General features: G+C 73.2%; 50 protein-coding genes (1 of these 50 only partly in view). 18 read left to right on the top strand and 32 right to left on the bottom strand.

Annotation, left to right across the window (positions count from 1 at the left end; genetic code table 11):
* The 6 genes from ACF1A1_RS20785 to ACF1A1_RS20760 form a co-directional block, all read right to left on the bottom strand.
* A protein-coding gene (locus ACF1A1_RS20785) for a CAP domain-containing protein (protein ID WP_392001681.1) crosses the window boundary here: on the bottom strand, positions 1-1,326 show its 5' portion. It extends 105 nt beyond the left edge of the window; 1,326 of the gene's 1,431 nt are visible here — the first part of the coding sequence; it begins with the start codon at positions 1,324-1,326; its stop codon lies beyond the left edge, outside the window.
* A 118-nt stretch (positions 1,327-1,444) separates the two neighbouring features.
* On the bottom strand, positions 1,445-2,671 hold the full coding sequence (locus tag ACF1A1_RS20780; protein ID WP_392002006.1) for a serine hydrolase domain-containing protein: 1,227 nt from the start codon (positions 2,669-2,671) through the stop codon (positions 1,445-1,447).
* A gap of 476 nt (positions 2,672-3,147) precedes the next feature.
* Positions 3,148-3,501, bottom strand: coding sequence for a UBP-type zinc finger domain-containing protein (locus tag ACF1A1_RS20775; RefSeq protein WP_392001679.1), 354 nt, complete (start codon positions 3,499-3,501; stop codon positions 3,148-3,150).
* Positions 3,498-4,985, bottom strand: coding sequence for an ATP-binding protein (locus tag ACF1A1_RS20770; protein WP_392001678.1), 1,488 nt, complete (start codon positions 4,983-4,985; stop codon positions 3,498-3,500). The genes ACF1A1_RS20775 and ACF1A1_RS20770 overlap by 4 nt, the downstream gene beginning before the upstream one ends.
* Positions 4,982-6,658, bottom strand: a complete 1,677-nt coding sequence (locus ACF1A1_RS20765; RefSeq protein ID WP_392001677.1) for an FAD-dependent oxidoreductase — start codon at positions 6,656-6,658, stop codon at positions 4,982-4,984. Before ACF1A1_RS20765 ends, ACF1A1_RS20770 begins: the two co-directional genes overlap by 4 nt.
* Positions 6,659-6,820: 162 nt before the next feature.
* Complete coding sequence (locus ACF1A1_RS20760) at positions 6,821-7,174, bottom strand: VOC family protein (protein ID WP_392001675.1); 354 nt, start codon at positions 7,172-7,174, stop codon at positions 6,821-6,823.
* A gap of 62 nt (positions 7,175-7,236) precedes the next feature.
* Between ACF1A1_RS20760 and ACF1A1_RS20755 the strand changes: the two genes are divergently transcribed.
* On the top strand, positions 7,237-8,109 hold the full coding sequence (locus tag ACF1A1_RS20755) for a universal stress protein (RefSeq protein ID WP_392001673.1): 873 nt from the start codon (positions 7,237-7,239) through the stop codon (positions 8,107-8,109).
* 1 nt (position 8,110) lies between these two features.
* Here the strand turns inward: ACF1A1_RS20755 and ACF1A1_RS20750 are convergent, their stop codons facing one another.
* From ACF1A1_RS20750 to ACF1A1_RS20740, 3 genes are all read right to left on the bottom strand, one after another.
* Entirely contained in the window at positions 8,111-9,385 is a 1,275-nt protein-coding gene (locus ACF1A1_RS20750) for a DUF4032 domain-containing protein (protein WP_392001671.1), read from the bottom strand.
* A 259-nt stretch (positions 9,386-9,644) separates the two neighbouring features.
* Positions 9,645-10,394, bottom strand: coding sequence for an MBL fold metallo-hydrolase (locus ACF1A1_RS20745; RefSeq protein ID WP_392001669.1), 750 nt, complete (start codon positions 10,392-10,394; stop codon positions 9,645-9,647).
* A 189-nt stretch (positions 10,395-10,583) separates the two neighbouring features.
* Positions 10,584-11,210 carry an alpha-ketoglutarate-dependent dioxygenase AlkB gene (locus ACF1A1_RS20740; protein WP_392001668.1) on the bottom strand — a complete coding sequence of 209 codons (627 nt, stop codon included), beginning with the start codon at positions 11,208-11,210 and terminating at the stop codon, positions 10,584-10,586.
* A gap of 148 nt (positions 11,211-11,358) precedes the next feature.
* Between ACF1A1_RS20740 and ACF1A1_RS20735 the strand changes: the two genes are divergently transcribed.
* Positions 11,359-11,985 (top strand): TetR/AcrR family transcriptional regulator, encoded by a 627-nt coding sequence (locus ACF1A1_RS20735; RefSeq protein WP_392001666.1) that lies wholly within the window; start codon positions 11,359-11,361, stop codon positions 11,983-11,985.
* A 29-nt stretch (positions 11,986-12,014) separates the two neighbouring features.
* Positions 12,015-13,688, top strand: coding sequence for an FAD-binding dehydrogenase (locus ACF1A1_RS20730; protein WP_392001665.1), 1,674 nt, complete (start codon positions 12,015-12,017; stop codon positions 13,686-13,688).
* A gap of 300 nt (positions 13,689-13,988) precedes the next feature.
* Here ACF1A1_RS20730 and ACF1A1_RS20725 read toward each other — a convergent pair whose 3' ends face one another.
* Positions 13,989-14,336 carry a DUF488 domain-containing protein gene (locus ACF1A1_RS20725; RefSeq protein ID WP_392001663.1) on the bottom strand — a complete coding sequence of 116 codons (348 nt, stop codon included), beginning with the start codon at positions 14,334-14,336 and terminating at the stop codon, positions 13,989-13,991.
* Positions 14,337-14,735: 399 nt separating this feature from the next.
* Between ACF1A1_RS20725 and ACF1A1_RS20720 the strand changes: the two genes are divergently transcribed.
* The 4 genes from ACF1A1_RS20720 to ACF1A1_RS20705 all read left to right on the top strand — a co-directional run bounded on the left by ACF1A1_RS20720 (position 14,736) and on the right by ACF1A1_RS20705 (position 18,643).
* A complete protein-coding gene (locus tag ACF1A1_RS20720; protein WP_392001661.1) occupies positions 14,736-15,497 on the top strand; it encodes a L,D-transpeptidase family protein in 762 nt (253 codons plus the stop codon).
* Positions 15,498-15,581: 84 nt separating this feature from the next.
* Complete coding sequence (locus tag ACF1A1_RS20715) at positions 15,582-16,280, top strand: response regulator transcription factor (protein WP_392001660.1); 699 nt, start codon at positions 15,582-15,584, stop codon at positions 16,278-16,280.
* Positions 16,277-18,109 (top strand): sensor histidine kinase, encoded by a 1,833-nt coding sequence (locus tag ACF1A1_RS20710; protein ID WP_392001659.1) that lies wholly within the window; start codon positions 16,277-16,279, stop codon positions 18,107-18,109. Before ACF1A1_RS20715 ends, ACF1A1_RS20710 begins: the two co-directional genes overlap by 4 nt.
* An 84-nt stretch (positions 18,110-18,193) precedes the next feature.
* Positions 18,194-18,643: a DUF6098 family protein gene (locus tag ACF1A1_RS20705; RefSeq protein ID WP_392001657.1), complete on the top strand. Its 450-nt coding sequence runs from the start codon at positions 18,194-18,196 to the stop codon at positions 18,641-18,643.
* Between the two features lie 211 nt (positions 18,644-18,854).
* Here the strand turns inward: ACF1A1_RS20705 and ACF1A1_RS20700 are convergent, their stop codons facing one another.
* Complete coding sequence (locus ACF1A1_RS20700) at positions 18,855-19,103, bottom strand: WhiB family transcriptional regulator (protein ID WP_392001655.1); 249 nt, start codon at positions 19,101-19,103, stop codon at positions 18,855-18,857.
* 273 nt (positions 19,104-19,376) lie between these two features.
* The gene (locus tag ACF1A1_RS20695) at positions 19,377-20,279 is read right to left on the bottom strand and encodes a LysR family transcriptional regulator ArgP (RefSeq protein ID WP_392001654.1); all 903 of its coding nucleotides are present in this window, start codon (positions 20,277-20,279) and stop codon (positions 19,377-19,379) included.
* 66 nt (positions 20,280-20,345) lie between these two features.
* Between ACF1A1_RS20695 and ACF1A1_RS20690 the strand changes: the two genes are divergently transcribed.
* On the top strand, positions 20,346-20,960 hold the full coding sequence (locus ACF1A1_RS20690) for a LysE/ArgO family amino acid transporter (RefSeq protein WP_392001652.1): 615 nt from the start codon (positions 20,346-20,348) through the stop codon (positions 20,958-20,960).
* Positions 20,961-21,088: 128 nt separating this feature from the next.
* Positions 21,089-22,390, top strand: a complete 1,302-nt coding sequence (locus ACF1A1_RS20685) for an MFS transporter (protein ID WP_392001650.1) — start codon at positions 21,089-21,091, stop codon at positions 22,388-22,390.
* 231 nt (positions 22,391-22,621) lie between these two features.
* Here ACF1A1_RS20685 and ACF1A1_RS20680 read toward each other — a convergent pair whose 3' ends face one another.
* From ACF1A1_RS20680 to ACF1A1_RS20670, 3 genes are all read right to left on the bottom strand, one after another.
* A complete protein-coding gene (locus ACF1A1_RS20680) occupies positions 22,622-23,077 on the bottom strand; it encodes a cyclic nucleotide-binding domain-containing protein (RefSeq protein ID WP_392001648.1) in 456 nt (151 codons plus the stop codon).
* Positions 23,078-23,417: 340 nt separating this feature from the next.
* Positions 23,418-24,896 carry an aminotransferase class I/II-fold pyridoxal phosphate-dependent enzyme gene (locus ACF1A1_RS20675; RefSeq protein ID WP_392001646.1) on the bottom strand — a complete coding sequence of 493 codons (1,479 nt, stop codon included), beginning with the start codon at positions 24,894-24,896 and terminating at the stop codon, positions 23,418-23,420.
* A 203-nt stretch (positions 24,897-25,099) separates the two neighbouring features.
* Entirely contained in the window at positions 25,100-25,321 is a 222-nt protein-coding gene (locus ACF1A1_RS20670; protein WP_392001645.1) for a hypothetical protein, read from the bottom strand.
* A 328-nt stretch (positions 25,322-25,649) separates the two neighbouring features.
* Here ACF1A1_RS20670 and ACF1A1_RS20665 point away from each other — a divergent pair, with 328 nt between their 5' ends.
* From ACF1A1_RS20665 to ACF1A1_RS20645, 5 genes are all read left to right on the top strand, one after another.
* The gene (locus ACF1A1_RS20665; RefSeq protein WP_392001644.1) at positions 25,650-26,093 is read left to right on the top strand and encodes an ATP-binding protein; all 444 of its coding nucleotides are present in this window, start codon (positions 25,650-25,652) and stop codon (positions 26,091-26,093) included.
* Between the two features lie 567 nt (positions 26,094-26,660).
* Positions 26,661-27,491 carry a SigB/SigF/SigG family RNA polymerase sigma factor gene (locus ACF1A1_RS20660; RefSeq protein ID WP_392001642.1) on the top strand — a complete coding sequence of 277 codons (831 nt, stop codon included), beginning with the start codon at positions 26,661-26,663 and terminating at the stop codon, positions 27,489-27,491.
* 68 nt (positions 27,492-27,559) lie between these two features.
* Entirely contained in the window at positions 27,560-27,820 is a 261-nt protein-coding gene (locus tag ACF1A1_RS20655; RefSeq protein WP_392001641.1) for a DUF5133 domain-containing protein, read from the top strand.
* A gap of 166 nt (positions 27,821-27,986) precedes the next feature.
* Positions 27,987-28,829 (top strand): DUF1206 domain-containing protein, encoded by an 843-nt coding sequence (locus ACF1A1_RS20650; RefSeq protein WP_392001640.1) that lies wholly within the window; start codon positions 27,987-27,989, stop codon positions 28,827-28,829.
* A gap of 29 nt (positions 28,830-28,858) precedes the next feature.
* Positions 28,859-29,290, top strand: a complete 432-nt coding sequence (locus ACF1A1_RS20645; protein ID WP_392001639.1) for a hypothetical protein — start codon at positions 28,859-28,861, stop codon at positions 29,288-29,290.
* Between the two features lie 620 nt (positions 29,291-29,910).
* Here the strand turns inward: ACF1A1_RS20645 and ACF1A1_RS20640 are convergent.
* The gene (locus ACF1A1_RS20640) at positions 29,911-32,151 is read right to left on the bottom strand and encodes an FUSC family protein (RefSeq protein ID WP_392001637.1); all 2,241 of its coding nucleotides are present in this window, start codon (positions 32,149-32,151) and stop codon (positions 29,911-29,913) included.
* Positions 32,152-32,177: 26 nt separating this feature from the next.
* Complete coding sequence (locus ACF1A1_RS20635; RefSeq protein ID WP_392001636.1) at positions 32,178-33,563, bottom strand: NAD(P)/FAD-dependent oxidoreductase; 1,386 nt, start codon at positions 33,561-33,563, stop codon at positions 32,178-32,180.
* A 260-nt stretch (positions 33,564-33,823) separates the two neighbouring features.
* On the opposite strand from ACF1A1_RS20635, the gene ACF1A1_RS20630 reads away from it, so the two are divergent.
* Positions 33,824-34,288, top strand: a complete 465-nt coding sequence (locus ACF1A1_RS20630; protein WP_392001634.1) for a MarR family winged helix-turn-helix transcriptional regulator — start codon at positions 33,824-33,826, stop codon at positions 34,286-34,288.
* Between the two features lie 7 nt (positions 34,289-34,295).
* Here the strand turns inward: ACF1A1_RS20630 and ACF1A1_RS20625 are convergent, their stop codons facing one another.
* From ACF1A1_RS20625 to ACF1A1_RS20585, 9 genes are all read right to left on the bottom strand, one after another.
* On the bottom strand, positions 34,296-36,014 hold the full coding sequence (locus ACF1A1_RS20625) for a PP2C family protein-serine/threonine phosphatase (RefSeq protein WP_392001632.1): 1,719 nt from the start codon (positions 36,012-36,014) through the stop codon (positions 34,296-34,298).
* Positions 36,011-37,051, bottom strand: a complete 1,041-nt coding sequence (locus ACF1A1_RS20620) for a SpoIIE family protein phosphatase (RefSeq protein WP_392001631.1) — start codon at positions 37,049-37,051, stop codon at positions 36,011-36,013. Before ACF1A1_RS20620 ends, ACF1A1_RS20625 begins: the two co-directional genes overlap by 4 nt.
* Positions 37,051-37,443, bottom strand: coding sequence for an anti-sigma regulatory factor (locus tag ACF1A1_RS20615; RefSeq protein ID WP_392002005.1), 393 nt, complete (start codon positions 37,441-37,443; stop codon positions 37,051-37,053). Before ACF1A1_RS20615 ends, ACF1A1_RS20620 begins: the two co-directional genes overlap by 1 nt.
* Before the next feature lie 47 nt (positions 37,444-37,490).
* Positions 37,491-37,907 carry an STAS domain-containing protein gene (locus ACF1A1_RS20610; protein WP_392001630.1) on the bottom strand — a complete coding sequence of 139 codons (417 nt, stop codon included), beginning with the start codon at positions 37,905-37,907 and terminating at the stop codon, positions 37,491-37,493.
* Positions 37,904-38,803 (bottom strand): STAS domain-containing protein, encoded by a 900-nt coding sequence (locus tag ACF1A1_RS20605; protein ID WP_392001629.1) that lies wholly within the window; start codon positions 38,801-38,803, stop codon positions 37,904-37,906. The genes ACF1A1_RS20610 and ACF1A1_RS20605 overlap by 4 nt, the downstream gene beginning before the upstream one ends.
* Positions 38,804-39,156: 353 nt before the next feature.
* Entirely contained in the window at positions 39,157-39,549 is a 393-nt protein-coding gene (locus ACF1A1_RS20600) for an STAS domain-containing protein (protein WP_392001628.1), read from the bottom strand.
* A gap of 202 nt (positions 39,550-39,751) precedes the next feature.
* A complete protein-coding gene (locus ACF1A1_RS20595; protein ID WP_392001626.1) occupies positions 39,752-42,334 on the bottom strand; it encodes a SpoIIE family protein phosphatase in 2,583 nt (860 codons plus the stop codon).
* Between the two features lie 52 nt (positions 42,335-42,386).
* Positions 42,387-46,385: a HAMP domain-containing protein gene (locus ACF1A1_RS20590; RefSeq protein ID WP_392001624.1), complete on the bottom strand. Its 3,999-nt coding sequence runs from the start codon at positions 46,383-46,385 to the stop codon at positions 42,387-42,389.
* 273 nt (positions 46,386-46,658) lie between these two features.
* The gene (locus ACF1A1_RS20585) at positions 46,659-47,540 is read right to left on the bottom strand and encodes an RNA polymerase sigma factor SigF (protein ID WP_392001622.1); all 882 of its coding nucleotides are present in this window, start codon (positions 47,538-47,540) and stop codon (positions 46,659-46,661) included.
* A 213-nt stretch (positions 47,541-47,753) separates the two neighbouring features.
* On the opposite strand from ACF1A1_RS20585, the gene ACF1A1_RS20580 reads away from it, so the two are divergent.
* Entirely contained in the window at positions 47,754-48,125 is a 372-nt protein-coding gene (locus tag ACF1A1_RS20580) for a PRC-barrel domain containing protein (RefSeq protein ID WP_392001620.1), read from the top strand.
* A gap of 156 nt (positions 48,126-48,281) precedes the next feature.
* Entirely contained in the window at positions 48,282-48,734 is a 453-nt protein-coding gene (locus tag ACF1A1_RS20575; RefSeq protein WP_392001619.1) for an ATP-binding protein, read from the top strand.
* 24 nt (positions 48,735-48,758) lie between these two features.
* On the opposite strand, the gene ACF1A1_RS20570 is transcribed toward ACF1A1_RS20575, so the two are convergent.
* Together ACF1A1_RS20570 and ACF1A1_RS20565 are read right to left on the bottom strand one after the other, a co-directional pair.
* On the bottom strand, positions 48,759-49,193 hold the full coding sequence (locus tag ACF1A1_RS20570; RefSeq protein ID WP_392001617.1) for an ATP-binding protein: 435 nt from the start codon (positions 49,191-49,193) through the stop codon (positions 48,759-48,761).
* 574 nt (positions 49,194-49,767) lie between these two features.
* Complete coding sequence (locus tag ACF1A1_RS20565) at positions 49,768-51,669, bottom strand: AMP-dependent synthetase/ligase (RefSeq protein ID WP_392001616.1); 1,902 nt, start codon at positions 51,667-51,669, stop codon at positions 49,768-49,770.
* Positions 51,670-51,822: 153 nt separating this feature from the next.
* Here ACF1A1_RS20565 and ACF1A1_RS20560 point away from each other — a divergent pair, with 153 nt between their 5' ends.
* Positions 51,823-52,056, top strand: a complete 234-nt coding sequence (locus tag ACF1A1_RS20560; protein ID WP_392001614.1) for a DUF6480 family protein — start codon at positions 51,823-51,825, stop codon at positions 52,054-52,056.
* 42 nt (positions 52,057-52,098) lie between these two features.
* Here the strand turns inward: ACF1A1_RS20560 and ACF1A1_RS20555 are convergent, their stop codons facing one another.
* The 4 genes from ACF1A1_RS20555 to ACF1A1_RS20540 all read right to left on the bottom strand — a co-directional run.
* Entirely contained in the window at positions 52,099-53,187 is a 1,089-nt protein-coding gene (locus ACF1A1_RS20555; RefSeq protein ID WP_392001612.1) for a glutamate--cysteine ligase, read from the bottom strand.
* A gap of 57 nt (positions 53,188-53,244) precedes the next feature.
* Entirely contained in the window at positions 53,245-55,449 is a 2,205-nt protein-coding gene (gene glgB, locus ACF1A1_RS20550; RefSeq protein ID WP_392001611.1) for a 1,4-alpha-glucan branching enzyme, read from the bottom strand.
* Positions 55,450-55,452: 3 nt separating this feature from the next.
* Positions 55,453-56,814, bottom strand: coding sequence for a maltokinase (locus ACF1A1_RS20545; RefSeq protein ID WP_392001609.1), 1,362 nt, complete (start codon positions 56,812-56,814; stop codon positions 55,453-55,455).
* Positions 56,815-56,842: 28 nt separating this feature from the next.
* Positions 56,843-57,090: alpha-glucosidase C-terminal domain-containing protein (locus tag ACF1A1_RS20540; RefSeq protein WP_388709175.1), on the bottom strand; the 248-nt coding region annotated here is incomplete at its 5' end.

The following is a 57,090-nucleotide window of genomic DNA, read 5'->3' as shown; positions in this document are numbered from 1 at the left end:
GGGGCTGTTCATCCAGCCCTCCACGACCTCGGCGGGGGAGCGCTGACCGCAGGCGATGTTCTCGCCGATCGTCCGCCGTGCGGACCCGGCCGCGGCGGTCCGGTCCCAGGGCCGGCTGCCCTCCGGCGAGACGTGGGAGTAGAAGGAGCGCGCCACCATGTCCGCGCTGTGGGCCCGCGCGGCGGTGGCGAGCAGGGGATCGAGGCCGAGGGGCCGCAGTCCGGCCCGCGCCCGTTCGCGGTTGGTGAGGTCGACGACCTCCGCCTCCGTCCGCGCCAGACCGGCGGGGGTGAGCGGGCTCGCCCACAGGGCGGTCCAGTAAATGTCGCCGGTGCGTGCCTCCCGGACGTGCGCCACTCCGGTGTGGGTGAACGCCGGGTCGTGCAGGGTGCCCCGGGTCCGGTCGGTCCGCAGGCAGTACGCGACGAACTCGGCGGGCGTGCGGGGTCCGGAGACCAGGTGCTCTCCCACGGCGAGGTACTGGTACCCGGTGGCCGTGAGCCGCTGGTGGACCGAGACACCGTCCACGCCCTCCACGCCGAGCCGCCCGGCACCGGCCATGGCGGCGGCATGGGTCCGGGCCGCGGAGACCAGCCGGGCGTCAACGGCGACGGGCGGGGAACCGGCCGCGGCCCGCGCGGGGTTCACCAGGGCGAGGAAGCCGTCGGGGTCGGGCGCGGACACCGAGGGCTGTACGAGGGTGGGCGCGGACGCGGAAGGCGGTGTGCGGGTGGGGGCGGGTACGCAGGGCTGTGGGAGGGAGCGGGCGGACGCGGAGGCCCTTGTGGCGGTGGCGGTGGGCCGGGACGGGGGCGTGGCGGTGGGCGGCGACGGAGGCGTGGCTGCGTCCTCGGCGACATCCACGCCGAAGTCCCGTGCCAGGCCCGCCAGTCCGTCCGCGTACCCCTGTCCGAGCGCCCGGAGTTTCCATCCCCCGCCCCGCCGGTAGACCTCCGCGAGCAGCAGCACCGTCTCCTGCCGCGGGTGCGGTGGTGTGAACCGGGCGAGCGGGCGGCCCCGCGGGTCGGTGACGTGGAGCGTGGGAACCGGCAGACGGGCCGGCGGTGTGCCCGGGTCGGCGGAGCTGACGACCACCGTCACGCGGGTGGCGCCGGATCGCAGCCTCGCCGGGTCCAGGGTGAGCGTGTCGCCCCGCAGGTGGGCTCCCGGGGCCGTCGGCTGGTTGTAGAACACGAAGTCGCCGTCGCCCCGGACCTTGCCGCTGTCGTCCGTGACCAGTGCGCTGACGTCGAAGGGGCCGGGCACCCGGACGGCCAGGGCGCCGCCCGGGAGGGGCACATTGCCCCCGGGGACCAACTCACTCATCCTGCCGCCCTGATGTCGTCGTGCGGCCCCGTGGGGCCTTGCCCGGGAGAACGGCCGGCAGGACCGACGGGTTCCCGGCCACCGTCGGTCCCTCCGGCCCGCACACCGGGCCCCAAGGTCAGTCCCGTACGGCGGCGGAGTCCCGCGCGGTCGTGACAGCGTCCCGCGCCGTCGTGGCGGCGATGTCCTCCGCCCGCTCGTGGGGCAGCACCGCACCCCTGCGCGCCCCCGCGCCCTTCCCGCAGAACGCGGACTCCAGGGTGCGCAGCATCGTGTTGTGGACGCGCGCGTTGTTGGAGGTGTTGGCGAGCGCGCTCAGGCTGCGCTGCCCGTCCTTCGACGTGAAGGCGTACGTGTAGTAGCCCTGTACGGCGCCGCTGTGCCCGTACACGGAGACCCCGCAGGACAGGTCGCGGCGCCGCAGCCCCAGCCCGTACGCCTGCTTGGTGCCCGCCGGGACCCAGCGCCGCATCTGGGCCAGCGCCCGGGACGAGGTCAGCCGGCCGCGCAGCACCGCCGAGAGGAAGATGTCGAGGTCCCGGGTGCTGGAGATGAGCGCGCCCGCGCTCTGCGCCCAGGACGCCGTCTGCCTGGTCGCGTCGACCAGGGTCGTGGCGGGGGCGTCCGGGGTGAGATAGCCACGCGTGTGGAGACCGGGGATCGCGGTGGCCGGGTGGACGTAGAAGGTGTCGCGCAGCTTCAGCGGCTCGATGATCCGCTTCCGGTACGCCGCGCCGACCGCCTGTCCCGTGAGCTTCTCGATGAGCATGCCGGCGACGACGAAGTTGGTGTTGGAGTAGGAGTAGGCGCCACCGGGGGCGGTCGTGCGCGCGTGGCGCAGCGAGCGGTCCAGCAGCTGACGGTAGGTGAAGACCTTGGTGCGGACCGCCTCGAAGCCGCGGACGGTGTCGGCGAACAGGTCGTTGGTGTAGTCGTACAGACCGCTGCGGTGGCTCAGTAGGTGCCGGACCGTGATCCGGTCGTCGGGCAGGAGCCTCGGCAGATAGCGGTTGACCGGCGCGTCGAGGGAGAGCTTGCCCTGGTCGGCCAGTTGCAGCAGGACGACGGCGGAGAAGATCTTGGTGACGCTGCCCACGCGGAAGCGGTGGTCGGCGCCGAGCGCCCGCTTCGTCCGCCGGTCGGCGACGCCCACGGCGAGCCGGTGGACCGCCCCGTGGTCGTCGAGGCGCGCCATCGCCCCGGGCGCCCCCTGCCGTGTCGCCGTGCGCAGATGGCTCCGCAGGCCGGCGAGGTCCGGTTTCGGCGGTGCGACGGCGGCCGCCGCGGGGCGAGGTGGCGCGTGGGAGGCGTGCGCGGGCACCACCAGCAGGGACAGCAGCGCCATCCCGAGCGCCGTTCCCCGGCGCGCCGTCCGTGAGCCCCTCCTCTCCCGTCTGCGCAGGTCCTTCGCTGTCGCGAGATCGGTCACGTTCACTCGAGGCAACCTTCTTCCGTCCCGTCACATCCCCACGGCCGACGCACAGTTGGTCACTCGCTGATCACTGTGCGGTGAGGTCGGCTCAGTATCGCCGCGAAGGCACCCGAAAGCGACGATTTCGGCTTTACGTGGACATGCTTGGTCCGATCGGGTCGCTCTCCGGAGACTCGATCTCCACGGCACCTCCGGCACGGAGTGCGGGACGGTGAACCGGGGCTGGGCCGCCGGTCACCTGACCGCCGCGGACACGCCGTGCGGCGGGCGCTCACGGCACGACGACAGGGGGTGTGCCCGGGTCCGGGAACCCGGGCACACCCCCTGCCCCTCAACCGGATGCGCCGGATCCCCGGCCCGCGGTTCCGGCGGCCCTACGGGCCCGGCGCTCAGCGGTGCAGCGACCGCGCCCAGTCCGCCGGGACCCGCCCGGCCGGCCCCGGCGCCGGCTGGTCCGCCGGGTGGCTCAGCGGGGGCGCCAGTTCCGGGCCGGACTCGTACAGCTCGTCGTTGTCGTAGTCCCAGAACCACTCCTCGCCCGGCTCGAAGCTGCGCACCAGGGGATGGCCGGTCGCCTTCCAGTGGGCGGTGGCGTGCTGGGCGGGGGAGGAGTCGCAGCAGCCGATGTGGCCGCAGGCCGCGCAGCGCCGCAGGTGGAACCACCAGCCGCCCGCCGCGTCGCACTCGACGCAGCCGGTGCCGCTGGGCGGCACGCTCGGGTCGATTCCGTCGGCGTCGGTCATACGGGCTCCTCGGCGGTGTCGGACGCGGTGTCGGATGCGGGGCCGGTCCCGGGCTCCGGGGCCGTCAGCGGCAGCAGGACCTGGAAGCGGGTGTCGCCCGGCCGCGACTCGACCTGGAGGCTGCCGTGGTGCTTGTTGACGACGATCCGCCAGGAGATGTCCAGGCCCAGCCCGGTGCCCTCGCCGACCGGCTTGGTGGTGAAGAAGGGGTCGAAGATCCGGCTGCGGATGTCCGCGGGGACGCCGGGGCCGGTGTCGCGGAACTCCACCAGCAGCCGGTCCCCCTCCCGCGCGGTCCGCACCGTCAACGTGCCCTCCCCGCCGCAGCTGTTCATGGCGAAGACCGCGTTGTCGATGAGGTTCGTCCACACCTGGTTGAGCTCCGCCGGGTACGCGGGGACGTCCGGCACCGTGCGGTCGTAGTCCTTGACGACCTCGATGCGCTGCCCGATCTTCCCCGACAGCATCAGCAGCGTGCTGTCGAGGAGTTCGTGGACGTCGACGACCCGGTAGGGGGCGCGGTCGAGCTGGGAGTACTGCTTGGCGGCGTCGACGAGGTGGGAGATGCGGTTGGTGGAGTCGTCGATCTCGTCCATCAACAGCTCGGTCTCGACGGTGTAGTTGAGCCAGCCGATCGCCCCCGGCAGGATGTCCTCGTCCACGGCCGCCGCGACCTGCTCCAGCCAGTCCACGTCGAGCCCGGCCTGGACGAAGGCGGGCGCGATCCGCCAGCCCTCCGGGATGCCGTGCTCGTCGAGCCAGTCGGTCAGCTCGTCCTCCCGGTCCGAGGCCTCCAGCGGGCTCAACGCCGGTGCCTTGGCGACCCGTTCGGCGGTGCGCTCCTGGATCTCGATGAGGTCGGCCAGGGCCTCGCGGGAGTAGGGGCCCTGGGCGATGACGGCGAGCTTGTGCCGCATCTTCGCCACCCGCTCCCGCAGCGTCGCGGTGGCCCGTACGGCCGCCGCCGCGGGGTTGTTGAGCTCGTGCGTGAGCCCCGCCGACAAGGAGCCCAGGGCCAGCAGCCGTTCCCGCTGCCCGATGGCCCGCTGGCTGTTCTTCGTGCCGAAGAACAGCCCTTCCAGCAGGTGGGCGGCCATCGGGAACCACTCCTGCATGACGTCCGCGAACGACTGCGCGGGCAGCACGAAGAAGCGGGTCGGCTCCGTCACCCGCATCGAGTTGTTGTAGACCTGCGGCACCCGGTCCCCGAGGTACGCCTGCATGGCTCCCGCGTACACCCCGCGCTGCGAGGTGCGGCTGACCTCGACGTCGTCGCCGCCGACCCGGCGGTACAGCACGACCGTGCCCTCGAGCATCACGTAGAAGCAGGTCGCCGGCTCACCCTCGGTGTACACCGGCCCGGCCTCGAACTTCTCCACCCGCCCCTCGCCGCACAGCCGTCCCAGCTGCTCGGGGGAGAGTTTCTCGAACAGGAACAGGGAGCCGATCTCCCGCGGGCTGCACGGCATGACCTGCCCGCTCACGACTGCTCCAGATACCGGTGGACGAGCATCACGGCCATGGCTCCCTCTCCGACGGCGGACGCGACCCGCTTGGCGGACTCGGCGCGCGCGTCGCCCGCGACGAACACACCGGGGATGTTGGTCTCCAGGTGGTACGGCGGCCGGTCCAGCTCCCAGCCCGCGGGCGGCCGCCCGTCCGGGGTGAGGTCGGGCCCGGCGAGGATGAACCCGTCGTCGTCCCGCAGGACCGTCCCGTCGAGCCAGTCCGTCAGCGGGGCCGCGCCGATGAACACGAACAGCCACTGCGCGTCGACGAGTTCGGTGTGCCCGGTCTGCGTGTCGCGCAGCGTCAGCTGCTCCAGGTGTCCCTCCCCGTGCGCCGCCTCGACGACCGTCCCGGTGCGCACCGAGATGTTGGGCGCCTCGTCGATCTGCTGGATCAGGTAGTACGACATCGACGCCGACAGGTCGGGACCGCGCACCAGCAGCGTCACCGACTTGGCGCCCCGCGCCAGGTACATCGCCGCCTGCCCCGCGGAGTTGGCGCCGCCCACGATGTACACGTCGTGGCCCTGGCAGGAGGGCGCCTCGGTCAGCGCGGACCCGTAGAACACCCCGCAGCCGGTCAGGTCGGCGGTGCCCGGCGCCTGGAGCTGCCGGTACGACACCCCGGTCGCCAGGATCACGCTGTGCGCGGCGATCTCCGATCCGTCGGAGAACCGTACGACGCGCGCGGCCCCGTTCGTCTCCAGTCCCGTGACCTCGCGCGCGGTGAGGATCTCGGCACCGAACTTGGCCGCCTGGCGACGGGCCCGGTCGGTGAGCTGGGCGCCGGACACGCCGTCGGGGAAGCCGAGGTAGTTCTCGATGCGGGAGCTCTGTCCGGCCTGCCCGCCGGTCGCCGACCGCTCCACGAGCACCGTCCGCAGCCCCTCGGACGCCCCGTACACGGCCGCGCCGAGCCCGGCCGGCCCGCCGCCGATCACCACGAGGTCGTAGAAGTCGGCCGTCGGGGTCGTCGCCAGTCCGACGCGGGCGGCCAGTTCGGGCGCGTCCGGCTCGATCAGCGGCGTGCCCTCCGGAGTGATCACCAGCGGCAGCCGCTGCCCGTCCGCCCCGGCCGCGGCCAGCAGCCGCCGCCCCTCGGGTTCGTCGGAGGAGTACCAGCGGTACGGCACCTGGTTGCGGGCCAGGAACTCCCGCACGTCGGAGGAGCGCGCCGACCAGCGGTGCCCGACCACCTTCGTGCTGGGCACCGGCCGGTAGTCGCTCGCACGCCACGCCGCCAGCAGGTCGTCCAGGACCGGGTAGAGCTTCTCCTCGGGCGGGTCCCACGGCTTGAGCAGGTAGTGGTCCAGGTCGACCACGTTGATCGCGTCGATCGCCGCGTTGGTGTCGGCGTACGCGGTCAGCAGCACGCGCCGCGCGCCCGGGTACACGTCCAGGGCCTGCTCGAGGAACTCGATGCCGTTCATCTGCGGCATGCGGTAGTCGGCGAGGATCACGGCCACCAGGTCGCCGCGCAGCTTCAGCTCGCGCAGCGCCCCCAGCGCGGACTCGCCGGACTCCGCGCGCACGATCCGGTACGAGGCGCCGTAGCGGCGCCGCAGGTCACGGGCGACGGCGCGGGAGACCCCCGGGTCGTCGTCCACGGTCAGGATGACGGTCCGCGCTGTCTCGGCGGCCTGTGCCATACGTATACGTCTCCCACCCGAGCGGTTCACGACTCGCCGCACGGCGAACCCCGCGCCGGCTCCCGCCATCGTATGTTCGATCGGTGCCGTTCGCTCCGGGAAGCGGCAGGCGGTGCGTTCCTGGCACAGGCCGGGGCGCGCACGGTCAAACGGGGCTGGGTGTCAGGCCCGGCGCGAGCTCAGCACGCAGAACTCGTTGCCCTCGGGATCGGCCAGCACCACCCAGGTCTGCTCGCCCTGCCCCACGTCCGCGTGCCGGGCCCCGAGGGCCAGCAGACGTTCGACCTCCGCACGCTGGTCGTCCGGGCGGAAGTCCAGGTGCAGGCGGTTCTTGACCGTCTTGCCCTCCGGTACCGGTACGAAGAGCAGTCCCGGCAGGCGGTCCGGCGCCGGCCGGATCTCGTACTCGTCGGGCGCGTCGTTGACCGTGACCCAGCCGAGGGCCTCGGCCCACCAGCGTCCCAGCGCCACCGGGTCGGCCGCGTCGACGTTCACCTGTTCCCATTCCAAGGTCATGCCGGTCAGCGTAGGGGAGACTGGGGCCGGACGGATCGAACGAGACACAGGGAGGCGGCGGGATGACGGGCCCGATCACGGCAGGGGTCGACGGGACGGACGAGAGCCTCGCGGCGCTCGCCTGGGCGGCCCGGGAGGCCGTCCGGCGGGACCTGGCGCTGCGGGTGGTGCACGCCTGGCGGTTCCAGTCGGCCGCGGCGGCCGAGGTGGCGGACCGGGACACGCAGGAGCAGTGGGTACGGGCCAACGTCCGTCAGGCCGTGGAGGACGTCGCCGAACGGCACCCCGGTCTGCCGGTGACCACCGACGTCCTGGAGGGCGACGCGGTCGAGACGCTGGCCGCCGCCGCGGCGGACGCGGAGATGCTCGTGCTGGGCTCACGCGGACACGGCCCGGTCGTCGGGTTCCTGCTGGGCTCCGTCGGGCAGCAGGTGATCGCCGAGGCGACGCGCCCGGTCGTCCTGGTCCGCGCCGGGACCGGGCCCAGCACCGAGGCGGCCGGCCACGACATCGTCGTCGGCCAGCACGGAGCCCCCGAGGACAGCGCCCCCGCGCTGCGGTTCGCCTTCGAGACGGCCGCCGCCCGCGGCGCCACCGTCCGTGCCGTCCGCGCCTGGACGCTCCCGCCGGTGTTCTCCTACAGCCCCGGCTCGCTCAAGCTCCTCGACGAGGCCGGCGGCCTGGAGCCGTACGAGAAGAAGGCGCTGGCCGCGGCCCTCGAACCGTGGCGGGAGCGCTTCCCGGACGTGCCGGTGGTCGAGCACGTGGAGATCGGCAGCGCCGGGCAGGTGCTGCTGTCGGTGGCCGGGCGGGCCCAGCTGATGGTCGTCGGCCGGCGCGCCCACCGCACCGCGGTCGGCGCGCGGATCGGCTCCGTGGCGCACGGCATGCTGCACCACGCGGACTGCCCGGTGGCCGTCGTCCCGCCGGAGTGACTCACTCCGGCACGGTCGGCTCCAGCGTCTCCCGCGCCTTGGGCAGGATCCGCTGGATGTAGTCCTCGACGGCCGTGTCCAGCCCGATGTCGTGCTGCGCCCGCTCCGACAGGTACCAGCGGTGCTCGAGGAGTTCGTGGTAGATCTCCGCCGGGTCCATGGAGCCGCGCAGCTCGACCGGCACGGCCCGCACGGTCGGCCGGAACACGTCCCGCACCCACCGGTGCGCGAGCACCTCGGGGCGGGCGGCGTGGGGGTTCCTCCCGCCCGAGCGAAGCCGGGAGCCCGGGGAAGGGTCGCCGGGGGCGTAGTCGTCCTGGGTCGCCATCCAGCTCTCCAGGTCGTTCAGCAGCCGTCTGGCCTGGTTCTCCTCGGCGTCCAGGCCGGTCAGCCGCAGCAACTGCCGCTGGTGGTGCCCGGCGTCGACGACCTTCGGCACGAAGGTCACCGTGTCGCCGTTGGAGGAGTGCTCGATCTGCATCTCGGCCACGTCGAAGCCGAGGTCGTTGAGCCGGCGGATCCGGCGCTCGATGTAGTGGTACTTGCCCGCCGGGTAGACGGACGTACGGGTCAGCTCCTCCCACAGGCCGTGGTAGCGGGCGCAGATCTCCGTGCCGAACTCGATCGGGTCCACCGACGGGTGCAGCGCCCCGGACGCCTCCAGGTCGAGCAGCTCGCCGCTGATGTTCACGCGGGCCAGGTCGAGGTCGTAGTCGCGCTGCCCGTCGCTCAGCCGCGGGTGCAGGTCTCCGGTCTCGGCGTCGACGAGGTAGGCGGCGTAGGCGCCCGCGTCGCGCCGGAAGAGCGTGTTGGACAGTGAGCAGTCGCCCCACGCGAACCCGGCGAGGTGCAGGCGGACCAGCAGTACCGCCAGGGCGTCCATCAGCCGGTGCATGGTCGCCGGCCGCATGGTCGTCTCGAACATCGACCGGTACGGCATCGAGCCGCCCAGATGCCGGGTCACCAGCACCGACTCCAGCGGGTCGTCGGCGCCGTCGGTGCGCCCGGTGACCACGGCCAGCGGGTCGACGGCCGGGATGCCCAGCCGGTCGAGGTCGCGCAGCAACTGGTACTCGCGCAGCGCCGGGCGCTCGGCGAGCTCCTTCACGGCGATCACCTCGTCGCCGGCGCGGGCGTAGCGCACCACGTGCCGGGAGATACCGCGCGGCAGTGGCACGAGGACCTCCTCGGGCCACTGCTCCAGGGGCAGGTGCCAGGGCAGCTCCAGCAGGAGGGCCGGATGCTCCGGGTTGGTGGCGCTGATCTGCAAAGCCATGGCCCGAACATTAAGGCCTGCGCAGGCACGGCCTCAGGGGCTGTTCAAGGGCCGGGACGGTCCGGTCCGGGGCGGCACGCGTCGCCGCGGCTGCCGGCGGTCGGCCCGTCCGGTACGGCCCCGCCGACACGGAGGTCGACGGGGCCGGCGATCCGCTCCTGAAAGACGCGGCCCGGGACCTCTCGGACACGGGACAGGAGCCGCGTTGCTCGCCCCGGAGGAGCGTGGCCCGGGTCCCTGGCCGTGCCGGTGGAAGTCCCTAACTCGCTCGCTCCCGTGCCTGCCGCGCGGCCTCCCGGACCGGCCCCCGGTGCACGGGCCCGTGGCCGGGCAGGAGGACGTCCGCGTCCAGGGTGGCGATCACGTCCAGGGACGCCACGGCGCGGGCGCGTTCGTGGTGGAACATGTCGGGCAGCAGCTGCGGGCCCTGGATCCGGGAGGTGGGGTGGGCGCTGACCAGTGCGTCGCCGGAGACGAGTGTGCCGGCATCGGGCAGGTGGAAGACCGTGTGGCCGTCGGTGTGCCCGGGAGTGTGCACGGGGACGGGCCGGCCGGGCAGGTCCAGTGGGCCGGTGGCGGCCGGGAAGGGCTCCGGTGCGGTGACCGGGTGCTGCTCGGTGCCGCCGGAGCGCAGCACGTGCACCATCCACGGCAGCACACCGGGACGCCAGGCGTTCCTGAGCACGTCGCCGACGGTCACCTGCTGGAGGAAGTCCCGCCGGGCGTGCGGGACTTCGGACGGGTGGAGGTAGACCGGGGTGCCGTACGTCGTGCGCAGGTACTCGGCGGAGCCCAGGTGGTCGTTGTGGGCGTGGGTGATGAGTACGGCCGCGACCGCCTCCGGTGAACTGCCCACCGCCGCCAGGGAGTCCAGCACCTGCCGGCGGTCGCCCGGGTATCCGGTGTCGATGAGGGTGACGGCGTCGCCCTCGGTGAGGATCACCCAGTTGGTGTTGCTGCCGTGCACCAGGTAGGTGCCGTCCGCCACTTGCCGTACGTCTGCCCGCATGTTCGTCCCGTGGGGTGAGGTCCGTGCTCGACGGGGACAGCAAAGCAGACCGGGACGGGGGTGCCGAGGGCGGGGCGGCACGCGTGACGAACGGGAACGAGGGCGGCGGGCGCGCCGCCGAAGGCGAGCGGGTGGCCACTTCCGGAGGCGGCGGGCCCGCCGGACGGCCGGTCGCGGGCCACTGCACGCCTACTGCACGCCGCGTGGGCGGAACTGGATGCTGATGCGCGGTCCCGCGGCGCGTGTCGACTTGGGTATGCAGTGCTCCCAGGTGCGCTGGCACGAGCCGCCCATCACGATCAGGTCGCCGTGTCCCAGCGGGCGCCGCACGGTGTCGCCGCCGCGCACCGGGCGCAGGAGCAGATCGCGGGGCGCGCCCACGGAGAGGATGGCGACCATCGTGTCCTCGCGGGCGCCCCGGCCGATCCGGTCACCGTGCCAGGCGACGCTGTCGCGGCCGTCGCGGTAGTAGCACAGCCCGGCGGTGACGAAGGGCTCGCCCAACTCGTCGGCGTAGTGCGCGCTGAGGGTGTCGCGGGCCTCTTCCAGCACCGGGTGGGGCAGCTTCTGGTCCGCTCCGTAGAACGCCAGCAGCCGGGGGACGTCGACCATGTGGTCGTACATCTGCCGGCGCTCCGCCCGCCACGGCACCTCGCTCGCCAGCTGTTCGAACAGCAGGTCCGAACCGGTGAGCCAGCCCGGCAGCACGTCGATCCACGCTCCCGAGCCCAGTTCCGTCCGGCGGATCCCGTCGAGGGCGCCGAGCCGCAGCTCGTCGGTCTGATCGAAGAGGGAGCCCTGGAGGTGCCTGGTCATGCCCTCAGCGTACTCCGGAATCGAAAATGTGTTCCCGTGATCGGCTCCTGACAAGGCTTCCCGCCCGTGTCCCTCCCCGGGTTCGAGCGAGAGGTCTTTCGATACACCGATGTATCGGATACATTCGCGCATCGAACGGAGGTGCGACATGGCGGCCGAGCCGACAGCCAGGCGGGTCACCCGGCGCCGCGTGCGCACGCGGGCCAACCTGCTCGACGCCGCCTTCGCGGTGTTCGCCGCGAAGGGCTTCGGGCGGGTCTCCATCGAGGAGGTCTGCGAGGCCGCCGGCTACAGCCGGGGCGCCTTCTACTCCAACTTCGACAGCCTGGACGAGCTGTTCTTCGCGCTCTACCGGCAGCGCGCGGACCTGATCGCCCGGCAGGTCGCCGACGCGCTCGCCGGGGACGGGCCGGACCTCGACGTGCCCGCCTCCGTCGACCGCGTCACCGAGGTGCTCCTCCTCGACCTGGACTGGCTGCTGGTGAAGACCGACTTCCTGGTCCACGCCGCCCGCGACCCGGCCGTCGCGCAGTCCCTGCTGGAACACCGGGCGAGACTGCGCGGCGCGATCGCCGACCGGCTCGCCCGCGCCCGCGGCCACACCGCCCTGCCCGCCGTACTCGGCGACGTCGACGCCGCCGCCCACGCGGTGGTCGCCGCGTACGACGGGGTCACCACCCAACTGCTGCTCGACAAGGACGTGGACAGTGCCCGCGCCTGGCTCAAGCAGCTGCTCACCGCGCTGCTCACCGACGGCAGCGGCAACCAGGAATGAAGCCTCCGGAAGAAAGGGCGACACTCGCCATGGACGCGGACGTCATCGTCGTCGGAGCGGGCCTCGCCGGCCTGGTCGCGGCGCACGAACTCACCAGCAGGGGCCGGCGGGTCGCCCTGGTCGACCAGGAGAACGCCGCCAACCTCGGCGGCCAGGCGTTCTGGTCCTTCGGCGGACTGTTCCTCGTCGACTCGCCCGAGCAGCGCCGCCTGGGCATCAAGGACTCCCTCGACCTCGCCTGGAGCGACTGGCAGGGCAGCGCGCAGTTCGACCGCACCGACGACGAGGACTCCTGGGCGGTGCGCTGGGCGCGCGCCTACGTGGAGTTCGCGGCGGGGGAGAAGCGGTCCTGGCTCTCCGGGCACGGCATCACCCTGCTGCCCACCGTCGGCTGGGCCGAGCGCGGCGACCTGCGCGCCGACGGGCACGGCAACTCCGTACCCCGCTTCCACATCGCCTGGGGCACCGGCACCGGGGTCGTGGAGCCCTTCGCCCGCCACGCCAAGCAGGCCGCCCGCGACGGGCTGCTCACCTTCTACCACCGCCACCGCGTCGACGAACTGGTCCTCGAGGGCGGCGCCGCCCGCGGGGTGCGCGGCACGGTCCTCGCGCCGGACGACTCCCCGCGGGGTGTCTCCTCCAGCCGCGACCGCGTCGGCGACTTCGAACTGACCGCCCAGGCCGTCGTCGTCACCAGCGGCGGCATCGGTGCCAACCACGAGATGGTCCGCCGGTTCTGGCCCGAGCGCCTCGGTACCCCGCCCGCCGAGATGGTCACCGGCGTCCCCGCCTACGTCGACGGCCGGATGCTGGACATCAGCGCCGGGGCCGGCGTCCGGCTGGTCAACCGCGACCGCATGTGGCACTACACGGAGGGCGTCCAGAACTGGGACCCCATCTGGCCCGGGCACGGCATCCGCATCCTGCCCGGCCCGTCCTCGATGTGGTTCGACGCCCTCGGCCGCCGCCTGCCCGACCCCTGCCTTCCGGGTTACGACACCCTCAGCACGCTCAGGCACCTGCGCACCACCGAGGACATCGCCGGACACGACCACTCGTGGTTCATCCTCTCCCGGAAGATCGTCGAGAAGGAGTTCGCGCTCTCCGGCTCCGAGCAGAACCCCGACATCACCGCCAAGGACCGCAAGGCCGTCCTGCGCGACCGCCTCCTCGGCAAGGGGGCTCCCGCCCCGGTGCAGGCGTTCCTCGACCGCGGCGCGGACTTCGTCGTCGCCGACACCCTCGACCGGCTCGTCGACAAGATGAACGCGCTGACCGGCGAGCCGCTCCTCGACGTGGACGGTCTGCGCCGACAGATCCGGGCCCGCGACCTCCAGATCACCAACCCGTACGCCAAGGACGCCCAGGTGCAGGGCATCCGCAACGCCCGCCGCTACATAGGCGACCGCCTCGGCCGGGTCGCAACCCCGCACCGCATCCTCGACCCCGAGGCCGGGCCGCTCATCGCCGTCAAGCTGCACGTCCTCACCCGCAAGACCCTCGGCGGCATCCAGACCGACCTCGACTCGCGCGCCCTGGGCACCGGCGGGGAGCCGATCGAGGGCCTCTACGCCGCGGGCGAGGTCGCCGGCTTCGGCGGCGGAGGCGTCCACGGCTACAACGCCCTCGAGGGCACCTTCCTCGGCGGCTGCCTCTTCTCCGGACGCGCGGCGGGCCGGGCGGCGGCTCGACAGACGGGCTGAGCGCTCGGCCGAGGGGATGGGTCGGCTCAGCCCTCAGCCGAGAGGGCAGGTCGGCCCAGTCACCAGCCGTGGCGGCGGGCCGGTTCCGGTTCTCACTCCAGGTCGGCGGGCCGGTTCCGGTTCTCAGTCGAGGCGGCGGGCCGGTTCCCGTCCTCGGCCGAGGAGACGGGCCGACTGGGCCCTCAGCCAGGCGCGGCGCCCCCGTCCCGTCCTCGGCCGAGGAGACGGGCCGACTGGGCCCTCAGCCAGGCGCGGCGCCCCCGTCCCGTCCTCGGCCGACGAGACGGGACGACCCGGCCCTCAGCCCAGGAGACGGACCAGCACCGCCGCGTGACTGTGCTCCGGCTCCTTCGCGGAGGTCAGCAGCGTCACCTGGCCCTTGCGGGCCAACTCGCGGACGTGATCGAGGAGTTCGGCCGCCTCGGGGGCGGCCAGCTCCGCCTCGTAGCGGTGCGCGAACTCCTCGTACGAGCCTTCGCCCGCGTGGTACCAGCGGCGCAGCTCGGTCGACGGGGTGAGGCCCTTGGGCCACTCGTCGATGCGCGCCGCGTCCTTGGCCAGGCCGCGCGGCCACAGCCGGTCGACGAGGACGCGGACGCCGTCGTCGGGCTCGGGGGCTTCGTAGACGCGGCGCACGCGGACGCTCACGGGCAGGCCTTCCTGCAGACGGTGGGTGGTGCCGGGAGCGTACTGCCGACGCCGACTCGGTACGGTGGGCGACGCGGCGGGACATGACCTGATCGAGGGGGACTCCCGTCCGATCGGCGCCTGGGCGAGTGGCTCCACGCCGAGCAGCACGGCGGCGACAGCGCCCGGCAGACCTCGCCGTCGGACGGGGTGGCGTACAGCGCGTCGGAGCCAGGGCTTCCAGCGCGGCGGTCGTGCCGTTGCCGTGTCGGTGGGCGAGGGCCCGGTCGCGCGGGACGCGGAACGGGTGTCCGGCAAGGAGCTCGGCGGACTGTTCCAGATGGGGCTGTACGCTCGGGGACAGCCCAACACCCCTGAGAACCTGACCAGTTCCTCACACCCGTCGGCCAGGGTCGACCCATGATCAGACACCGCGCCCGTGCCGCGCTGCTCGCCGCGTCCCTCCTGCTCACCGGATGCGGCGGCGGCGCGGCCGCCTCCTCCGGCCACAAGGCCACCGCACCGACCGACTCCGCACGCACCGCCACCCGGCCGGCGGGCACGCCCGCGCCCGACGTCTCCGTGCGGTCGGCCCCGCGGTCGATACCCGGCCTCGGCCCCAGGACACGGGCCGCCGTCCCGGCCGCGGCGCGCCAGGTGGTCGTGGTGACCGGACGCGGCCGCGACTCCCCGCTCTCCCGAGTCGTCCTGTACGAGCGCACCGGAACCGGCTGGCGGTCCGGACCCGTCCGGCCCGCCCACAACGCCCTGCGCGGCTGGACCGACCACCACATGGGCGGCGACCTGCGCTCACCCATCGGCGTCTTCGGCCTCACCGACGCCGGCGGACGGCTGCCCGACCCCGGCACGCGGCTGCCCTACGACCGCTCCGACGGCTTCACCGCGCCCGGCACCGGCTTCGAGGGCGAGCCGCTGGCCGGGTCCTTCGACTACGTGATCGCCATCGACTACAACCGCGAGCCCGGTACGTCACCGCTGGACTGGACCCGCCCGCTGGGCGCGGAGCGCGGTGGCGGCATCTGGCTGCACGTCGACCACGGCGGCCCCACCCACGGCTGCGTGAGTATCGCCGAGGAGCACATGAAGGAACTGCTGCGCACCCTCGACCCCGCTCTCCACCCGGTCGTCGTCATGGGCGACCATGCCTCCCTGGCCCGCTGAGCCGAGCCGCCGGCCGGACCGGGCGCCCGGACCGGCCGACCCGATCCGCCGACCGAACCCGCCGACCGAAGGGGGAACCGCCGCGTGTGCGCACATGTACTGGTTGCCGAGGACGACGAGTTGCAGGCCGAGCTCATCCGCCGCTCCCTGCTCGCCGAGGGCCACACCGCCACCGTCGTCCACGACGGCTCCGCCGCGCTGGAGGCGGTGCGGCGGGACCGGCCGGACCTCGTCGTACTGGACCTGATGCTGCCGGTCGTCGACGGCTTCGGGGTGTGCCGGGTGCTGCGCCGGGGCGATGACATCCCCGTGCTGATGCTGACGGCCCGTGCGGCCGAGGACGACCTGCTGCTCGGCCTGGAGCTGGGCGCCGACGACTACATGACCAAGCCGTACAGCCCGCGCGAACTGATGGCGCGCATCCGCACGGTCCTGCGGCGCAGCGGGCGGGCCGCAGGAGGCCGGCGGGAGGATCCCGTCGTACGGGCCGCGGGGATCGCGGTGGATCCGGCGCGGCACGAGGTGCGGTGCGACGGGGAGCCCGTGGAGTGCACGCCCGCCGAGTTCCAGATCCTGCTCGCCCTCGTCGGCGAGCCCGAACGCGTCTTCAGCCGGCGGCAGTTGCTCCAGTGCACCCGCGGCTTCGACCGCTCCTCCACCGAACGGGCCGTCGACGTGCACATCATGAACCTGCGTCGCAAGATCGAGGCCGATCCGCGCAGACCCGTCCGGCTGCTGACCGTGTTCGGCGTCGGCTACAAGCTGAGCGGCGGCCGTGGGTGAACCGCGCCCGCATACCCCTGCGCAAGCGCCTGCTCGTGCGGCTGCTCATCGCCTCCGTCCTGATCGCCGTGTGCTCGGTGGCCGCGACCGCCTGGCTCGCGGTGACGACGACCACCCGGGCGCTGCGCGAGGAGCAGGGCCAGGCCCTCGCCGACGACATGGACATCCTCGCCCGGCTGAGCGGTCACGCGGCCACCCACCCCGACTGGCGGGGCGTCCAGGCCACCGTGCGCGCGCTGTCCGCGCAGACCGGGCGGCGTATCGCCCTGACCACCGCCGACCGCACCCTCCTCGCCGACTCCGCACCGCGCGGCACCTCCCTGCCGCCGAGTGCCGCCGCCACCGTCGACCCCCTGCGCACCGACACCCACACCGAGCGCGGCGCCCAGCTCAGCGGCACCGACCCGCGCGTGGTCGGCCCCTACCGGCTCACCGCGGCGGAACGCACCCAGCTGGACGCCCTGGCCCGCAAACGGCAGAGCTGCTTCTCCCACCACGGCATCGACACCACCCTCGACCGGACACCCGGCGGCCGCCCCGTCCTGCGGCCCACCGACGACGCCGTCGCATCCGACCACGTGCCCGAACCCTGCGCCGACGGCCTGCTCAACACCCCGACGCGTACCGAGGAGAAGGCGCTGGCCGCGCTCCGGGAGCATGCGCGAGGCTGTCTGACCCGGCAGGGCCTGGACCCCGACACCCCGCTGGCCCTGGGCGGCGTCACCGGCATGGACCTCCGCGACCCGACGCCGGCACCCGGGTTCCTCATCAAGGGGGACGGCGCGTCGACGCGCGCGGCCCGGACCTGCCTCGACGACGCGCGCCGCGCCCAGCTCGACCCGTACGTCGCCCCCGTCGCCGAGCTGTTCCTGGGCGGCGGGGACAACGGCGCGGCGCCCCGCTGGGACCTGTCCCCGGCCAACAAGGCGAAGGTCGTCGGCGCGGCCGGGCTGGTGCTCGCCGTCACCGTCGCCGTGACCGCGGTCGTCGCCACCCGTCTGGTCAGACCGCTGCGCGCCCTCACCGAGGCCGCCCAGCAGCCCCCCGACCGGCACGCGCGCGTGCCCGTCACCACTCGGGACGAGACCGGCATCCTGGCGGAGGCCTTCAACGACCTCGCCGAGCGCAGGGAACGCCTGGAGGCCCAGCGCAAGGCCCTGGTCAGCGATGTCGCCCACGAACTGCGCAGCCCGCTCACCAACATCCGCGGCTGGCTGGAGGTCACCCGCGACGGGCTCGTCGAACCGGACGCCGAGCTGCTTGCCGCCCTGCACGAGGAAGCGCTGGTCCTCCAGCGGGTCATCGACGACCTGCGCGACCTCGCGGCCGCCGACGCCGGGACCCTGCGTCTGCACCGCGAACCCGTGGCCGCCGACGAACTGCTCGCCCAGGTCGCCGCCGCCCACCGCGTCGCCGCCGCCACCGCCGGTGTCACCCTGCGCACCCGGACCGACGGTGTCCCGTGGCTGGACGCCGACCCCGTGCGGCTGCGGCAGGCGCTCGGCAACCTCGTCACCAACGCCGTACGGCACACCCCGCCCGACGGCACGGTCACGCTGTCCGCCCGGCGCGCGGGCGGGCAGGTCGTCCTGGAGGTCGCCGACACCGGCAGCGGCATCGCGGCCGAGGACCTGCCGCACGTCTTCGAGCGGTTCTGGCGCGCCGAGAAGTCGCGCAGCCGCCGTACCGGTGGCAGTGGCCTCGGCCTGCCGATCGTGCGCCATCTGATGACCGCCCACGGCGGTACCACGGAGGCCGCGAGCGCCCCGGGGACCGGCAGTGTCTTCACCCTGCGGCTGCCCGCCGCCGCGACACCGGGGGACGGCTGAGCCGGGAGGGACTGATTTCGTTCCGGCGGGTGCGGGTACCCCGTTGGCCTGACGGTGAAGAGGGAGGAAGAGGGAGGTCACGCCATGAGCTCGTCGGACGACCTGCCGGTCGCACACGCCCTGGCCGACCTGGCCGACCTGATCGAGCGGGAACAGGGGCTGTACGTCCGCTGGTCGCGCGGTCCCGAGACCGACCTCCACTCGGCGTCCAGCACGGACGAGCTCACCGGCGTCCCCATGCCCGGCCTCTCCGCCAACCCCCTGGACATCGAGGATTGGTGGGGGAACCGCTCCCGCACCCTGTGGGTGGCCCGTCGGCTCTACGACTACGCCCACCTGCCGCACGAGAAGGGCCCCGGCGTCCGCCCCTGGGTCCTGGCGGGCCGGGAGGCGGGCCGGGGCCCCGACAACGAGCCGCTCGTGGCCGACGTACGACCCCTGTGCTGGATCGACCAGGGTGTGATCGAGGAGGCGAGAGCCGAGGTGGCCCGCCAGGAGGCCGAGTGGGGACCACTGCGGCGGACCGGCCGGTGAGCGACACGGGCCCGAGTCGCCGCGTGGCCCCGGGTCGCCGCGTGGCCCCGAGTCGGCACGTGGCCCCGGGTCGGCGGGCGTCGCCGCGTCGGCGGGCGGATTCCGTCCGGTGCGTGGCTTCTGTCCCCTACTGTCCCCTACGCGGCTTCGCGGCTTCGACCCGGCGCGGCTCTCAGCCGGCGCGCGGCACTCAGCCGCGCGCCGGCTCGCGTCACGAACTGCGTCGTGCCTTGATGCGCCGCTTGAGGGCGCGGCGTTCCGTCTCGCTCGTCCCGCCCCAGACCCCGAGGGTCTGGTCCGTCTCCATGGCCCACTCCAGGCACGGCTCCCGCACCGGGCAGCGGCGGCACACCGCCTTCGCCTGCTCCGTCTGTAGCAGTGCCGGGCCCGAAGTGCCGATCGGGAAGAAGAGGTCCGGGTCCTCGCGGCGGCACGCGGCATGCTGTCGCCAGTCGTCCATCGAAGTCACCTGCGATCGAGTCGTACGTGCTTTTCCGGATACGTTGCTGTGAGTTGCTCCCGGTCGGGTCACCGGTGGGACGGCAGTGAAACCGCGTCGGACGGAGCCGTGTTGACGCGTTGACTGCTCCCGCACGCCCCACGGAGAGCCGTACGCCTTCGGAGGACCGAGGAAGGGGCGGCGGGTGACGCCTCCGGGTCCGGCTCGCCCGCCCCGGACCACGCGACGGTGGTCGGGCGGGGCGAAGCCTGTCGAAGGGGCCCGCCGCCGGTCTCACCGGCGCAGGGCCTCCGCGGCCGTCGCCGTCACCGCGTCCGCGACCGCCGCCAGCGCCGGTGAGTCCAGCTTCCACTGCTGCCAGTGCAGCGGGACGTCCAGCGGTCGCTCGGGGGCGAGGGAGATCAGGTGTCCGTCCGCCAGCAGCGGCTGGGCCTGCACCTCCGGGACCATGCCCCAGCCGAGCCCCGCGACCACGGAGTCCAGGAACCCTTCCGAGGTCGGCACGGCGTGTCGTACGGCACTGGCGCCCCCGGCGCCGCGGCGCAGCCCGCGGGCGAACGCGTCCTGGAGGTCGTCGCGCCGGTCGAAGGTCATCACCGGCGCCTCGACGAGGGCCTCGGGCAGGGGTCTGCCGTCGAAGTGCCGGGCGGCGAAGCCGGGGCTCGCCGCGGCCAGGTACCGCATCCTTCCCAGGGCCCGCACGGAGCACCCGGTCACCGGGTCGGGCGAGGAGGTCACCGCGGCCATGACCAGGCCCTCCCGCAAGAGCTCCGCGGTGCGCGCCTCGTCCTCGCGATGCAGCTCGAAGCAGAGCCGCGGCTCCCGCGGTACGCGGGTCAGGGCCGGCAGGAACCAGGTGGCGAGCGAGTCCGCGTTGACCGCGACCGTCACGCGTGTCGGCTCCGTGGCGCCGCTCATGCCCAGCTCGGACCGCGTGTCGTGCTCCAGCCGGGCCAGCTGGCGGGCGAACCGCACCACGATCTCCCCGGACTCCGTGGGACGGACCGGCTTCGTCCGCAGCAGCAGCACCCGGCCCGTGCGCTGCTCCAGCGCCTTCACCCGCTGACTGACGGCCGACGGCGTCACGTGCAGAGCGGCCGCCGCCGCGTCGAAGGTGCCCTCGTCGACCACCGCGAGCAGGGTGCGCACCTGGTCGAGGGGAAGATCCGTCATCATGAACGCTAATGATAGGTAAGAATCTTTAGCTGTACCTACGGTGATCGAATCCCTAGCGTGGACGCCATGACCCCCTCCCTCACCGCGGCGGCCGCCGGATTCGGTACCGGTCTGTCGCTCATCGTCGCCATCGGCGCCCAGAACGCGTTCGTCCTGCGCCAGGGCATCCGCCGGGACGCCGTCCTCGCCGTCGTCGCGATCTGCGCCCTGTCCGACGCCGCGCTCATCGGCCTGGGTGTGGCCGGGGTGGGCGCGCTCGTGGTGGCGTGGCCGGGCGCGCTGACCGCCGTCGCCTGGATCGGCGGCGCCTTCCTGCTCGGATACGGGGCGCTCGCCGCCCGCCGGGTGCTCAAGCCGGGCGGCGCCCTGCGGGCGGAGGGGGAGGCCGCGGGCTCACGGCGGCGGGCGGTGCTCACCTGTCTGGCGATGACCTGGCTCAACCCGCACGTCTACCTCGACACCGTCTTCCTGCTCGGCACCGTCGCCGCCGACCGCGGGCCGCTGCGCTGGACCTTCGGGCTCGGTGCCGCCTTCGCCAGCCTCTGCTGGTTCGCCGCGCTCGGCTTCGGCGCCCGGCTGCTCGGCCGCTTCCTGACCCGGCCGACCGCTTGGCGCGTCCTGGACGGGCTGGTCGCCGCCACCATGATCGCCCTCGGCGTCACCCTCGTCGCCGGAGCCTGACGGGCCCTGCTGTCCAAGTGCTGAGTCCGAGTGCTGAGACCGCCTGTCCATAAGGGCGGCGAAACCACAGGAGGTGCTGCGATAGTGACCCCCGGACGCGAAAGATGTATCGAGCAATCAGGAAGCCCGTGGACACGAGCGAGAGCAGCACCCCGCCGGGGGCGAAGGCCGATCCAGGCCCCCGGGAGCACTCCCGACGCGGCTGGCGCCGTTGGGCGATGGACACCCGCCCCCTGCGCCGGCCCGCCTACCGCCGCCTGTGGTCCTCGACGATCGTCACGGCCGTCGGCAGCCAGCTCACCGCCGTCGCCGTCCCCAAGCAGATCTACGACATCACCGGCTCCTCCGCCTGGGTCGGCTACGCCAGCCTCGCCGGTCTGCTGCCCATGGTGCTGTTCGCGCTGTGGGGCGGGGCGGTCGCCGACACCATGGACCGGCGCAGGCTGCTGCTGATCACCAACACCGGCATCGCCGTGACCTCGGTGCTGTTCTGGCTCCAGGCCGTCTCGGGGCTGGACTCGGTGCCGGTGCTCATGGTGCTGCTCGCCGCGCAGCAGGCGTTCTTCGGCCTGAACGCCCCCGCCCGCAACGCCTCCGTCGCCCGCCTGGTGCCGGCCGGGGAACTGGCCGCGGCCAACGCGCTCGGCTCGACCGTCATGCAGACCGGACTGGTCGCCGGACCGCTGCTGGCGGGCGCCCTGATCCCCGTCATCGGCCTGCCCGAGCTGTACCTCATCGACGCCCTCGCCCTGTGCGTGACGCTGTGGGCCGTCGTCCGCCTGCCGTCATTGCCGCCGCTCGCCGGCTCGGCCGTCCGCCGCGCCGGGCTCCGGGAGATCGCGGAGGGCTTCCGCTACATCTCCCGTCACAAGGTGCTGCTGCTGTCCTTCCTCGCCGACGTCATCGCCATGGTCCTCGGCATGCCCCGCGCCCTCTTCCCGCAACTCGCCGCCGAGACCTACGCCCCCTACGGCGAGGGCCTCGCCCTGGGCCTGCTGTTCGCGGCGATCCCCATCGGCGCGGTGCTGGGCGGGCTCTTCTCCGGCACGTTCTCCCGGGCCCGCGGACACGGCTGGATGGTCATCGGCGCGGTGGTCGCCTGGGGCGCCGCGATCACCGGTTTCGGGCTGAGCGGCAGCCTGTGGCTCGCCGTCGTCTTCCTGGCGGCCGCCGGGATCGCCGACATGGTCTCCATGGTCTTCCGCGGAGCGATCCTCCTCTCCGCCGCCACCGACGAGATGCGCGGCCGCATGCAGGGCGTCTTCACCGTCGTCGTCGCGGGCGGCCCCCGTCTGGCCGACGTCCTGCACGGCACCGCCGGCGCCGCCTTCGGCCCCCGCGCGGCCGTCGCGGGCGGCGGCCTGCTCGTCGTCGCCGCGATGCTGGGACTGGCGGCGGCCGTACCGGCCCTGCGCCGTTACCGCGTCTGAGACCGGCGGTGGCCGGCCCGGCGGATCACGCCGCAGACGCGGGGCGTGGCGGGCCCGTCCGAGGGCCTTGTCGTCGGTTGCCGACCGCCCCGCCCTCGGCTGCGCTCGCGCGGGCGGGGCTCCGCCGTGTCGACGCCCTCCTCCGCCCTGGCGGTCCGCGCGCCGCAGGCCCCGCTCGCCGGCGCTGACGAGACGCCGTCGATTCCCCGCGACCTGATCCGCACGACAGGCTCAGAGGGCCCGGCGCCGGCGTGTGCCGTACTGCTCCATCAGCCTGCCGCGGGTCATCTCCAGCCGGTGGGCGAGGATTTCGGCCACGATCCGCACCAGCGACAGGCCGAGCGCCGGATCCTCCTCGCACAGCTTGAGCACCGGCTGCGCCTCGAACTCGTAGGCGCGTACGGGGCTGAAGGCCTCCGCGCCGAAGTCCCACGCGTACGGCGGGAACAGCCAGGACCAGCCGAGCAGGTCCCCGGCGCCGAGACTGGCGACGGTCACCCGCTGCACGGAGGTGACCTGCTGGGTGAGCGAGACGGCCCCGGAGCGGATGACCCAGAAACGGTCGGCCGTGCCGCCCGCCTCGAAGATCCGGGCGTCCTCCGGGAAGGACACCTCCCGGGCGAGGGTCATCAGACGCTGACGCTGGGGCGAGGGGAGGGCGGTCAGCAGTTTCGTCGCTTTGGTCATGGTGCGGGGCTCCTCGCCGGGGACGGGGTTCGGGTCGGTCCGCGGATGCGTTCCCGGTCTCCCTCTCACCCATTTCAGCCGCTGGGGACGCCCTGGGCACCTCGGCGGACGGAGAATCCGACGACGGACAGGGAAAAGCCCTGGCTGGACGGGGGAAGCCAGCCAGGGCCGCCAAGGGTGGTGTACGGAGGAGCAGCCTCGACCCCGCCACCACGTATGGATGAACCGTAAACCATCCTCGGAGGTTGTGCGTAGCCGAAACCGGGTCACGTGACCGGTTTCACTCTGTCGTGCTCCGCGGTTCCTCGCAGCGCGCCGCATCCCCTCACTCCGCATCCCCTCACTCCGCGTCCCGGGTGACGACCCTGATCGTCTCCAGCTCCGGGTCGGTGGGGTCGGGCAGGTTCATGCCCGCCTCCTTGCCCGTGCGCAGGTACCTCAGCACGGGCTCGGTGAGCCGTTCCCCGGGCAGGACGGCGGGGATCCCCGGCGGGTACGGCGTGATCATCTCGGCGGCGACCCGGCCGGCCGCCCGGGACACCGGCACGTGCTCGGCCGGCCCGAAGAACGCGTCCCGGGGCAACATCCCCTGTGCCATCCGCAGTTCGGCCGGATCGGGCACCTCCGTCCGCGGTGCGGGCCGCAGATCCGGCGCCGCGTGGGCGAGGTCCTTGAGGGCGGCGAGCAGTTCGCCGGTCGTCTCCCGGTCGTCGGCGTGGGTGATCTGGGCGCCGATGCGGCGGTGGTCCGACAGATGCATGTCCAGGGCCCGGTGCTCGTGCAGCCAGTCCGCGGCCTGGAAGCCCGAGATGCCGAGCCCGTCGAGGTCGATGACGACCGGCAGTGGGTCGAAGTCGTCGGCCAGTCCCGGACCACAGAAATCGTCCCGGCCGTTGACGTGCATCCCGTCGATCTGCTCGACGGCGGCCCGTACCTCGGCCGCGAAGTCCAGTGCCCCGCCCATGAGTTCCTCGCCGTGCAGGCACATCTGGCGTCGCCAGCCGTCGAGCCCCGCGTACAGCAGCACCGAGGGGCTGGTCGTGCCCAGCAGGTCCGCGCGCGTCTTCAGCAACTCCGCCGGGACGAGGTCGCCCTGTAGGTGGAAGACGGAGCCCTGCTCCAGACCGCTGCCCATCTTGTGGATGCTGGTCACGCAGATGTCGGCGCCCGCGTCCATCGCCCAGGACGGCAGAGCCGGGTGGAACGGCAGGTGCGCCCCCCACGCCTCGTCCACGATCAGCGGAACCGAACGGCGGTGGCAGACCTCGGCGATCGCCCGCAGGTCCGCGGTGGCGCCGTACGGCGTCGGGCTCGTGACCAGGGCGCCCTTCGCGTCGGGGTGCACCTCGAAGGCCTTCGCGAACTTCTCGGCGGACGGCGGATGCGCCAGGTGCCGCTCGGCGTCCCAGCGGGGCTCGACCCAGACCGGCTCGATCCCGGACAGGATCAGGCCCGACACCACCGACTTGTGCGCGTCCCGCCCGATGAGCAGCTTCTCGTGCGGACCGGCCACCGACAGCATCGCCGCCTTGACCGACAGGGAACTCCCGCACGTCGAGAAGAACGTGTGGTCGGCGTGGACGGCGTCCGCCATCAGCTCCTCGGCCCGCTCCAGCACCCGGCCCCGCGTCAGCCGGTCGTCGAGCCCGCCCGACGCCAGCACGTCACCGAGGAACACCGCGTCACCCAGGACCGCCCGCACCTCGGGATCGGCGCCGCGGGCCTGCTTGTGCCCCGGCGGCGAGAACGCCAGCCGCCCTTGGCGGTGGTAGTCGACGAGGGCTTCCAGTACCGGTGCGCGGGTGTGGTCGGCTGTCATGCGCATCGTGTTCCCGCAGGCCCGGCCACCATGCCCGCGGCGGGCGGAGGACCTGGTCAGGGCTGCGGAGTTCCGGGGCAGGACGGCTGGCAGGACGGCTCCGCGCGGCCAGGACGGCTCCGCGCGGCCAGCACGGCTCCGCGCGGGCAGGTCGGCTCCGCGCGCCGAGCCGTCCCCGCCTCCGGCCGCCCGCGTGCCCGTCGTCAGGGCTCCGCGGGGTGGTGACCCGGCGTCAGGATCTCGTCCACGACGTCGAGCACCGCCTCGTACGACAGGGCCCGCACATGCGCCTCACGCGCGGCGTCCGGGTCGGTCCGTCCGAGATCCTCGCTCCTTGCCCGCCAGGTCCGCAGCTCCTCGCGCGCGCAGGCCCTGGCGCGCTGGATGCGGCGCAGCAGTTCGTCCGAGTCCACGACATCCGTCATGCACTCCGCGTACCCACGCCGGGCGGGTCGATGGCATCCGGCAGGGCACCATCCGCGCCACGCCGATCGAGACGCCCGGAGATGTCCGGAAGATGCCCGCGCGACAGGTTTGACAGGGCCATCGAGGGCCAGCCGAAGACAGAGGGCCGCGCCGTCCGGCAGGGAGAGGGCCGGGCGCGGTCGCGGAGCCGGGCGAGTCCCGGCCGAGCCGCCGGTCGTCATCGGCGGAGCGGTTCTTCACAACAGCAGGGACCGATCGGGCATGCGGCGAGCAGCCGGCCGACCCGTCGGCCCACACCAGTCGGGAACCATACAGGGGAGCGAAAGGATGCGTGTCAATCACTCGACCGACCGCACGGACGTACCGGACGGCCCGGTCCGGTGCGAGGGGCATCTGCCGTGCCGGCCGTCGGACGTCCGTACCGCCATACGGCGCGCGGTCGCCGGGCGGTGCGGGGCCACGGGCTGTCCCTACGACGAGGAGGCCCTCTCCGACGCCCTGCTCGTCGCCTCGGAACTCACCACCAACGCCATCCTCCACGGCGGTGGCGTCACCGGCTTCGACGTCGACGTCGACGGGCAGGCCGTGCGGGTCTCCGTCAGTGACCGCAGCGACCGGTTGCCGGTGGCCTCCGACCCGCTCGACGAACGGGGGCGGCGCCGCACCGGCGGACGCGGCTGGCCGATCGTCTGCCGGCTGGCCCAGGACGTCCGGGTGTCCGACCTGCCGTCCGGTGGCAAGCGCATCACCGCTGTCGTGCCCGTGATGTGAGACCGCCCGTGTTCCGCAACGGAGCCGCCCGTGGCCCGCATCGCGTGCCCCGGGTGGCCGGTGCCGTGGCCGTCCTGTGTCCGCACCCGCGGCCGTCGTGGTCCCGCACCCCGGTGATCCGGCCCGGCACCGCGGCCGTCATGCCGTGGCACCGCGGGTTGTCATGTTCGGTGCCGGGCTGTCTCCGCCCGGGGCGGTCATGTCTCAGCACCGTGCCTGTCATGCCGTGGTACCGCGGGCTGTCGTGCTCGGCGCCGGGCTGTCTCCGCCGGGGGCGGTCATGTCTCAGCACCGTGGCCGTCATGCCGTCGCACCCTGCCGGTCATGCCGGCGCCGCGGTCGTCGTCCCCTTCCGACCGGCGGCGACGGCCTCTCCGGGCCCTGAGGAGCGCCTTTCCGGCGGGTGGAGTTTGTTCCTCCGGGGGGAGGGCAGACGGAGGTTCGTGCTTCGGACCGGAGGCGCGCCAATGGGAGCGGCATCGCTGCTCCGGGGCGCTCCGTATGCCCCGGTCGACAGTGGCCCTTCCCTGGTCAATCCCTGAAACGACCGTTCAGGAGCGATTCCGCATGCTCATCGACATGTCGACAAGCCGTCCTGCTACGCCCGCCACCACCACGTCACGCCGGACCCACGACGACGCTCCCGACACCGCACAGCTCTTCGCCCGCCTCACCTCCCTGGAGGAGGGACCCGAGCGGGACGCCGTGCGCGACGAGATCGTTACGGCCTGGCTGCCCATGGCCCACCGGATCGCCGGCCGGTTCCGCGACCGGGGAGAGTCGATCGAGGACCTTCGACAGGTGGCGGCGCTCGGCCTGGTGAAGGCCGTCGACCGCTTCGACCCGGAACGCGGGGCCTTCGAAAGCTACGCCGTCCCCACCATCACCGGCGAGATCAAGCGGCACTTCCGGGACCGCATGTGGGCACTGCGCGTGCCCCGCCGCGTGCAGGAGCTGCGCAACAAGGTGCGCCTCGCCCGCCGTGAACTCGCCCAGAACCCGGGGGCACCCGAGCCCTCGGTCGCCGACATCGCCGCCCACACGGGCCTCACCGAGGAGGAGGTCGGCGCGGGCCTGGAAGCCCTGGAGAGCTTCAGCACCCTGTCGCTGGACGCCGAACTCCCGGCCGGCGACGACGGCTACAGCCTCGCGGACACGCTCGGCGGCCCCGACGCCTCCTACGACATCGTGGTCGACCGCGAGTCCGCCAAGGAGAGCCTGCGCCGCCTGCCGGAGCGCGAGCGGGCCATCCTCTACATGCGCTTCTTCGAGGACATGACCCAGAGCCGCATCGCCGACCGCCTGGGCATCTCCCAGATGCACGTCTCCCGCCTGATCAGCCGCAGCTGCGCCCAGGTGAGGGAGGAGGCCCTCGGCCGCCCGGGCCGCCGGAGCTGAGACCGCACAGAAGCCACCACCGAAGCCCCGCGCACGTTCCCATTCGTCACGGACAAGGAGCACACCGCATGCTGATGCCCCACCCCGCCGTCCTTCGCCGCCTCGTCGACGAGTACGAGGCCGTGACGGCGACCGGATCCGTAGAGACCACCGGATCCGCGGAGACGAGCGCGCGGGCGCAGGACCTCGCCTACACGCTGTGCGTCTCCACCGGCACGCGCGACGTCACCCTCGCCCTGGAAGCCGCGCGCCGCTGGCTCGCGGCGGCGGCCGACGCCGACGCGGCGACCCACCGCCGCACCGACGAAGGACCGCACGTGTACGCATGAGCGCACCGGCCGGGCGCCCCACCGCGGCAGGACACCGCGGTGGGGCGCCCGGCACGTGTGGACCCCGGAGCGGCCTGCGTCGTGTCGCGCCGAGAAGTCGTCCCGTCGCCGTGTGTGCCGGGCCGGAGCCGGGGCATTCGGATTTCCAAGTCTTCCGGGAGGTCAGATGAACGCGAGTGTCCTGGCGAGCAACGGCAAGGCGGAGGCCGAGCGCGCGGCACGGGGGTCGGGCACCAGATGGTCCGCCAAGGCCGGGCTCTGCGCACGCGGCGTCATTTACCTGCTGGTCGGGGCACTGGCCCTGCAGATCGCCTTCGGTGACGACAAGAGGCAGCAGGCCGACCGTCAGGGCGCCCTCGCCGAACTGTCCGAGAAGCCGTACGGTTCCGTGCTCCTGTGGGCCCTGGGCATCGGCCTGGTCGGGATGGCGTTGTGGCGGCTGTCCGAGGTGGCCTTCGGCTCGGTCGGGCCCGACGGCCGGAAGGCGAAGAAGCGGCTGCTGGCGCTCGTCCGGTGCGGCTTCTACTCGTTCGTCGCGTACTCCGTCCTCGCGTTCGCCGCGGGTTCGGGCGGCGGCGGGGGCGGTTCCAGCGACGAGCAGTCCCGGGACGTCACGGCCCGGCTGCTGGAGGTGCCAGGGGGCCAGTGGATCGTCGGCGCGGCCGGCGCCGGGATCGTCGTCGCGGGTCTCTGGATCGGCGGCCGCGCCCTGATGCGCGCCTACCGGGACAAGTTGCGGGTGGGGGAGATGTCGCGGGGCGTCCGCCGCCTGGTGGACGTCACCGGCGTGGTCGGCGGCGCGGCCCGCGGCCTGGTGTTCGCCGCCGTGGGCTCCTTCGCCGTACGCGCCGCGGTCGACTACCGGCCCGACCAGGCCAAGGGCCTCGACGACACCCTGCGCTCCTTCGCCCGCACACCCGCCGGGCCGGGGCTGCTGGCCTGCGTCGCGGCAGGGCTCGTGCTGTTCGGGCTGTTCTCGTTCGCCATGGCCCGCTGGCGCAAGGTCTGAACGTGCTGCTGTGGGGGAACCCGGGGGGAATGAACGAATCCGAGTTCCCGCCGGACGGACGACCCGTGGACATGTACCTCGACCTCCTCCGCGTCCGTATGGACAGCGAGGACTACGAGATGCTGCTCAAGGTCGTCGCGCCCGCGCTGCGCGCCCTCGACGAACAGTCCCCCGAGACCCTCGACTTCGCGCTGGATCCGCAGGAGACGGAGGACCTGCCCCAGGAGATCCGCGACGAGGCCGCCCTGGTCATCGCCACGGCCGTCACCGGCCGGCTGGACAACCAGCTGGTGGAGATCCACGTCGACGGAACCGGCCCGGTCCGGGTCGTCACCGACGCGGTCACCGCCTCCGATCCGGCCCGCCTCGCGGAGATCGCCGGATGCATCCGTCAGCGCCAGAGCGACACCGACGAACTGCGCGGTATCGCCGCGGCCAGCGGCCTGCCCACGGACTTCTGACCCCGCGAACCGGACCCCGCCCGCGGACTTCCGACCCCGCGGGCCGGGCCCGCTCACGGGCTTCCGACCCGGCAGACCGGGACCCGCCCGCGGCATGGTGAACCATGCCGCGGGCGGCCCTGTCCAAGGCCGGTTTCCGGTCGGCTCGAACACCGTGTGGGCGATGCGCCCCGGCAAGGTACGGCTCCCGGTGCGGCGGCCACTTCCGACCTCCCGGACGCGGACCCGCCCACGGACTGCCGACCCCGCGGGAGGCCCCCGCACCACCCCGCACCTGCCCACAGGCGTCCGACCCCACGGTCCGGCTGCCGGACCATGGAAGCCTCCGCCCGGCGGGCCGCTCAAGGCCTCCGCCCCGCGGGCCCCGGTCAGGGTCTCCGCCCGGCACCTCGGTCAGGGCCTCCGCCCGGGTCTCGGTCCCGGGTCTCCGCGCTCGGGTCTCGGTCCCGGGTCTCCGCGCTCGGGTCTCGGTCCGGAGTCTCCGCGCTCGGGTCTCGGTCCGGAGTCTCCGCGCCCGGCTCTCCGCCCGAGTCCCCGCGCCCGGCTCTCGGTCCCGAGTCCTGTCCGGGGCCGCGATTCCGGGCCCCCGCCCCGACTCACTGCCCGCCCCACTGCCCGGGTCACTGCCCGGGCTGTGTCACCGGCACCCTCAGCGGTCGGGCCAGACCGACCACCGCCTCGTCGAGGCGTTGCAGGTGCCGCAGTACCCGGTCGGTGACGCGGCCGTAGCGTGGCGTCCCGGCCACACCGGGCTGGAGGAGCGAGGCGATGCTCGGCCCGGTCCGCACCTCGTCGGTGCCGCGCTCGTCCGCGACGTGCGCGGCGATCGCGGCGATGTTGTGCAGGATGCGCCGGCCGGCGGTGCGCAGCCGCGGGTCCGCCGCGATCGACGGATGGCTGGGCAGCAGCTCGGCGGTGGCCGCCAGTGACCGCGCGTGGTACGCGCAGGTCTCCAGCAGGGCGACGACGTACCGGGCGGTGTCCCGGCGGGTCCGCAGCGGCGTGACCGGATGCATCAGTGGCTGCGTGGCCGCCCGCAGGTCGGCCAGCGCCTGGTCCAGATCGCGGGCCCGGTCCAGCAGATCGGCCGGAGGGCCTCCGCTGAGCTGCTCGACGGCGCCCTCGGTGACGTCGGTCAGCCGGTCCAGCACGGTCCTCAGCAACTCGTTCGTCCGCCGGTCGGTCCGCACCGGCAGCACCAGGGCCGCCGCCACCACCCCGCAGGCCGCCCCGAGCGCCGTCTCCTCCACGCGCAGCACCAGCACCGACAGGCTGTAGGTGTGCAGCAGCGTGTACAGCACGCCCAGCGCCGCGGTGACGAAGAACGACATCAGCGTGTGCGACAGCGGCGCCGTGTAGAACATCGCGAACACGCACAGCAGGACCACCGCGAACGCCGTCCACGTGTGGTGACCGACCAGCCCCGCGAGCACGATGCCCGCGATCACCCCGAGCACGGTCCCCAGCAGCCGCCGGTAGCCCTTGACCAGGATCTCCCCGGTCGAGGCGGTGTTGATGAACACGATCCAGCAGGTCAGCACCGCCCAGTACCAGCGGTGCGCGGACAGCAGCTCGCCGCCGATGATCGCCAGCGACGACCCGACGGCGACCTGCACGGCCGCCCGCGTGGTCGGCCGCCGCAGCCCCGTGTCCTCCTCGGTGTCCACCTCCGTACCGTCCCCGCCGATGGCCGCGTCCTCCGCGTCCAGCTCCTCCCGGGAGCGGGCCGTCTCGGGGCTGTCGTCCGACTCGTCCTGCGGCCCGTCGAGCGCGATCCGCAGCCCGAGCACCGCCCGGGCCGCCTCACCGACACCCCGGAAGACGTCCTGCACGGCCGGGGACGCGCTCGGCAGGTTCTCCTCCTCGCGGTACCCGAGCAGCCGGTTGCGCACCTGGGCCAGGCCGGTGCCGTCGGCGACGGGATGCCGCACCAGCAGGCGCAGTGCCCGCAGGTCGCGGCGCAGGACGTCGGTCGCCTCCTCCCGCACCGGCAGCCGCCCGCTCTCCGGGACCGGTGCGCCGGGCAGGTGCAGGGTCAGGGTGTCCGCCCGCTTCGCGCTGCGTGCCGTGAGCAGCAGCAGACCCAGGCGTTCGGCGGCGATCTCGGCGTCGGCGATGCGGCGCTGCACCAGCCGGGCCGTCGACTCGTCCGGGGTGCCCTCCTCCAGCCGGCTCTGGATCATCATGGCCGTCTCGTGCAGCCGGGCGGTGCCCTCCCGTACGTGCTCCAGCGCCTTCTCCACCTCGTCGGGACCGGCGTCGAGCAGGTGGAGCTGCGCGTCCAGCAACTGTGCCAGCCGTGCCCGGAAGGCCTGCCGCAGCCGTTGCAGGACCCCCGCCGACGTCTGCGGCACCAGCACGAACCGCGCCACCGCGCTGCACGCGAACGCGACGGCGATCGATCCCCAGAAGCCGGGCAGCGTCGCACGCGTGGCGCCGACGAACAGGGACAGGAAGTAGACCTGGAAGCCGATCAGGCCGAGCGCGGTGCCCCGGTCGCCGAACCGGCGGCCGTACACCGCGCAGAAGATCAGGACGACGAAGACGACGTCACCGACCACCACACGGGAGCTGAGCAGCGCCGCCAGCGAGACGGAGGCGAGCGCGACCGGCAACCCCAGCGCCAGGGTCACCGCCTGCGGACCCCCCTGCTTCTCCCGGATGGCGAACGTGGCGACCATCGCCGCGATGGCCCCCGCGACCAGGTGCGTCACGTTCGCGCCCAGCAGCGAGAGCACGGCGAGCGTCAGGGCGATGGCGCCCACCGTCCGCAGCCCGGCCGTCAGCCGCAGCAGCCCGGGATCGGACGCCGCGACCCGATCCCGCAACCCCGTCCCGAACGACCGTGCCGCCGCCTTCACGCCGCCGTACTCTCTCCCGCGTCATCTCATCCGGCTTCGGGGCCCGTGCCCGCGCCGCCCTCCACCTGCGCCCGCACCTGCTCCGGCGTGAGGTAGGTGTCGGTGTACTCGAAGTCCCTCAGCTTGGCGGGCCGGCGCGCCTGGAAGCCGGTGCGGACGAAGTCGTCGCCCGCCAGCGCGTTCAGCGTCCAGTTCGTCAGCACCCGCGCCTTCGCCACGCCCGTGCGCAGCGCCGACCAGTGGTAGCCGCGGGCGACGGCCTGCGCGGGCAGTCCCCGCAGTTCGATGCCGAGCGGCTTGGAGACGGCGTCGGTGCCGCCGAGGTCGACGACCAGACCGAGGTCCTTGTGCACGTACGGCTTCATCGGCCGGCCCCGCAGGGTGGCGAGCACGTTGTCGGCGACGACCCTGCCCTGCCGCATCGCGTGCTGTGCCGTCGGCGGGCAGACCGCCCCCTCCTCGCCCTTGGCCTCGTCGGGCACCGCGGCGGCATCCCCGAGCGCGAACACCCCGTCGTGGCCCGGCAGGCACATCTGCGAGGTGACGGCCAGGCGCCCGCGGACCGTCTCGGCGCCGAGGGTGCCGATGAGCGGGCTCGCGACGACGCCCGCGGTCCAGATCAGCGTCCGGGTCGGCACCACCCGCCCGTCGGTGAAGGTGACCTCCTCCGGTCCGGCCTTGGCGATGGACACCCCCAGCGAGATCTCGATCCCGCGCCTGCGCAGCACCTCCTGCGCGCTGCGGCCGAGCTTGTCGCCGAGCTCCGGCATCAGCTTCGGGGCGATGTCGATCAGGTGCCACTTGATCAGGTTCGGGTCCAGCCGGGGATAGCGCTTGACCGCGTTGTGCGTGAGCAGTTGCAGACAGGCGGCCGTCTCGGTGCCGGCGTAGCCGCCGCCGACGACCACGAACTGCAACCGGGAGGCCCGCTCGGCGGGGTCCTGGCTGGCGTCGGCGAGGTCGAGCTGGGAGATGACGTGGTCGCGGATGTAGGCGGCCTCGGCGAGCGTCTTCATCCCGAAGGCGTGATCGGTCAGGCCCGGGATGTCGAAGGTCCGCGTGATGCTGCCGGGCGCCAGGACTATGTAGTCGTACGGCTCGTTGACGATCTCGTCGGTGATGGTGCGGATGACGCAGACCTTCGACTTCAGGTCCACACCGATCGCGCCGCCCGGGATGATCCGGGTGCGGTACTTCTTGCTGCGGCGCAGCGAGAGGGCGATCGACTGGGGCGTCAGCACCCCGGAGGCGACCTGCGGCAGCAGCGGCAGATAGAGCTGGTAGCTGAACGGCGTCACCAGGGTGACGTCGGCCTCGTCGGGGGAGAGCTTGCGTTCCAGACGTCGAACGCACCCCACTCCCGCGAAGCCCGCGCCCACCACCAGGATCCTGGGTCGTGTCACGATGTCCATCCCTTTCTGCGGCTCCAGGCGGTCTGCCTCGACGTCATGCGCGTGCCCGCCGGACGGCCCCTTCGCACCTGATCGATCCCGCCGATCCCCACGATCCCACCGCGACCGGCGCGGTTGCGCCACCCGGGCGACGCAAGCAGACGAACGTTTCTCCTGTGGCCCGCGTCGTACCCGCAGAACGGCCCGTGTACGCCCGGGTCCTTCGGGTAGCCCGACGTACATGACAAGTGTGGTGGCCGGAGGGTAGTGACGTGCGGTGCGTGGAGGGCTCCGACGACGGCCGGCGGGAGAGCCGGGAGGCGACGGCCCGGCGGGTCGTCGACGCGATGGAGAGCCTGGTGGCCTGCTGGCTCGCGGCGGCGGAGGGGGCCACGCCCCGGCTGCCGGACCGGCAGTTGCTGGCCCTCAGAACGATCCGGCGCCGCCCGGAGCTCAACCTGACCGCCCTCGCCGAGGACCTCGGCATCGGCCTGCCCACCGCGAGCCGCCTGTGCGACCGGCTGGAGGCGGCCGGGCTGCTGGAGCGGACCGTGCAGCCGCGCAACCGGCGTGAGGTGCAGCTCGTGCTGACCGCCTACGGCCGACGCGTCCTCACCGACGTCACCGAGCGGCGTGTCCGACGGCTGGCCGCCGTGTTCGAGGGCATGACACCGGTGCAGCGCACCGCCCTCGAGCACGGTCTGTTCGCCTTCCGGCAGGCGCACGCCCACGGCACGGACGACTGACCGCGCGTCAGGAACCCACGGACACCCGCGCCGTCCGACTGTCGATGTGACACAGCAGCAGACAGACGTCGTCGTCGCGCTCGGAGTCGCTGAGCAGCGGGTCCAGGATGCGCTCCGCCGAACCGTCCAGGTCCGCGTCCAGCTCCTCGGTGCGGAACGCGCCGAGCGCCGCCGCGAGCCGTTCGATGCCCGGGTCTATGCCCTGGGCGCGCCGCTCGACCAGCCCGTCCGTGTACAGCGCCAGCGTCGAACCGGGCACGAGGGGCACCGTGTGGTCGGCGATCTGCTGCCGCAGCGGGATGCCGAGCATCGCCCCCGGCTTGGCGTCCAGCGTGCGCACCCGTCCGTCCGGGTCGCGCAGGACGGGCGGCGGATGTCCCGCGGCCGCCCACGTCAGGACCGGTTCGCCCGGCTGGAAGCGGGCGATCACGGCCGTCGCGTACAGGTCGGGCTGAAGATGGTGCAGGAAGGTGTGCAGCCGGGTCAGCAGGACGCCGGGGCTGCCACCGTCCACCGCGTAGGCGCGCAGCGCGGTACGCAGCTGGCTCATCATCACCGCCGCGTGCAGCCCGTGGCCGGTCACGTCGCCGATCACGGTGATCAGGCTGCCGTCGGGCTGCCGGAAGGCGTCGTACCAGTCGCCGCCGATGTTCAGCCCGTACGTCGCGGGCAGGTAGCGGGCCGCCAGCCGCAGGCCCGGGGTGGTCGGCAGGTCCGTCAGCAGGGCGCGCTGGAGCGTCTCGGCGATGTCCCGGTTGTGCTCGAAGCGGCGCGCGTTGTCGAGCGCGATGCTGGCCCGCCGGGTCAGTTCGATCAGCATCACGGCGTCGTCCGGGTCCCAGCGCTCGCCCGGCGGGCTCAGCGTCAGCACCCCCAGCGGCGCGCGCCGCGTCGGCAGGGGGACGCACAGCAGCGGCCGGGTGGGGTGCAGCGCCGACGGCGGCTGGTCGTCCACGCCGGGCAGCCCGCCGGGATGGTCGGCCGCGTACTGGGGCCGACCGGTGCGGGCGGCGACCACGGCGGCCGCCGGATGCGTGGCGGGCGGGTGCCGGTCGTCCCCGTCGTCGAAGAGCCAGACGTCGACCGTGGCGGCGTACTCGGGCACCAGCAGCTCCGGCAGCCGGTTCACGATCTCCTCGTGGTTGAGGGAGGCCGTCAGCACCGCGCTGGCGTCGGCCAGGAACATCAGTCGGCGCCGGGCGCTCTCCGCCTCCTGCCGGGCCGCGCGCTCCGCCGCGAACGCCTCGCGCTGGGCCCGCCCGGCCGCGTCCAGGTCGGCGTGCAGCGCCAGGACGCCCTGGTTGGTCTGGTGCAGCTCCTCCCGGTGGAAGGCGACCAGCTCCTCCTGCTCGGCGAGTTTGTCCAGGACGAGCGCGGTGTCCTCGTCGGCGCCGAGCAGGGCCTCCGCGAGGACATCGGCGTCGCCGGCCACCCCCGCCCAGTCGGCGGTGTCCACGGGCTCGGGGCAGTCCACGGTGACCTGCCACGGCGGTTCGCCGACGGTGGGGGAGGGGGCGACCTCGACACACAGGAGCCCCTCGCCCGTATTCACGGTGAGCCGCCAGGTGCCGCCCTTGGTCAGACACTGGCGCAGACGGCCGCTGAGCGCGCTCGCCAGCCGCGTCCGGTCCAGGGGCGCGACGCCGAACGCGGCGGCCAGGCGCGCGGTGGCGATACGGGCGCGCGCCGCGTCGGTGACGGTGCTGATCTGCCAGGTACGCATCATGGGCGGTCCGGCGGGGTCGGGGACAGGACGGCCACGGCGGTGTCGTCACGCACCGGGCGCGCGGAACTGCTGGTGTCGCGCACGATCACCGCGGCGGCGACCGCGGGGTCGGCCGCCGGCAGGCCGGGGCCGGAGGGCAGCACCCAGCGGCTGGGCAGACCGTCGCTGTGCAGCACCAGCAGCCGGTCCGCCGCCCAGGGCACCTCGGTCTCGGGCAGGGTCGACGGCCGGTGCACGCCGACTATGCCGGGCCGGGACAGCAGATGACGCCAGGAGTCACCCTCGCGCAGCCGCGCCCCCACGTTGCCGATCCCGGCGAACCGCAGCCGCCCGGCCCACGCGTCGACCTGGGCCACCGCGACCGCCGCGCCCCGCGTGCCGCGCAGCGCGCGGTCCAGGCGGCGCAGCACCTCGGCGGGTGCGAGATGGGCCGAGCGGTGCAGTTCGTCGGCCGCCGCGGTCGAGGCGCGGGCCGCTTCGGGCCCGTGGCCCAGCCCGTCGGCCAGCATCAGGGTCAGCCGGTCGCCGGCGCGCACCCACGTCCAGGCGTCCCCGGAGCACGGGGCGCCGGCGAACGGGATGTTCACCCCGCCGGCCCGCGCCGCCGCCTCCGGGGCGGTGGCCTTCGCGGCGGCGCCGACCCGGGCCAGCGCCACCGTGCCGCGCCCCGGGGCGCTGTGCAGGTCGAAGTCGTCGGCCACCCGCCGACAGGTCCCCAGTCCGGCGCCCAGGGAGCCGGCCGTGGAGAACCCGTCGCCCAGCGCGGCCGGGACGTCGGCCATGCCCGGCCCGTGGTCCACGGCGACTATCTGGACGACGAGCCCGCCCCGCCCGCCCGGCGGGGCGACCGTGTCCACCAGGAGCTGTCCGCCGTGGGCGTGCTTGAGCAGGTTGGTGGCCAGCTCCGTCGCCACCAGCGCGGCGGCCGCCGTACGCGACGCGTCGAGGCCCACGACCGCCGCGGCCTCCTCCGCCGCCACGCGCGCGTCGCGCACCCGCGTCGAGTCGTGCACCGGCACGTCCCACACGCGGGGCATCAGGACTCCTCGCGCTGCCGGGGCGGCCGGGCCGACCACGAGGTCACCGTGACCTTCGTACCGACCCCGGGCGTGCTGTCGATGGCGAAGTCGTGCACCAGCCGCCGCGCCCCGCCCAGGCCCATGCCCAGTCCGTCGCCGGAGGTGTAGCCGTCGCTCAGCGCCTGCTCCAGGTCGGCGATGCCCGGACCGTGGTCCGTGAAGGTCAGCCGCAGCCCCTGGCTGCGCCCCTCGGAGACGCGCGCGGTCTCCATCTCCCCGCCCCCGCCGTACACCAGCGTGTTGCGGGCCAGTTCGCTGGCCGCCGTGACCAGCTTCGTCTGCTCGACCAGACCGAAGCCGAGGGTGGCGGCGGCCTGCCGCACATGCTGCCGTACCCACACCAGGTCCATGTCGGAGCGGATCGGCAGGCGGGCCTCGACGCCCGCGGCCGTCCCGCTCACCGCGGCTCCCGGCGCGGGCCGCGTGGGACCGACGCGCCCGCCTGGCCGAGGAGCTCCAGGGCCGCCTCCGTGCTCAGCGCGGTCCGCAGTCCCGGCAGCGTCAGTCCCAGCTCCACCAGCGTGATCGCGACCGCCGGCCGCATGCCCGAGACGACGGTCTGGGCGGCCAGCAGCCGGGCGTTCGCCCCGATCTCGGCCAGCACGCGCCCGAGGAAGGAGTCGACGATCTCCACCCCGGAGATGTCGATGACCACGCCGGTCACCCGGCTGTGGGCGATCGTCTCCACGATGTCCTGCTGGAGCTGCTCCGCCGTGCCGTCGTGCAGGTCCCCCTGGAGCGTGACCAGCAGGATGTCGCCCAGCCTGAGCACCGGCACGGGAGCCGCGCCGGCGCGGGAGAAGTCGTTGTTCACCGCGGACCCGCACCGCCGGGCGTCGCGGGAATGATGTCGGCGCCCAGCCCGCGCAGGGCGTACGCCAGGGCGTCGGCGAGGCCGGCCCGGGTGACCACGGCGCCCAGGTCCAGGCCGAGGTGCACGATGGTCTGCGCGATGGCGGGCCGGATGCCCGAGACGACGCACTCCGCACCCATCAGCCGGACGGCCTCGACCGTCTTCATCAGGTGCTGCGCGACCAGGGAGTCGACCGTGGGGACACCGGTGATGTCCAGGATCGCGTACCGGGCCTGCTGGTCGACGACCGCCTCCAGCAGCGTCTCCATCACGACCTGGCTGCGGGCGCTGTCGAGGGTCCCGATGAGCGGGACGGCGACGACGCCGTCCCAGAGCTTGATGATGGGCGTCGCGACCTCGAGCAGCTGCATCTGCTGCCGGTCGATGAGCGCCTGCACCTCGGTCAGGGCGGTCTCCATCACCACCAGCCGCAGCGTGCCCATCAGGACGGTCAACGTGGTGGCGCACTCCCGCAGGCGCTCCGGCGGCGCGTCCGGCAGATCCGCGACCAGGAGGTTCACCACGGGCGCCCGCAGCGCGTCCACCTCGCTGGACACCTGGGCGGTGCTGAGACCGGAGCGGGAGCGGGCGGCCGTCATGCGCGCCAACTGTTCGCGCACCACCGTGAACCCGGCGCTGTCGGAATCCTCCACCCGGCCGGAGCCGGCGACTTGGGCGAGGGCGTCGACGACGCTCCGGCCCGCCTCCACCGCCTCGTCGCGCGAGACGGTGAACACGCTGCGGAACAGGGGTTCGTCGGCCCACCGCTGCGCGATCTGCTCCCGGCGGCGGCTCAGGAAGGCCCCGACCTCGTCCGTCGGTGTTCCGTTCGGTGCGGCCGCTTGGTGCTCCGGCACTTGCTTCACTCCTCGTTCGCGTCCTGCCGCCACCGTGCTCCCGTCGCAGGTGACGGGGGGCGTGGTGACCCCTGCCGGGCGACAACCCTAACCACGGGCCGATCCGGCCCGACACCCCGCTCCGGCCCGGCGGCCCGCCCGTGCGGCGGCCGCCGTGACAAGTGTCCGAAGGGGCGGCGCGCGTTCGACGGCCGGGGTGGCCCCGTAGCCAACGACCTAGTCACCTCCGTGAGTTCGGCCGGGTCGGCGATCCGCCCACTCTGTTGCCTCGCACGTACAGTTGTCAAACGGCAACTGTCGGTCCGGCGGCGGCCGCGCACCTGCGGATTCGGCGGCGTGCGGCGTGCGGCCGGTCAGGCCTCGCCGTCCCGCGGCGACGGCTCCGGACGGTCGATGAGGGCCAGGGCGTCGTCGACCTTGTCCGAGACCGGCACCGTGAGGCTGACCCCGGTCAGGTCCAGGACCCGGCGCACGGCGGGCGTCGGGTCGATGACGTGCACGCTGCCGGGCAGGCCCCGCGCCTCCTGGTACACCCGCAGGATGATGTTCATCCCGGACGAGTCCATGAACGGCACCGCCGAGAGGTCCAGCAGGAAGTGCCGCCTGCCGTGATGGAGCTGGTTCGCCAGATGGGCCTGGAACTCGGTCGCGGTGTCGAGGTCCAGATGGCCCGCGACCGTGACCAGGGCCACGTCCTCGCGGGGCAGGGTGACCTCCACGGACAGCGGGTTCTGGGCGATGGACACGAGTACCTCCGAAATCTCACGGTCCGGGCTGCGTACCCCGGCGGGCCTGCGACGCGAGCGAGCACGGGCGGTGGCGGGGCGTCCGACCGGCCCCGGGCCCTGTGTCGTTCCCCCCTTCACCTGCGACTCTCGACCTCGCGCCGCGACCAGCGGATACCCCCGAACCGGAAGCCCATGCACCGGCTTTCCGGGAAGCCACGGCCTAACCGAGTCTGATGCCCACGATGCAGGTGTCGTCGTCCGTGTCGGACCTGCTGTAGGTGAGCAGCCGGTCCAGCTGCTGGTCCAGCGTCGGCGGAACGGTGCTCGCCTGGTTCAGCAGGTGCGTCAGCGACTCCTCCATCGACCGGTCCCGCCGCTCGATCAGCCCGTCGGTGTACATCAGCAGCGTGTCGTCGGCCGCGAGCTGGATCTCACCCTCCTCGTACGTCGTCTCCGGTACGGCACCCAGCAGCAGCCCCCTGAGCGGCGGCAGCGGCGCGGCGTCCGAGCCGCGCACCAGGACGGGCGGCAGATGGCCCGCCCGCGCCCAGCGCAGCGTGCGCAGGACCGGGTCGTACAGACCGCACACCGCCGTGGCCGTGATGGTCCCCGTCAGATGGTGCGCGACGATGTTCAGCCACGACAGCAGCTGACCCGGCCCGGCACCGGTCACGGCCAGCCCGCGCAGCGCGTTGCGCAGCACCACCATGCTGGTCGCCGCCTCGATACCGTGCCCCGCCACGTCCCCCACGCACAGCATCACCAGCCGGGAGGGCAGCACGACCGCGTCGTACCAGTCGCCGCCCACCAACTGCTCCTCCTCGGCGGGCCGGTAGCGGACCGCCACCTGCAGGCCGGGGACCTCCAGGGGAGCCCGGGTGGGCGGCATGATCGCGTGCTGGAGCTGGAGCGCCAGCCGGCCGCGCTCGCTCGCGTGCTGCTCGGTCTGGGCGAGCTGGTCGCGGGTGGCGGCGAGCGCCACCTCCGTCCAGTGCTGGGCCGAGATGTCCTGGTAGGCCCCGCGCACGGCGACCAGCCGGCCGTCGGTGTCCAGGACCGGCTCGGAGACGATCCGCATGTGCCGGGTCACCCCGTCCGGCCGCTGGAGCCGGAAGGCGGCGGCCGCCGGACGCCGGTGGTGCAGCAGCGTGCGCAGGAAACGGCCGATGGGGACCGCGTCGTCGGGGTGGGCGTGCGCCGCCAGCTGCTCCAGCGGCACCGGGGGGCTCGACGGGTCCCGCCCGTACAGGGCGAACAGCTGGCCGTTCCAGGTGGTCTCGCCCGTCAGGACGTTCTCCTCGAAGCCGCCGATACGGCCGAGGCGCTGGGCGTGCTGCAACAGGCTGGCCAGCCGCGCGGTCTCGTCCTCGATGCGCCAGATGAGCAGGACGCACGTGCCGTGCCGGCTGATGCTCAGGTCCGCGACCGCCGACAGCGGAACCTCGTCGACGAGCGCGGTCAGACTCATCCGCCGGGCCCGGAACGGCTCGCCCGTGGCGTGGACCCGCTCGATGCGCTGGAAGAGGTCGCTGCCGCCCGCGGCCAGCGGATAGGCCTCCAGCAACAGGGCGCCGTTGACCACCGCACGCGGCCGTCCCGCCGGGTCGAGGAAACGGTCGTTGACGTGCTGGATGCGGAAGTCCGCCAACTGCCCCGCCGCGTCGACCTGCGGGACGAGGACGAGGGCCGGGTCGTGCAGCCCGTCCGCCAGGTCCATCAGCTCGGCCGCGTCCGGCAGCACCCGCGGTTCCAGGTCCGCGCCCCGACCGCGCGGGTAACTCTGCAGCGTGTGCGCGCACAGCTCCGCCAGCGCCTCCACCTGCCGTACGACCTGGGGCGACTGCGGCTCCAGCGGCCCGGGCCACGCGATCTCCAGGACACCGTGGACGCGTCCGCCGGTCCCGGCGGGTACGGCGACCCGGCCGCCGTCGGGGTGCAGGTGCCGGCCGATGGTGGGCAGACCGGTCTGCGCCAGGGAGCCGATCCACTGCGCCGAACGGCCGATGAGGCCCTGACGGGCCACCGTGGCGACGTCCGGGGGCACGTACCGCCAGCGCGAGGCCTCCACGGGGGCGAAGCCGGCGCTGCCGGCCAGCGTCAGCGACCCGTCGGAGCCCGCCGCCCAGATCGCCACGGCCACCGCGCCCAGCGGGCCCAGCGCGTGCTGGAGCAGGGAGTCGGCGACGGCCTGCGTGTCGTGCGCCGCGAGCGCCCCGCTCTCGGCGGCCCGCAGCCGTACCGCCGCCGAGGTCCCGGCGGGCGTGCCGGTGCCCGAGACGGTGGCCAGGAAGGCGTCGGTCACCTCGGACACACGGTCCTTGGCGGCCTGGTTGATGACGTCCACCGCGAACTCCAGCGGCGTCACCCCGGCCTGCTCGGCCAGTTCGGTCAGTTGCAGCGCGGCCTGGGCCGGACCGCACCCCAGCCGCTCCACGAGGATGCCCTTGGCCAGCTCGACCAAGGCCCGTCCCTCGGCCTCGGCCTGCGCCGCCCGCACCTCGCGCCGCAGCCGTTCGACGGTGGCCGCGAGGCGGCCCACCGGGGAGGGCGCGGCGGCGCCGGGATCACCGGAGGGCCGACCGGCGGAGCCCGGTACGGCTCCCGGTGCGGAGGCCGGCGGTGGGGCGGTGGTGATCTGCGTGGAGGGGGACGGCTCGGTCGGGTCCGGCGCCCGGGACGACGGTTCGGCGGGGCCCTGCGCCGACGGCCCCGGCTCGGCACCGGTCCCCGCGAAGGCGGATGCGGCCGACGCCGGGCCTGCCGGGCCGTCGTACCTCTCGTGGGGCTGTTCGGGAATGCTCACGGTGCGAAGACTCCTCGGCCGGACGTCCGGCGCTCGGAAGGGGTGGGCACGCTCACGCGGTCAGCCAGCGGCGTACGCAGGACATCAGGTCGTGGGTGTCGACGGGCTTGGTGACGTAGTCGCTGGCCCCCGAGGCGAGGCTCTTCTCCCGGTCACCGGGCATCGCCTTCGCCGTCACCGCGATGATGGGCAGATCGGCGTACCGCGGCATCGTGCGGATCTCGGCCGTGGCCGTGTACCCGTCCATCTCCGGCATCATCACGTCCATCAGTACGAGGGCCACGTCCGGGTTGTTGCGCAGCGTCTCGATGCCCTCGCGCCCGTTCTCCGCGTGCAGGACCCGGATGCCGTGCAGCTCCAGGATCCCGCTCAGGGCGAACAGATTGCGCGCGTCGTCGTCGACGACGAGGACCGTACGGCCCACGACGGCGTCGTCCACCGGCTGGGGAGCCACCGACTGCGGCTCGTCCGGGCGGAGCAGGGCGAGGGGGACGTCCCCGGGCTGCTCGGCGGACAGGTGCAGCGTGATGCGCTCGCGCAGGTCGTCCAGGCTGGAGAGGAACTCCAGCGGCCGGCCCGCCGCACGGGACTGCAACGTCTCCTCCTGGGCCAGATCCGCGCGGTGGCCGCTGTGCACGAGCACCGGCACACCCGCCAGCGCCGAGTCGCCCTGGAGCGCCTCCAGGAAACGGGAGGCCTCCGCGCCGGGCATCCCCAGCTCCAGCACCACGCAGTGGCACGGCTCGGCGGCCAGCGCCCCCGCGGCGTCCTGCGCCCCGACGGCGGTGACGATGTCGACGGGGGGCGGCGGGGTGCCGTCCTCCCGGCTGCGCGCCATGTCCGCGACCACGCTCTCGGCGACCAGGGTCAGCAGACCGCGCGGCCTCTCCTCCACCACCAGCAGCCTCCGGGGCCGCTGGCCGCTCGCCGGAGCCGGAGGCAGACCGGACAGGGACGCGAGCGGCACCGGCTCGGCGTCCGGGCCGCGCTCCACCGGCCGTCCGCTGTCGAGCAGTTCCGCGAAGTCCCCCCGGGCGACCGGCAGGTAGAGCGTGAACGTACTGCCCCTGCCCGGCGCGCTGTCCACCGTCACCGCGCCCCCGAGCAGGTGGGCGATCTCCCGGGTGATGGACAGCCCCAGACCCGTGCCCCCGTACTTGCGGCTCGTGGTGCCGTCCGCCTGCTGGAAGGCGCCGAAGATGGTCTCCAGCTGCTGTTCCGGAATGCCGATGCCGGTGTCCTTCACCCGGAAGGCCACCACCGTCCCGCCCCGGACCACACCCTGGGGCACCTCGTCGGCGGACACCGGCTCGATACGCAGCTCGACGCTGCCCTGCTCGGTGAACTTCACCGCGTTGGACAGCAGGTTGCGCAGCACCTGACGCAGCCGGGAGTCGTCGGTGAGCAGGTCCGCGGGGGCACCGGCGGCCGTGCTGACGGTGAAGTCGAGGCTCTTCTGCGTCGTCATCGGCCGGAACGTCGCCTCGACGTACTCGATGAGCTGCCGCAGCGGCACCCGCTCCGGGGAGACGTCCATCTTGCCGGCCTCGACCTTCGACAGGTCCAGGATGTCGTTGATCAGCTGGAGCAGGTCCGAGCCCGCGGAGTGGATGATGCCCGCGTACTCGACCTGCTTCGGCGTCAGATTGCGCGAGGGGTTCTGGGCGAGCAACTGGGCGAGGATCAGCAGACTGTTGAGCGGGGTGCGCAGCTCGTGGCTCATGTTCGCCAGGAACTCCGACTTGTACTTCGACGCCAGCGACAACTGCTGCGCCCGCGCCTCCAGCTCCTGCCGCGCCTGCTCGATCTGGAGGTTCTTCGCCTCGATGTCCCGGTTCTGGGCCACCAGCAGGGAGGCCTTCTCCTCCAACTCGGCGTTGGACCGCTGCAACTCCTCCTGCCGCGACTGCAACTCCGCCGAGCGGACCTGGAGTTCGGCGGTCAGCCGCTGGGACTCGTCGAGCAGCTCGTCGGTGCGCGCGTTCGCCACGATGGTGTTGACGTTGACCCCGATGGTCTCCCGCAGCTGTTCCAGGAAGTCCCGGTGGATCTGCGTGAACGAGGTCACCGACGCCAGCTCGATGACCCCCAGCACCTGCCCCTCGAACACCACCGGCAGCAGGATCAGGGCGCTGGGCTCGGCCCGGCCGAGCCCCGAGGAGATCGTGACGTATCCCGCGGGCAGCTCGTCCACCGTGATCGTACGGCGGCTGCGCGCGGCCTGACCGACCAGCGAGCGGCCGAACGGGACACGGGTCGGCCGGGTGTCGTCCTCGGGACGGCCGTAGGCGCCCACGAGCCGCAGCTCCGGCCCGTCCGCACCCTCCTCGGCGAGGTAGAAGGCCCCGTACTGGGCCGCCACCAGCGGCACCAGCTCGTCCATGATCAGCTCGGCCACCACGGGCAGGTCCCGGTGCCCCTGCATGAGACCGGAGATCCGCGCGAGGTTGGTCTTGAGCCAGTCCTGCTCCTGGTTGGCCCGGGTCGTCTCGCGCAGCGACTCCACCATGGAGTTGATGTTGTCCTTGAGCTCGGCGACCTCGCCGGAGGCCTCCACGTTGATCGAACGCGTCAGGTCGCCCTCGGCGACCGCGCTGGTGACCTCCGCGATCGCGCGGACCTGCCGGGTCAGGTTGCCGGCCAGCTCGTTGACGTTCTCCGTGAGCCGCTTCCAGGTGCCCGAGACACCCTCCACCTCCGCCTGCCCGCCCAGGCGCCCCTCGGTGCCGACCTCGCGGGCGACGCGGGTGACCTCGTCGGCGAAGGCGGAGAGCTGGTCGACCATCGTGTTGATCGTCGTCTTGAGTTCGAGGATCTCGCCGCGGGCGTCGACGTCGATCTTCTTCGACAGGTCGCCGCGGGCCACCGCCGTGGTCACCAGCGCGATGTTGCGGACCTGGCCGGTGAGGTTGTTGGCCATCGAGTTGACGTTGTCGGTGAGGTCCTTCCAGGTGCCGGCCACGTTCGGCACGTGCGCCTGCCCGCCGAGGCGGCCCTCGGTGCCGACCTCGCGGGCGACGCGGGTGACCTCGTCGGCGAACGCCGAGAGCGTGTCCACCATCGTGTTGATGACGTCGGCGAGCGCGGCGACCTCGCCCTTGGCCTCGACGGTGATCTTCCGCGACAGATCGCCGCGCGCCACCGCGGAGGCGACCTGGGCGATGGAACGCACCTGGCCCGTCAGGTTCGACGCCATCACGTTGACGTTGTCGGTCAGGTCCTTCCAGGTGCCCGAGACACCCCGGACCGTGGCCTGCCCGCCGAGATTGCCGGCCGTGCCGACCTCGCGGGCGACGCGGGTGACCTCGTCGGCGAAGGCGGAGAGCTGGTCCACCATCGTGTTGATGGTGTTCTTCAGTTCGAGGATCTCACCGCGGGCGTCCACGGTGATCTTCTGCGACAGGTCGCCCTGCGCCACCGCGGTCGCCACCTGGGCGACGTTGCGGACCTGCGCGGTCAGGTTGCCCGCCATGAAGTTCACCGAGTCGGTCAGGTCCCGCCAGGTGCCCTTGACGCCCTTCACGTCGGCCTGACCGCCGAGCCGCCCCTCGGTGCCGACCTCGCGGGCGACGCGGGTGACCTCGTCGGCGAAGGCGGAGAGCTGGTCGACCATCGTGTTGATGGTGTTCTTCAGTTCGAGGATCTCGCCACGGGCGTCCACGGTGATCTTCTGCGACAGGTCGCCCTTGGCGACCGCGGTGGTCACCTGGGCGACGTTGCGGACCTGCGCGGTCAGGTTGCCCGCCATCGCGTTGACCGAGTCCGTCAGGTCGGCCCAGGTGCCGGACACCCCGGGCACCTCCGCCTGACCGCCGAGAGCCCCCTCCGTGCCGACCTCCCGGGCCACGCGCGTGACTTCGGAGGTGAACACGGACAACTGGTCCACCATGCCGTTGAACACCGTCGCGATGTCGCCCATGAGGCCGTCGCCGTCGGCAGGCAGCCGAGTACCGAAGTCACCGTCCCGTACGGCCGTGAGACCGGCCAGAAGCCGTCTGAGCTCCCGGTCTCCCGGGACCGTGTCGACGGCCTCGGCAGTGTTGCTGGTCATGCGAATCCTCGTTCCGCTCCCCAGGGAGCCCCCGGCGGGGGCTCGGAACCACGCCGCCCCCGGTGGACGGCGCCGCGTGTCATGCGCGCATTTCCGCAGATCACGGATGTGCGTGATGAGAGAAATCCGCCGCAGGCTAACCCACGGGCCCACGGCGGAACAAAGCGTCACGTCGTCTTCCGCACACAGGTATTCCACTTGGCGCGCACCCTGCATGCACATCCGGAATCGGGGTAGCCGAAGGGGTTCTCCCCGGGGTGGAACTCTGGGGGATCAGGCCAGGTCTGCGCCGAGCAGCCCGGCGCGCAGCCGCCGCACCACGCGGCTGATGAGCCGCGAGACGTGCATCTGGGAGATCCCCAGCTCTCTGCCGATCTCGGCCTGCGTCCGCTCCTCGACGAACCGCAGATGGATGATCCGCCGTTCCCGGGGATCGAGCTCGGCGATCAGGGGTGCCAAGGAGTGGAAGTCCTCGACGAGTTCGAGGGCCGGCTCCTCCGCCCCGATGAAGTCGGCCAGCACGGACTCGCCGTCGGCGCCGCCCTCGGAGGTGAGGGCGGCGTCGAGCGAGGCGGAGGTGTAGCAGTTGGACGCCTTGCGCGCCTCGATGACCTCCTCCTCGGACAGCGACATCAGCTGTGACAGCTCCCGCGTGGTGGGCATGCGGCCGAGCCGCGTCTGCAGCTCCTCGGTCGCCCTGGCCAGCTCGACCCGCGCCTCCTGGAGCCGGCGCGGCACGTGGACGGCCCAGCTGGTGTCCCGGAAGAAGCGCTTGATCTCGCCGACGATGTAGGGCACGGCGAACGAGGTGAACTCGACCTCGCGGGTCAGCTCGAACCGGTCGATCGCCTTGATCAGGCCGATCGTCCCGACCTGGACCACGTCCTCCATCGAGTCGCCCCGTCCGCGGAACCGGGAGGCCGCGTACCGCACGAGCGACAGGTTCATCTCGATCAGCGTGTTGCGCACGTACTGGTACTCGCGCGTGCCCTCCTCCAGGACGGCGAGCCGGTCGAAGAAGCGGCGCGAGAGCTCCCTCGCGTCCTTCGGGCTGACCCGGGTGGGCGTGTCGATGAGCGGAACCCCTCCCCGCAGGTCGTCGATGACGTCCTGCCCTGCCGTGGCCGTTGGTGCCTGTGCCGTCACGGCATCCATGCCGCTCACTCCGTTCGTCGGGGCCCGCCGAGGCGTTTCGAAGATCGTCGGGCCGGTCGATGACGCACTCCGTCTGCCCCTGCTTCCCCGACTCATGCAGTAACGGATGCACCGGCCCCGACGGGCGACGGCGGCCCCGAACCGACCGACACGCCCGGAATGCGGCCGCGGCAGGCGGGTATCCGCTGCTGTGGAACGCGAGAAGGGAGCAGCGTGACCATTGACACAATCTGGTCCTACCCACCGGGCAGCGGGCATGTCGAGGGGCAGGACCTGACGGGGTACGGCGTGCTGGCGACCGACGGCACCATAGGGCACGTCGAACGCGAGGACGGCCACCACGGGATGTGGCACCTGGTCGTCGACACGGGGGTCTGGTTGTTCGGCCGGAGCGCCGTCGTCCCGGTGGGCGTCGTCGCTGCCGTCGACCCGCAGGCCCGCACCATAGCGCTGACCTGCACCGGGGACGAGGTCAAGCAGGCCCCCCGGTTCCGCACCGACAGCGAGACGATGGATCCCGCGTACCTGACGGCCGTCGCCGACCACTACCTCCGGCTGACCCCGCGTGGCAGCACGCCGGCCTGACGACCGCAGGGGGAGGAGCGCGTGCCGCAGGGGCCCGCCGTATCCTCAAGTACCCGCCGCATACCGGCCGCTGCGTGTCACGATCGAGGAACGGGGTGTCGATGACCAACGAGCCGCGGACCCGGCGCTCCGACCGCCGGGGACAGTGACCGAGCCGTGAGAGGGGACGAACTCGCGCGCACGGGACCGGCGCTCGTCGCCCCGGTGACGACCGCCGCGTCCGCCCGCGCCTACACGCGCGCGGTGGTGGACGCCTGCTGGAACGCTCCCGCACGGCCGGCGCGGGAGGAGGACGTCATCGACCTCCTGCTGGTCGTGTCGGAGATGGTCAGCAACGCGATCCGGCACGGCGGCGGCCTGGCCGGGTTCGACGTGACGCCGGTACACGACGGGATCCGGCTCGCGGTGCACGACCACAGCGATGTCGTCCCGTCCGCGGCGTACGGATCCGGCGCCCTCCCCGCGGTCCACCACGGCAACGGCTACGGCTGGCCGCTGATCATCAAGCTGGCCCGCGAGATCACCATCGCCCGACGGCCCTCGGGCGGGAAGACGATCAGCGTCTTCGTGCCGGTCCGGGCTGCCCGGGGGACCGACGGCTCCCACTGAGGCGAGGGGCAGGCGGGGGAGCGGTCACCAGGGCAGGAACACGTGCACGTCCTTCCCGCCGTCGTCCGAGACCACGCTGACCTGGCTGCACAACGTGTGGATCAGGTGCCAGCCGATACCGCCGCCCCCGCTGTTGGGATGGAACGGGCGGGGAGCCGGCGGGGTGGGGTTGGTGTCGTGGAGCGTCACGTGCACCCCGTCGAAGGTGGGGCGCAGATGCAGGTCGAACGGGCCCGGTGCGTACTGGACCGCGTTGGAGGCCAACTCGGTGACGATCAGCACGATGTCGTGCCAGTACTCCGGTTCCGAGGGCGGGGACGCGCGTGAGAGGTCGCGGAGGAACCCCTCCGCGGCCAGGCGCGCACCCGTCACGTCCTGCGGTTCGCCCGCGAAACAGGCCGTGCGGCTCGGGATCGCCCAGGAGGTCAGTGAGTCGTTACCACGGGGCTCGGTTGCCATGTCGTCAGTGCGGCCCCCTTGTGGCCGGGGCCGTCGTCCTTTCTCGTGTGGCTCTCTCGCGTCGCCACTCTTCAGGGTTCCCGAGGCCGCGCAGGCTACGCGTCCGGCACCTGCGGGCGATCCGGGACACGCGGCGCGACCCCGCGGCCACGCGGCGTACGCACCCGCGCCGTCGCACCGGGGCGGTCGGGGGCGGACACCGGCCGGGCGAGGGGGAGGGGACACGAACGACCTGACCACCGGGGTCGCGCGGCAGGACCGCGGCGGCGACCGGACCCTGGCCGCACGGGAGGAACGGGACGGCCCTTCGGGGCCGGGCCTCGAAGGGGCCGAACTCGCCCGGGCCGCCGCCCCGTTGCCCGCCGAGGGCCGCCGTCCACCGGGAGACCGACCTCACTGACGAGGCCGGCCCGTGCGGCGCCGGTGTGGGCCTCGCCGCCCTCGGCCGGGCGGAGACCGCCACCGCACGGCGCGGGCCCGGACCACCTGGAGGACATCGAGCCGACGGGAGTGCGCGGCACGGGCGGCCGGGCGGCCACGGAATCCGTCCGACGCCGACAGGGCGCGGCGCGGCTCACCGGAACACGTCGTCCGCGTCGTCCCAGCTGAGCACCTCCACCGGGGCGCTGTGCCGGGGCGGACGCGCCCGCGCCTGGTACATGGCCTCGATCTCGGCCGCGTAGTGCTCGACGATCGAGTCGCGGCGCAGCTTCATCGACGGGGTCAGCAATCCGTTGGCCTGGTCGAACGGCTCCGGCAGCACCCGGAAGACGCGGATGGACTCCGAGCGGGAGACGGCGCTGTTGGCCGCGGCCACCGCCCGCCCGATCTCGTCCAGCAGGGCGTTCTCCTCGCGCGCCTCCCGGCTCGGTGTGTCGCCCTGGATCGACAGACCCCCGCGCCAGTGCGCCAGGAAGTCCGGGTCCAGGGTGATCAGCGCCCCCACGCACGGCCGGTTGTCGCCCACGACGACCGCCTGGTGGACGAGCGGATGCATCCGCAGCCGCTGCTCCAGCGCCGTCGGCGCGACGCTCTTGCCGCTGCTGGTGATGATGACGTCCTTCTTGCGGCCGGTGATCGTGAGATAGCCGTCGGAGTCCAGGAAGCCGAGGTCGCCGGTGGCCAGCCAGCCGCCGGGCAGCGCCGCCCGGGTGGCCGCGTCGTCGTTGACGTAGCCCTGGAAGACCGACGGGCCGCGCACCAGGATCTCCCCGTCGTCCGCCACCCGTATCTCGGTGCCCGGCAGCGCCTGCCCGACGGTGCCCGACTTCTCCCGGCCCAGCGGCTGCATGGTGATCCCGCCGCTGGTCTCCGTCAGGCCGTAGCCGTCGTGGACGTAGATGCCGATGCCCTCGTAGAACAGGGACAGGTCGCGGTGGAGCGGTGAGCCGCCCGACGTGGCGCGGTGCACACGGCCGCCGAGGGCGGCGCGCAGCCTGCGGTACACCGTCCGCTCGAACAGGGCGTGCTGGAGCCGCAGGTCCAAGCCGGGCCCGGAACCCCGGCCCAGCCGCTGCCGCTCCAAGGCCGCCGCGAAGTTCCGGGCCGTGTCCGCCGCCCGCTCGAACAGCGCGCCACGGCCGGACTCCCGAGCGGTGCGCAGGAAGTTCTTGTAGATCTTCTCGAACACCGACGGCACCGCGTACAGATACGTCGGCCGGAAGGTGCGCAGCGCCTCCGTCAGCGCGGCCGCGCCCAGGTCGGGTTCATGACCCATGAGGATGCCGCCGCGCAGGCACAGGCCCTGGATCATCAGGCCGTACACATGGGAGAACGGCAGGAAGGCGAGGACCGACGGCTGCTGCCCGGGCGCCGCCGCCGTGTGCCCCCAGCCGGCCAGCAGGGTGTCGCAGGGGGCGGCGAGGCTGCGATGGCTCAGCGCGCAGCCCAGGGGGCGGCCCGAGGTGCCGGAGGTGTAGGCGATCACCGCGGTGGAGTCGGGCAGCACGATGCGGCGCAGCGAGTCGACCGTGGTGATCGGGACCGGCTCACCGAGACGCGTCAGCGCCTCCAGCGCGCCGGCGTCCAGCTGCCAGACGTGGCGCAGCGCGGGCAGGGTCGCGCACACCGAGCCCACCGTCATGACGCTCTGCTCGTCCTCGACGACCACACCCACACAGCCCGAGTCCCGCAGGATCCACTCGACCTGGTCGCGCGAGGACGTCGGATAGACGGGCACCACCTCGGCACCCACCGCCCACAGCGCATGGCAGAGCACCGACCACTCGTAACGGGTCCGCGCCATGATCGCCACACGGTGCCCCGGCGAGATCCCCGAGGCGATCAGCCCCTTGGCCAGGTCGACCACCTCGTCACGCAGCTCGACGGCCGTCACCTCCTCCCACGCGTCGGAGCCCGCGGAACGCCGGGCGAGCACGGGGAGAGTCGGGGTGCGGGCGGCTGTCTCGAAGACGCTGTCGGCGAGCCCTCCGGTCAGGGGCGAGGCGGCTGGGGGAGCGAGGGCGACGTCGCGCATGCGCTGCTCCTGACATGTACGGGGTGTGACCTTGCCGACGAGGACTGTTATCGACGGTGGTCGAATGTAGCCCAGGTGAGACCGATTGGGCCCGGGAACGGACGAAGTAGTCCCACGCTGATGATCTCGGCGGGTCCGGGGGACTCGGGGGGCATGACCCACATCAGCCCCGATCCCGAACCGGAACGCAGCACCGGCCTCGAACCGGGCGGCGGTGTTCCCCCCGGCGAGACCCCGCCCGCGGAGAGCAGCATGCCCGAGGCCGGCCCCCAGGAGACCCACAATCCCCCCAAGGGCTGGGCCAAGGGCCCACTCACCCTGATCCTCCTTCTCGTCGTGCTGGTCGCGGCCTTCTTCCTGGCGTACGCCCTGATCCTCATCCTCTGAGCAGGAGGACCAGGGCACCGCGGGGCAGGAGCCGCGCCGGCCTCAGCTCTGGGTGTGCCGGACGCACGTGGTGACGACCTCGCGCAGGCTGCCCGTGCGCTCCCAGACCTCACGCTGGATCCGGGCCCCGTTGCCGTTGCGCAGCAACCGGGCGCAGCCCGCGCGGGCCCGCTCCAGGTCGCCGCTGTCGGCCAGCGCGTCCTCGACGTGGTCCAGCAGGGCCCGCACCACCGCCTCGGCCGGCGCGCGCCGCATGGTGGCCGGGTGCAGCAGGTCCCCGGTCAGCCCCGACCGGGCGGCCCGCCAGTCGGCCAGCCTGAGCAGGCTCACACTGTGGTCCACCGGCTCCTCGCCCGCCTTCCACTCCCGGGCGGCGGTCTCGACGAGCCCGCGGACCAGCGTGGCCACGAGCACGGCGGTGTCCGCGTGCAGACAGACGTCCGAGACCCGGATCTCCACCGTGGGATAGCGCGCGGACAGCCGGGCGTCGAAGTAGACCATGGCCTCGTCGAGGATCGTGCCCGTGGCCACCATGTCCGCCACCCGCTGGTGGTAGCGCTCCGCCGACCCGAACAGCTCGGTCGGCCCGGCCGATGGCCAGCGCTGCCACACCCGGCTGCGATAACTGCTGTATCCCGTCTCCTTTCCCTGCCAGAACGGGGAGTTGGCACTCAGCGCCGCCAGCACCGACAGCCACGGCCGGATCCGGTCGACGACCGCCACGCCCTCGTCGTCGGACTCGACGGACACATGGACGTGACAGCCGCACACCAGTTGTTCCCGGGTGGCGATGCCGTACTGCTCCGCCATCCACTGGTAGCGCCGGTTCATCCCGACGGACGGCCGCACCGGCAGCGGGGAGGTGGCCAGCGCCGCCACCGTGCACCCGATCTCACCGGCGTGCCGGGCCGCCTCCCCGCGTATGCGAACGATCTCCTCGCCGAGTTCGTCCATGCCCGACTGCGGGTGGGTGGCGAACTCCAGCATCTGGTTGTGCAGTTCCTTCTCGAAGACGTCCTCTTCCGCCCGGTCCCGCGTGGCGCGGGCGAGAACCGCGGCGGACAGTGCCTTCGGCTCCCCGGTCTCCGGGTCGACCAGGAGGAGTTCCTCCTCCACTCCGACGGTGCGCACGGCATGCAGCCTTTCTCTGGCAGGTGGTACGCACCCGACTGCCCCGTCGGGCCCTTCTCACACGGACGTCGGTGTCAACCACACCGTGGCGAGGGGCGGAAGAGTGAGCAGGATCTCCCCGTTCTCCGGCTTGATTCCGTCGGGATGGGTCACGTCGCTGCCGCCGTAGCGGGCCGCGTCGGTGTTGAGGACCTCGTACCAGACGGGGACGTCGTCGGGGACGCCGAGTCGGTAGTCGTGGCGGACGACCGGCGAGAAGTTGCTGACGGACAGGAGCGGGCCGCCGTCGGCGTCGAACCTCAGGAAGGCGAAGACGTTGTCGTCCGCCGCGTCGCACAGCACCCACCGGAAGCCGCCGGGGTCGGTGTCCCGCTGCCACAGTGCCGGAGTCGCCCGGTAGCGGGCGTTGAGGTCGCGGACCAGATCCTGGACGCCCCGGTGGTCGGCCTCGGCGACGTAGGCGGGGTCGAGGAGCCACCATTCGGGGCCGTGGGCCTCGGACCACTCCGCGCCCTGGGCGAACTCCTGGCCCATGAACAGCAGTTGCTTGCCGGGATGGGCCCACATGAAGCCGAGATAGGCGCGGTGGTTGGCACGCCGCTGCCACCAGTCGCCCGGCATCTTCGACACCAGCGCCTGCTTGCCGTGCACGACCTCGTCGTGCGAGATCGGCAGGACGTAGTTCTCGCTGTAGGCGTAGATCATCGAGAAGGTCATCTCGTGGTGGTGGTACTTGCGGTGCACCGGCTCCTTGCCGATGTACTCCAGCGAGTCGTGCATCCAGCCCATGTTCCACTTCAGCCCGAAGCCCAGACCCCCGCTGTCGGTCGGCCGGGTCACCCCACCCCAGGCCGTCGACTCCTCCGCGATGGTCACCACACCGGGACTGCGCCGGTACACCGTCGCGTTCATCTCCTGGAGGAACGCCATCGCGTCCAGGTCCTCCCGGCCGCCGTACACGTTCGGCGTCCACTGGCCGGGCTCGCGCGAGTAGTCCAGGTACAGCATCGAGGCGACGGCGTCGACGCGCAGGCCGTCGATGTGGAACTCCTCGCACCAGTACACGGCGTTGGCCACCAGGAAGTTGCGCACCTCGGTGCGCCCGAAGTCGAACTCGAACGTCCCCCAGTCGGGGTGCTCGGCCCGCTGGGAGTTCCCGGGCTCGTACAGCGGGTCCCCGTCGAACCGCGCCAACGCCCAGTCGTCCTTGGGGAAGTGCGCCGGTACCCAGTCCATGATCACGCCGATCCCGGCCCGGTGGAGGGAGTCCACGAGGTACCTGAAGTCGTCGGGGGTGCCGAGCCGCGAGGCCGGAGCGTAGAAACCGGTGATCTGGTAACCCCAGGAACCCGAGAAGGGATGCTGGGCGACCGGCATGAACTCCACGTGGGTGAAGCCGAGGTCCTTGACGTACGCCGGGAGCTGCTCGGCGAGCTGACGGTAGTTCAGACCGGGACGCCACGACGGGAGGTGAACCTCGTACACCGAGAACGGCGCCACGTGCACCGGCACGTCACCCCGGTGCGCCATCCACTCCGCGTCCCCCCACTCGTGGTGCGAGGCGGTCACGATCGACGCCGTGTCCGGCGGGACCTCCGCACACCGCGCCATCGGGTCGGCCTTGAGGAAACGGTGGCCGTAACGCGAGGTGATCTCGAACTTGTACCGGGTGCCCTCGCCGACCCCCGGCAGGAACAGCTCCCACACCCCGGACGCGCCGAGGGAACGCATCGGGAAGGCGGTCCCGTCCCAGTAGGTGAAGTCCGCGGCGACCCGCACCCCCTGCGCGTTCGGCGCCCACACCGTGAAGCGGGTGCCGGGCACGCCCTGGTGGGTCATCGGCTCCGCACCGAGCGCCTTCCACAACTGCTCGTGCCGGCCCTCTCGGATGAGGTGCAGATCGAGCTCGCCCAGGGCGGGCAGGAAACGGTACGGGTCGTGCACCTCCTGCTCCTCCCCCTCGTACGCCACCAGCAGCGTGTACGCGGGAATCCCGTCGAGCGGCAGGACGGCCGAGAAGAGGCCGTCGCCCTCCGACACGAGCGGGGTGCGCTCGCCGTCCACCACGACGGCCACCGAGCGGGCGAAGGGGCGAAGCGCCCGGAAGACGACTCCGCCCGGCACCGGGTGCGCGCCCAGCAGCGCGTGCGGGTCGTGGTGGGCGCCCGCCAGCAGGCGCCCCCGGTCGGTCGGGTCGAGTGCGGACGCCGCGGGCGGGCGGGGGACGGCCGACTCGGGCAGAGAGGTGTCGCGCAGAGCCATGGGTCAGCCTCCTCGGACGGCGAGTCGTTCGATCGCCGCCATGGGTACGGGTAGCCAGTCGGGGCGGTGCCGGGCCTCGTACAGCACCTCGTACACCGCCCGGTCGGTTTCGTAGGCACGCAGCAGGGCGTGCTTCTTGCGGGGGTCCCAGCCGGCCCGGGCCGCGTAGCCGGCGCAGAAGGCCTCCCGGCAGCGGCGCGCCCACTCCGGACGCCAGGGCCGGCGCTGACGGGCGGCGTAGTCGAAGGAACGCAGCATGCCGGCGATGTCCCGCACCGGGGAGTGCGCGCTGCGCCGCTCGGCCAGCGGGCGGGACGGTTCGCCCTCGAAGTCGATGACGAACCACTCGCGCCCGGCGCGCAGCACCTGCCCGAGGTGCAGATCGCCGTGGATGCGCTGGGCCGGCGGACCCACATCGCAGGCGGCGAGCGCGCCGAAGGCGGTGATGAGACCCGGGACGTACGGGCGCAGCGCCGACACGTGGTGCGCGGCGGCCTCCAGCCGCTCGGTCATCGCCGTCGCCGTCCGCGCGTTGTCACCGCGCGGACCGGCCGGGAAGGCGGCGGCCAGGGCGAGGTGCACCTCCGCCGTGGCCCGGCCCAGCGCCTCGGCCTCCGCCGTGAAGTCGTCGCCGCGGGCGAGGGCGTCCAGCGCCAGCGTCCAGCCGTCCGAGGCGTCGGGCAGGAACGGCTGCAACACGCCCAGCGTCGCCTCCTGCGGATCCGTCGTCCCGAACCAGGCGACCGGGGCGGGCACCCGGTCGCACCCCTGTCCGGCCAGCGCGACCGGCACCTCCAGGTCGGGGTTCACCCCCGGCTGGATGCGCCGGAACACCTTCAGGATGAACGCGTCGCCGTACACCACGGACGTGTTCGACTGCTCCGCCTCCAGCAGCCGCGGCGCCAGCCCGGCGGGCACCGGAACCGACGCGTCGGACTCGAAGGTCAGCGGACCCAGCGGGCCCGGGTGCCGCATGCGCTCCAGCAGCAGGTGCGCCGACCGCGGGTCCTGCAACGCGTCGTGCACCGTCAGACCGGCCAGCGGCCCCTCCTCCACCCTGCCGATCAGGGCCCGGCCCAGACGCGGCGACAGATGCTGCTGGAGGCCGAGGAGCAGCTGGTAGCAGTCGCCGGGCGGGGGAGTGCCGCCCGGCGACGGCACGCCCGACTGGCCGGTCTGCACCAACAGGTGCAGACAGCCCGGATACAGCTCCGTCATCGACAGCAGCCGCAGGTCGTTCAGGGGCCGGTCCTTGCCGGCGAACCAGCGCTGCCGGGGCAGCCACTCGCGCAACAGCGCCCCGAGCGTCCCGCCGGAGCGGACGCCGACGGGACTGCCGGGGCTCAGAGATGCGGTCTTCGGCATGGTGACGCGTCCTTTCCTCGGCGCACGCTCACAGGCGCCGGCCGACGCGGGATGCGGCTCGAGCGAGCCGGAACCAGTAGAAACCGTGCCCTGCGAGGGTCAGCAGGTAAGGCAACTCGCCGATCGCGGGGAAGCGGACCCCGCCGAACAGCTCCACGGGGTGGCGGCCGTCGAAGCGGCGCAGGTCCAGTTCGGTGGGCTGGGCGAAGCGCGAGAAGTTGTGGACGCACAGGACGAGGTCGTCCTCGTACTCGCGCAGGAAGGCGAGTACGGCCG

It is taken from the genome of Streptomyces sp. NPDC014995, assembly GCF_043080745.1.
In the GTDB taxonomy this organism is placed as follows: domain Bacteria; phylum Actinomycetota; class Actinomycetes; order Streptomycetales; family Streptomycetaceae; genus Streptomyces.
The sequence above is the reverse complement of the archived record's forward strand: the minus strand, read 5'-3'. Positions and strand labels throughout refer to the sequence as shown.

Coding starts and splice junctions, on each gene's coding strand:
- ACF1A1_RS20780 (WP_392002006.1), bottom strand. CDS start 2,671: ATGGCGCTGCTGTCCCTGCTGGTGGTGCCCGCGCACGCCTCCCACGCG.
- ACF1A1_RS20775 (WP_392001679.1), bottom strand. CDS start 3,501: ATGACCGACGCCGACGGAATCGACCCGAGCGTGCCGCCCAGCGGCACC.
- ACF1A1_RS20765 (WP_392001677.1), bottom strand. CDS start 6,658: ATGGCACAGGCCGCCGAGACAGCGCGGACCGTCATCCTGACCGTGGAC.
- ACF1A1_RS20760 (WP_392001675.1), bottom strand. CDS start 7,174: ATGACCTTGGAATGGGAACAGGTGAACGTCGACGCGGCCGACCCGGTG.
- ACF1A1_RS20755 (WP_392001673.1), top strand. CDS start 7,237: ATGACGGGCCCGATCACGGCAGGGGTCGACGGGACGGACGAGAGCCTC.
- ACF1A1_RS20750 (WP_392001671.1), bottom strand. CDS start 9,385: ATGGCTTTGCAGATCAGCGCCACCAACCCGGAGCATCCGGCCCTCCTG.
- ACF1A1_RS20745 (WP_392001669.1), bottom strand. CDS start 10,394: ATGCGGGCAGACGTACGGCAAGTGGCGGACGGCACCTACCTGGTGCAC.
- ACF1A1_RS20740 (WP_392001668.1), bottom strand. CDS start 11,210: ATGACCAGGCACCTCCAGGGCTCCCTCTTCGATCAGACCGACGAGCTG.
- ACF1A1_RS20735 (WP_392001666.1), top strand. CDS start 11,359: ATGGCGGCCGAGCCGACAGCCAGGCGGGTCACCCGGCGCCGCGTGCGC.
- ACF1A1_RS20730 (WP_392001665.1), top strand. CDS start 12,015: ATGGACGCGGACGTCATCGTCGTCGGAGCGGGCCTCGCCGGCCTGGTC.
- ACF1A1_RS20720 (WP_392001661.1), top strand. CDS start 14,736: ATGATCAGACACCGCGCCCGTGCCGCGCTGCTCGCCGCGTCCCTCCTG.
- ACF1A1_RS20705 (WP_392001657.1), top strand. CDS start 18,194: ATGAGCTCGTCGGACGACCTGCCGGTCGCACACGCCCTGGCCGACCTG.
- ACF1A1_RS20700 (WP_392001655.1), bottom strand. CDS start 19,103: ATGGACGACTGGCGACAGCATGCCGCGTGCCGCCGCGAGGACCCGGAC.
- ACF1A1_RS20695 (WP_392001654.1), bottom strand. CDS start 20,279: ATGATGACGGATCTTCCCCTCGACCAGGTGCGCACCCTGCTCGCGGTG.
- ACF1A1_RS20690 (WP_392001652.1), top strand. CDS start 20,346: ATGACCCCCTCCCTCACCGCGGCGGCCGCCGGATTCGGTACCGGTCTG.
- ACF1A1_RS20680 (WP_392001648.1), bottom strand. CDS start 23,077: ATGACCAAAGCGACGAAACTGCTGACCGCCCTCCCCTCGCCCCAGCGT.
- ACF1A1_RS20675 (WP_392001646.1), bottom strand. CDS start 24,896: ATGACAGCCGACCACACCCGCGCACCGGTACTGGAAGCCCTCGTCGAC.
- ACF1A1_RS20670 (WP_392001645.1), bottom strand. CDS start 25,321: ATGACGGATGTCGTGGACTCGGACGAACTGCTGCGCCGCATCCAGCGC.
- ACF1A1_RS20665 (WP_392001644.1), top strand. CDS start 25,650: ATGCGTGTCAATCACTCGACCGACCGCACGGACGTACCGGACGGCCCG.
- ACF1A1_RS20660 (WP_392001642.1), top strand. CDS start 26,661: ATGCTCATCGACATGTCGACAAGCCGTCCTGCTACGCCCGCCACCACC.
- ACF1A1_RS20655 (WP_392001641.1), top strand. CDS start 27,560: ATGCTGATGCCCCACCCCGCCGTCCTTCGCCGCCTCGTCGACGAGTAC.
- ACF1A1_RS20650 (WP_392001640.1), top strand. CDS start 27,987: ATGAACGCGAGTGTCCTGGCGAGCAACGGCAAGGCGGAGGCCGAGCGC.
- ACF1A1_RS20645 (WP_392001639.1), top strand. CDS start 28,859: ATGAACGAATCCGAGTTCCCGCCGGACGGACGACCCGTGGACATGTAC.
- ACF1A1_RS20635 (WP_392001636.1), bottom strand. CDS start 33,563: ATGGACATCGTGACACGACCCAGGATCCTGGTGGTGGGCGCGGGCTTC.
- ACF1A1_RS20625 (WP_392001632.1), bottom strand. CDS start 36,014: ATGATGCGTACCTGGCAGATCAGCACCGTCACCGACGCGGCGCGCGCC.
- ACF1A1_RS20620 (WP_392001631.1), bottom strand. CDS start 37,051: ATGCCCCGCGTGTGGGACGTGCCGGTGCACGACTCGACGCGGGTGCGC.
- ACF1A1_RS20615 (WP_392002005.1), bottom strand. CDS start 37,443: ATGGACCTGGTGTGGGTACGGCAGCATGTGCGGCAGGCCGCCGCCACC.
- ACF1A1_RS20590 (WP_392001624.1), bottom strand. CDS start 46,385: ATGACCAGCAACACTGCCGAGGCCGTCGACACGGTCCCGGGAGACCGG.
- ACF1A1_RS20585 (WP_392001622.1), bottom strand. CDS start 47,540: ATGGATGCCGTGACGGCACAGGCACCAACGGCCACGGCAGGGCAGGAC.
- ACF1A1_RS20570 (WP_392001617.1), bottom strand. CDS start 49,193: ATGGCAACCGAGCCCCGTGGTAACGACTCACTGACCTCCTGGGCGATC.
- ACF1A1_RS20565 (WP_392001616.1), bottom strand. CDS start 51,669: ATGCGCGACGTCGCCCTCGCTCCCCCAGCCGCCTCGCCCCTGACCGGA.
- ACF1A1_RS20560 (WP_392001614.1), top strand. CDS start 51,823: ATGACCCACATCAGCCCCGATCCCGAACCGGAACGCAGCACCGGCCTC.
- glgB (WP_392001611.1), bottom strand. CDS start 55,449: ATGGCTCTGCGCGACACCTCTCTGCCCGAGTCGGCCGTCCCCCGCCCG.
- ACF1A1_RS20545 (WP_392001609.1), bottom strand. CDS start 56,814: ATGCCGAAGACCGCATCTCTGAGCCCCGGCAGTCCCGTCGGCGTCCGC.